Origin of the sequence: Nocardia sp. CY15, assembly GCF_009829295.1 — a bacterium.
Classification (GTDB): Bacteria; Actinomycetota; Actinomycetes; order Mycobacteriales; family Mycobacteriaceae; genus Nocardia; species Nocardia sputi.
The window spans coordinates 1-57,671 of sequence record NZ_VUOT01000023.1 but is presented as its reverse complement, the minus strand read 5'-3'; the positions used below and the strand labels follow the sequence as shown (position 1 = coordinate 57,671).

The window sequence follows — 57,671 nt, the reverse complement described above, 5'->3', positions numbered from 1 at the left end:
CGCTCGGCGTCGTTCGCCACGTCCGGCCGAGCGCGGGACTTCGCGCAGCAGGAACGTGCGGTAGGTGTCGGTCGCGGCGCGGGCGCAGACGGGGTCGCGGAAACGGTCCGTGTACACGCGAATCGCCTGGGGTCCGAACTTCTCGCGGTCGCGTACCGCGCCGGCGAAGACCAGTTCCAGGAAGCGGGTGTGCCGGTGCAGGTAGGCGCCGAAGGCCGCGATGGGCGGTTGGTACACCAGCAACCGCCACGCATGCGGGAGAAAGCTGCGCGGCGTCTGCCACGGGTGGGCGATATTGAGCGCCAGCAGCGCGTCGAATCGTTCCGGTTCCCGCAACACGAGCAGGTGGGCGATATAGCCGCCCCAATCGTGGCCGACCAGCAGGACGCGGTCCAGCCCGAGTGCATCCAGCAGTGCGAGCAGGTCGGAGGCGACGTCGTCTTTGGCCCACCGGTGCGGCGCGGGACCGGACCAGCCGTAGCCGGGCAGGTCGGGCGCGATGATCCGCAGCCCTTCCGGCGGATCGGCCAGCAGGTGACGGTAGGCGTAGTGATGCTCGGGCCAGCCGTGCAGCGCGAGCACCGGGCGTCCGTCCGCCGGACCAGCCTCGGTGAGGTGGAAACGCACGCCGCGGGCGCTCACGTGTGAGCGCCGCACGCCCGGGATCTCCGGCGGGCCGGCCGCCGGGTCGGACTCCGGAGCGGGTGAGAAGAACCAAGGCCGCCAGGGCATAAGCGATGGTATCGAGGAAGTCGCCCGGGGGGCCCTATCGGGCCCCGAGTGTCGCAGCGGCGGCAGCACCTCGCCGCCGTGGTCGGGACGCTCATCGGCCTGGTGGTGACGGCGATCGGAACCAGCTCGGCTGCCCGAACGAGCCGAATTCGCCGCCACCTCGAGGCGGCACGGGCCGTGAGTTCACGCCGGGCGAGTACGATGCGCCCGGCGCGAAGTCGGCAACGCGACGTTCAGCCCTTGACGCAGAGCACCTGGCGCAGCGTCGCGACCACGTCGACCAGATCCCGCTGTGCGTCGATGACCTCGTCGATGTCCTTGTACGCGGCCGGGATCTCGTCCACCACGCCCGCGTCCTTGCGCGACTCGACGCCCTCGGTCTGGGCGATGAGATCGGCCACGGTGAACTGCTTCTTGGCCGCGTTGCGGCTCATCCGCCGTCCCGCGCCATGCGAAGCCGACTGGAACGAAGCCGGATTCCCCTTGCCCCGCACGACGTAGGAGCGGGTACCCATCGAGCCGGGAATCAGCGCCAGATCACCCGCGCCCGCCCGCACGGCGCCCTTGCGGGTGACCAGCATCGGCACGCCGTCGATCAGTTCTTCCGCCACGTAATTGTGGTGGCACGAAATCGGCTGCTCGAAACGGACTCCGCGCTCGGCGAATTCGGCGGCGACCGCACGGCAGACCAGGGCCAGCATCACCGCGCGGTTGCGCGCCGCGTACTCCTGCGCCCAGGTGAGGTCGCGCCGGTATGCCTCCATCTCCGGCGTGCCGGAGACGAAGACCGCCAAGTCGCGGTCGGGCAGATCGACGTTGTGCGGCAGCGTCCGCGCGATCGCCATGTGCCGCTCGGCGAGTTCCTTGCCGATGTTGCGGCTGCCGGAGTGCAGCAGGATCCACACCCGCTCCTCGGAGTCCAGGCAGACCTCGATGAAGTGGTTGCCGCCGCCGAGCGTGCCCATCTGCTTGTGCGCCTTGGACTCTCGCGACTGCACCCGGGCGTCCAGCGCGCCGAACGAACCCCAGAAGCGGTCCCAGCCGGCACGCAGCGTCGCTGTGCTCGCGCCGAGCCCCGCGACCTGGGAACCGAGGCGGGTGACGTCGACGGCGTCGTGATGAGCTTGGAAGCCGACCGGCACCGCCGCCTCGATCCGCGACCGCAGCGAACGCAGGTTGTCGGGCAGGTCGGCCGCGGTGAGGTCGGTGCGCACGCTCTCCATGCCGCAGCCGATGTCCACGCCGACCGCGGCGGGCGACACCGCGTCCCGCATCGCGATCACCGAGCCGACCGTGGCCCCTTTGCCGAGGTGCACGTCCGGCATGACGCGGACGCCGTGGACCCATTTCAGCGCGGCGATGTTGCGCAGCTGCTGGAGCGCGGCCTGCTCGACCTCGTGCTCGTGGGCCCACATCAGCGTCTGCGCCTTGGTGCCGCGCAGCTCGACGGGAAACATGGTCGATCCTTCCGTTGGTCTTCCATATCAACGGTAGGGACCCACGGCGCGCGGCGCACCCGATTATCCGACCGGCCGGAATGGCTCGGAGATCACCCGGCGGTGTGCTCGAACCGCGCGCGATAGACGCGCTCGGCATTCCCGTGGGCGATGGCGCCGACCAGAGCTTCGGCGTCGGCGGTCGTGATCGCGTCGTCGGCGATCCACTCGTCGATGAGTTCGCCCAGCCCGCGCCGCCAGAGCAGGGCGCCCAGGTAGTGCAGCTCGGCGAGCCCGTAGCCGTCGGAGGAGTAGCACAGCGATCGGAAGGGAGCCAGTTCCAGGGTCTCGGCGAGCACGGCGCCGGCCCGTCGGCCCACGTAGGGGATGGTGAGGCCCAGATCAAGATGGACGTGGTCGAAGACGTGCGCGAGGTAAGCCGCATGGCGATGGAAGGGCCAGCAGTGCAGCAGCATCACCGACAGCCCGGTGCCCGCGCTGCGGCGCAGGAAGTCGGTGAGCAGCAGGGGGTCGCCGCGCCGCAGACGCAGATCGGGGTCGCCGAATCCGGTATGGAACTGCAAAGGGAGACCGAGTTCGGCGCCGATCCGCGCGCCGAGACCGACCAGCCAGCCGAGGACCTGTGGATCGGTGAGCCGGTGTTGCGGTGCGAAGCTGGTCGGTGGATGATCTCGCAGCGGGAAGTCCAGTCCGCATCGGTAGGCGACGATCGTCTTCAGCCCGACGGCGTCGGCCGCTCGCGCACGCAGCTGCGCCTCGATCCGCTCGTAGACCCCCGAGACCGCGCCGACCTGTGCGATCACTTGCTCGGCCACCTCCTCCAGCCGGACGACCTCCCGCACCTCGCCGTCCGCCAGCGCGGCGAAGTCCGCTGTGCCTCCGCCGATCCCGGTATCCAGGAACCATCGGGTCACGCCGGTCGCGCGCAGCAGCCGCGCGGCGACCTCGTGCGCGCCGAGCCGGTCGCGATGACGCAGGTAGACGTCCGGGCTGACATGCGCGGGCAGGTCGAGCGCGGGGGCGCACCAGCGGCGCACCGCCAGCCCGATCGCGGAATCGAAGCTCCCGTGCGCGCCTTCGCCGAGCAAGCTCTCGAAGCCCGGTCGATTCAAGGTGCGGGTGTGGACGCCGTGACAGTGGTGGTCGGTGAGCTGGACACCGTCGGTGAGCATGTCAGAACCGCCACCGCGTCAGGGCGGCCAGTTCTTCGGGGCTCGCGGCGGCGTACCGCTCGGCTTCGGCCCGGCGCACGGTGAGCAGCGCGTCGTGCAGTTCGGCGCCCATCGCGTCGGCGAGCACTCCGGACGCGGCGAGACGGTCGGCGGCGTCTGCCGGTGTGGTGGGAAGTCGGCGCACATCCGACATCATGCGTGCTTCGGCGTCGAAAGTCGCGGGGTCCCCGGTTATTTCGGCGGGCAGGCGCAGCTGTTCGGCGACGCCCGCGAGCCCGGCCGCGATCACCGATCCGACGATCACGTACGGGTTTCCGGTCGCGTCGAGGCATTTGACCTCGGCGTTGGCCGCCCACGGCTCGGTGCCGCGCACCCCGGTGACGAAGCGCAGCGCGGCCTCTCTGGTCTCGTGTCCCCAGCACTGCCAGACCCCCGCCCAGCGCGACGGCTCCAACCGCAGGAAGCTCGCCGGATTGCCCGCGCCGACGGCGACCAGCGCGGGCAGTTCGCGCAGCACTCCGGCCAGGAACGCCTCGCCGGTCCGCCGCATGCCGTGTGGTCCGTCGCCGCCGGCGAACAGCGGTCCGTCGTCGTCGGTCACCGACAGGTGCAGGTGCGCGCCGGAGCCGGAGCCGCCCGGTTCGATGCAGGGCGCGAGCAGCGCTCGCCAGCCGTGCCGCAGGCTCACTTGACGGATCGTGTGCCGGACCAGCACGGCCCGGTCCGCGGCGGCGACCGGCTCGGTCGGTTCGACCGACAACTCCAGTTGCGCGAGCGCGTATTCCGGGTGGAACTGGGCGACGGCGACGCCTTGCCGTTCCAGCGCCGTGACCAGGTCGTCGGCGTACTCGGCGACCTGCCCGAGGCGCACTATGCCGTAGGCGGGGCCGTGGATCGCGGGAGTGAAGCCGTCGGTGCCGTCGGCGCGTCCCACCGCCCATTCGGTCTCGAAGGCCATGGACAACCGCAGTCCGGCCGCCTGCGCCGCCGCCGTCTGGCGCGCCGCGAAGTGCCGCTGGCAGGCGACGAAGCGGGTGCCGTCCTGGGTGTACTTGTCGGTGGGCGCCCACGCCCATCCGGGCTGGCAGGCCAGCTCGGTCAGCATGGCCGGATCGGGGATGAGCCGCAGATCGCCGTCCGGCCCGCCGAGATAGCGCCCGACCGCCATCAGATCGTCGAAGGCAAAAGTCTCGAAGCACGGCGACACGCCGACGCCGTACCGGGCCGCCAGGTCCAGCCGCCGCCTGGGCACGGCCTTCACACGCGTGATGCCCGCGTTGTCCACGAAGCTCAACGCGACCATGGATACGTCCAGCCCCTCGATCGGCGCGGTGCCGCCGTCGGCGGGGATGCGATCCGGCGTGGTGGCCATGCCCGACACGATATCGGCTCGGCCGCACCGGTAGCCGCCGCGGCGCGCCTCGCTACTCGGCGGCCAGTGCGGCGGTGATCTCCTCTTCGGTGGGAATCGAACTGCTCGCCCCCAGCCGGGTCGTCGCCAGCGCTCCCGCGGCACAAGCCCAGGTCAGCGCCCATTTGGGACCGCGATGCCAGGCCGCGGCCAGCGCACCGGTGAAGGCGTCGCCAGCTCCGGTGGTGTCGACGACGTTCACCCGCGGGCTGGGCCGGGTCAGCCGTGCGCCGTCCGGGCCGCGATAGTCCGCGCCCGCCGCCCCACGGGTGACCACCACGTGCGCGACCGTGTCGAGCGCCGCGCCCAGGTGCGCGGCCTCGCCCGAATTCACCACGGCCACATCGATGTTCGCCCACAGCTCGGCGGGTACGGTGCGCACCGGCGAAGGGTTCAACAGCACCGTCGTGTCGTGTGCGCGGGCGTGGCGCGCCGCGGCGGCCACCGTGTCGACCGGAATCTCCCACTGGCACAACAGGATATCGGCGGCCGCGATCGCCGCCAGGTCGTCCTCGGTCAGCTCGGTCATCCGCGTGTTGGCGCCGCCGACGACGATGATGCTGTTCTCGCCGTCGCCGTCGACCACGATCGTGGCGACGCCGCTCGGCCCGGCCACGGTGCGCAGCCGGTCGGCCGAGACCCCGGCGTCGGTGAGCGTCCTGCTCAGTGCGCCGGCGAAGACGTCGTCGCCGACCGCCCCGAGGAAGCGCACCTCGCCACCCCCGCGCCGCGCCGCTATGGCCTGATTCGCGCCTTTCCCGCCGGGCACCATGGCGAAGCCGCTACCGAGCACCGTCTCACCGGGGGCGGGCCTGTGGTCGGTCGTGGTCACCAGGTCCATGTTGATGCTGCCCAGCACCACGATCGCCGGAGCGTTCGATTCGACCGTCATATCGCCGGAAGGTAGTCGCCCGGTCCGTGTCACGCACGCGGGCTCGCGCCCGCGCCACCGCGCGGCACAGCGGGTGGGATCGGCGGCGCCGCTGATGCGTAGGCTGTACCCATGACGGTAGGAACGACCACCCAGCCGGATGTTCGCGAGGTGGTGCACGAGGCCGCGCGCAAGGCCCGGGTCGCGTCGCGGGCGCTGGCCCGGCTGACGACCGCGCAGAAGAACGACGCCCTGCATGCCGCCGCCGACGCGTTGCTGGCCGCCGCCGACCGCGTGCTCGCCGCCAATGCCGAGGACATCGCCGCGGCGCAGGCCGCGGGCACCGAGGACTCGCTGCTGGACCGGCTGCGGCTGACCAAGCCCCGTATCGACGGCATCGCCTCGGGATTGCGGCAGGTGGCCGGGCTGCCCGACCCCGTCGGTGTGGTGGTGCGCGGCTCGACCCTGCCCAACGGGCTGGAGATCAAGCAGGTGCGCGTGCCGCTCGGCGTGGTCGGAATGGTGTACGAGGCCCGGCCGAACGTCACCGTCGACGCGTTCGGGCTCGCGCTCAAATCCGGCAACGCCGCCCTGCTGCGCGGCTCGTCCTCGGCGGCCCGGTCGAATGCCGCCCTCGTGGCCGTGCTGCGCGAATCGCTCGCCGCGCAGGATATCCCGGCCGACGCCGTGCAGTTGCTGCCGAGCGAGGACCGTTCCAGCGTCACCCATCTGATCCAGGCCCGCGGCTTGGTCGACGTGGTCATTCCGCGCGGTGGCGCCGGGTTGATCAACGCGGTCGTGCGCGACGCGCAGGTGCCCACCATCGAGACCGGCACCGGCAACTGCCACGTCTACGTGCACGCCGCCGCCGATCTCGACATGGCCGAGCAGATCCTGATCAACGCCAAGACTCGCCGTCCCAGCGTGTGCAACGCGGCCGAGACCGTGCTGATCGACGCCGCGATCGCGGATACCGCGCTGCCGCGGCTCACCGCGGCCTTGGAGCGGCACGGCGTCACCATCCACGGTGACCTGCCGGGCCAGGTTCCGGCCTCCGACGCCGACTGGGGCGAGGAGTACCTCACCCTGGACATCGCGCTCAAAGTGGTCGACGGCCTGGACGCGGCGGTGGAGCACATCGACACCTGGGGCACCGGTCACACCGAGGCCATCGTCACCGGTGATCTCGCCGCGGCGCGCGAGTTCACCGGTCGTGTCGACGCCGCCGCCGTGATGGTCAACGCCTCCACCGCGTTCACCGACGGCGAGCAGTTCGGCTTCGGCGCCGAGATCGGCATCTCCACCCAGAAGCTGCACGCGCGCGGCCCGATGGCCCTGCCGGAATTGACCTCCACCAAGTGGATCGTCTGGGGCGAAGGACAGATCCGGCCCGTCTGAGCCGCGAGCGTGGGCGTGAACGATGCCGAGTCGGCGTCGTCGCCGCGCTGCCGTAGCGTGGGGATGGTCGGAAGAAAGGTGCCGGGTGGTGTCGGAGAGCGCAGTACAGGAACCGGTCTTCTCGTCGGTGGAAGACGTGGTCGAACGGTTGGCGAGCACGGGCTACCTGGCGGACAAGGCCACCGCCACCTCGGTGTTCCTCGCCGACCGCTTGGGCAAGCCGCTGCTGATCGAGGGACCGGCGGGTGTGGGCAAGACCGAGCTGGCGCGCGCGGTCGCGCAGACTTCGGGCGCCGAGCTGGTGCGGTTGCAGTGCTATGAGGGCGTCGATGAGGCCCGCGCGCTGTACGAGTGGAACCACGCCAAGCAGATTCTGCGCATCCAGGCTTCCAGTGAGAACGACTGGGAGGAGACGAAGGCCGACGTCTTCACCGAGGAGTTCCTGCTCTCGCGCCCGCTGCTCACCGCGATCCGGCGCACCGACCCCACGGTGCTGCTGATCGACGAGACCGACAAGGCCGACGTCGAGATCGAGGGCCTGCTGCTCGAGGTGCTCAGCGATTTCGCGGTGACGGTGCCGGAACTGGGCACCATCACCGCCAGCCGCAAGCCGTTCGTGGTGTTGACCTCGAACGCCACCCGCGAGCTGTCCGAGGCGCTCAAGCGCCGCTGCCTGTACCTGCACCTGGATTTTCCCGACGAGGAGCTGGAGCGGCGCATCCTGGCCAGCCGGGTACCCGAGCTGTCGGCGGCGGTGGCCGCGCAGCTGGTGCGGATCGTGCACGTCCTGCGCGGGATGCAGTTGAAGAAGCTGCCCTCGGTGGCCGAGTCGATCGACTGGGGCCGGACCCTGCTCGCGCTCGGCTTGCGGGATCTGGACGACACGACCGTGCGCGCCACCCTCGGCGTGGTGCTCAAACACCAGAGCGACCACCAGCGCGCGCTGGCCGAACTGAAGCTGGCCTGAACCATGGCGACCGGATCGGTCCCCCCGGATGTCGCGTCGCTGAGCGCGCCGCACGGGCTGGCGGGGCATCTGGTCGGCTTCGTGGAGGCGCTGCGAGTGCGGGGGATACCGGTCGGACCTTCGGAGACGGTGGATGCGGGCCGGGTGGTGACCGTGCTCGACCTGATGGACCGCGAGGTGCTGCGCGAAGGACTGGCCTGCGCACTGCTGCGGCGAACCACCCACCGGGCAACCTTCGACGGGCTGTTCGACCTGTGGTTCCCGGTCGCGCTCGGAGAACGCGCTCGCACGGTGGACGAGGTCGAGATCCCGCACACGCCTGCCGGGCAGGTGGACATCCCCGCGCTGCGTGAGCTGCTCGCCGAACTGCTGGCACAGGAGTCGGCGACCCCGCAGCTGGAGGCGCTGGCCGCGCAACTGGTCGAGCAACTCGGCCAGTACCAATCCGCCCGCGGTCCTTCGTTCTCGTCGTACCAGGCGCTGAAAGAGGTGCAGCCGCAGACGTTGCTGGCGAAGATCCTCGCGGGTATGGCCCTCGGACCGGATGCGAGCGAGTTCGACGCCGAAATCGCCCGGCGCGCCGCTCGGCAGCGCATCACCGGTTTCCGCGCGACCGTCGAAGCCGAGACGCGGCGGCGGGTCGCCGAACGGATCGGCCGCGAACGGGTGGCGACCTACGGAGTCGCCCGCCAAGCCGAGGACGTCGACTTCCTGCGCGCCTCGGAGGCCGAACTCACCGAGCTCAAGCGCAGTACCCAGCGGTTGGCCCGCATTCTGGCCGCGCGCCTGGCCGCACGGCGCAGGCACGCTCACCGCGGCGCCATCGATCTGCGCCGTACGCTGCGCGCGTCCATGTCGACCGGCGGGGTCCCCATTGATCTGGTGCACCGTAAGCCGCGGCCGGGACGCCCCGAACTGGTACTGCTGTGCGACGTCTCCGGTTCGGTGGCCGGCTTCAGCAGCTTCACGCTGTTGCTGGTGAGCGCGCTGCGCGAACAGTTCTCCCGGGTGCGTATCTTCGCCTTCGTCGACCAGATCGATGAGGTGACCCGATTCTTCGATCCGCACACCCAACTGGATCGGGCGATGGCCAGGATCTTCGGTGAGGCGAGCGTCGTCGGCCTGGACGGGCACTCCGACTACGGCAATGCGCTGGCCGGGTTCGCCAGGGATTTCCCGGACGCCGTCACGAGCCGCAGTTCGCTGCTGATCCTCGGCGACGCACGCACGAACTACCGTGATCCCGAGCTGAACACTTTGCGGTCGCTGGTCGGGGTCGCCAAGCACGCGCACTGGCTCAATCCGGAACCGCGCAATCAGTGGGGCTCCGGCGATTCCGCCGCGGACAAGTACCGCGAGGTGATCGAGATGCACGAATGCCGCTCGGCCAAACAGCTCACCGCGGTCGTCTCGCGGCTGCTGCCGGTGTAGGAGACGAGCATGGACGACGCCGCGCTGCTGCGCTATTGCCTGGCCAAGCCGGGCGCCTGGCAGGACGAGCCGTGGGAGGGCGACGTCGTCGCCAAGGTCGGCGACAAGATCTTCGCGTTCCTCGGCGCGACGTCGGTCGGCGTGAAATGTGGACGGACCCGCGAAGAGGCCGACGAACTGGTCCGGGTGTACCCGCAGGACGTGGCGGCGTCGGCCTACATCGGACGGTATGGCTGGAACGTCGTCCAGCTCGCCGGGGCCGTTCCGGACGACGAACTGTACGAACTCGTCGACCTCTCCTACGAGGCCGTCGTGAGCAAGCTGCCGAAGAGCAAGCGCCCCAGCGCCGGACCGGAAAGCGTTCGTTAAGGGAACCTTTGGCGCGCGCCGACAAGATCGGCGGCCATGGTGAACAGTACGCCCAACGGTCCGGCGGCGGTGCACGACAACTATTCGTTCCAGGTCGACCTGCGCGGGATCGTCGATCTGCTCTCTCATCACCTCTACTCGAGTCCGCGGGTCTATCTGCGCGAGCTGCTGCAGAATGCCGTCGACGCGGTCACCGCGCGCGCCCGGCTGGATTCGGGCGCGCCCACCGCGATACGGCTCACCCTGGACGAGTCCGGCCTGCGCGTCAGTGATCCCGGCATCGGTTTGACCGAGACCGACGTCCACCGGTTCCTCGCCACCATCGGCCGCTCGTCCAAACGCGACGAGATCGAGGGCGCACGACGAGAGTTCCTCGGACAGTTCGGCATCGGACTGCTGGCTTGCTTCACCGTCGCCGAGACCATCCGGGTGGTCACCCGATCGGCCACCGACACGACCGCACCGCCTGTCGAGTGGTCGGCCTCCGCCGACGGCACGTACTCGGTGCGCTCGCTCCATCCGGGCGACCACGCCGAGCCGGGCACCACGGTGTGGCTCACTCCCCGCGGGGGAGCGCGGGCGTGGTTCCAGCCGCAACGGGTGATCGATCTGGCCCGTGAATTCGGCTCGCTGCTGCCCTATGCGGTGACGGTGGAGTCGGACGGCGTCGTGACGACGATCACCGACGGGGTTCCGGTCTGGCGGCGCGCGTATCCGACGGCGGGCGAGCGCAGGGCCGCTCTGCTCGAATACGGTCACCGGAGGCTGGGCTTCCAGCCGCTCGATGTGATCGACCTCGATGCCGGGGCTGCCGGGGTCAGCGGCGTGGCCTATGTGCTGTCCCAGCCGGGGAACCCGTCGGAGAGCAGCGCGCATCGGGTGTACCTGAAAGGAATGTTGCTCGGCGACGCGGTGCGCGGCGTGCTGCCGGACTGGGCGTTCTTCGTGCGCTGTGTGATCGACACCGACACGCTGCGGCCCACCGCGTCGCGGGAGGCGCTCTACGAGGACGAGCGGCTGGCCGTCGTCCGCGAGGTGCTCGGCGATCGGATCCGGGACTGGCTCACCGAGATCGCCGCCGAACAACCGCAGCGCCTGGCCGCGTTCCTGTCGGTGCACGCACTCGGGGTCAAGGCGATGGCGGGCCATTCGGTCGACCTGCTGCGCATCATGCTGCCCCATCTGAGTTTCGAGACCACAGACGGGCGCGTGCCGCTCACCGAGTTCGCCCGCAATCACCGCACCGTGCGAGTGACCTCCACAGTCGAGGAGTTCCGCCAGGTGGCCTCTACCGCCGCGGCACAGGGCATCGGCGTCGTCAACGGCGGCTACGCCTACGACCGCGAGCTGATCATGCAGCTGCCCCGGTTGCTGGCGGGCGTCGAGGTGGTCGAACTGGACGCCGACGCGATCACCGCGGCACTCGACCCGGTCGACCCGGACGACGAATTGGCGCTGGCCCGGGTACTCGCGCTGGCGCGCACCACGCTCGATCCGCTCTCCTGCGACGTGATCGTGCGAGCCTTCCATCCGGTCTCGGTGCCCGCGCTCTACCTCGACGGGCGCGCCGCCCGCAACGAACGGGCCAGGGCGCAGACGGCCGAGGACGCCGACGAACTGTGGACCGAGATCCTCGGCGCACTGGCGGTCACCGCGCCGCGTGCACAGCTCGTGCTCAACCACCGCAGCCCGATCGTGCGCAGGCTGGCCCGTATCGGTGACTCGGGCTTCCTGAAGACGGCGGTGGAATCGCTGTACGGCCAAGCCTTGCTGATGACCCACCGTCCGCTCAGCGCCGCGGATACGGCATTGCTCAACCGCGCCTTCGGCGAATTCCTCGGTTGGGCCACCCAGCGTGCCGCCGACCGCGGCGAAGAGACGGAGTGAGCATGGACGCCACCGAGATCAACGCGGCGCTGGGACAGGTCTACGCGCTGCCGCACGGCCGGACTCGGACGGAGCGGCTGGAAACATTGGCCGCGGCCGCGAAATCGGGAGCCGATCGCGCGCTCGAAGGCAGGGTGCTGCTGGAACTGGCGCAGTCCTACACCTACGCGGGCGAGCGCGATCTGGTGCCTGTCGCATACGGCAGGTTGCTGCGCATCTACGACGATCACCCCGCCGAGCTGGGCTCCATGACGCACTCGGTGCACTGGTACCTGAAATGGATGACCTGGGGAATGGTCGACAACCCGTCGATACCGTTGTCCACGATCGACCACTGGTTCGACGAGTTGGACAGCAGATATCGGCAGCGCGGCTACAGTCCGCGCCCGGTGCTGGCGCTGCGCTCCGAACTCGCGCGCAAGATCGGTGACAGCGCGGCCGCCGCCGCGTGGCTGGAAGCGGCGATGGCCGCTCCGCGCGACAGCATGTCCGACTGTGACGCCTGCGAACGCAGCGAGTGGGGCGTGACGAGCGTGCATTGCGGCGACGACGAGGGCGGCCTGGCGCACTGGCAACCCGTGCTCGACGGCGATCGGACCTGCGCCGAAGAACCGCACCGCGTGCTGGCCGAGGCCTTGCTTCCACTGGTGCGCACCGGTCGCGCCGCCGCCGCGCGCGGCGCCCATCTGACCGGGTACCCGCTGGTCCGGCACACCGAGGACCTCCGTCCCTCGGTGGCGCTGCACGTCGAATTCTGCGCGTTGACCGGTAACGAAGCGCGCGGGCTGGAGATCCTCGCCGAACACGCGAGCTGGCTGACCGATTCCGGCGCCGACGCGGGCGCGCGGCTGGCGTTCGCGACCGGCGTGTGCGTGCTGCTGCGCAGATTGGTGACGCTGCGGCTGGGCGACCTTCCCCTGGCGGGCGCGACGGTGGAGTCGGTGCGCGCGGATCTGGAAGTCGAGATCGGCGCGCTGTGCGCCCGCTACGACGCTCGCAACGGCAACGGCGCGGTCAGCTTGCGCACGGCCGCCCGGCTCGCCGCCGAGCCGCTGCTGGACCGGCTGCCACTCGGTTTGCGCAGCACACTGCCGCGCGCGGGCCGCGGTCCCGGCAGCGTTGCGTCGGGCGACGACTTCTCCGGCGACCGGGCCGCGGAGGTGCGCAAGCTGTCCGAACTCGCCGCCGCCCGGCTCGCCGATACGCCCGAGGAGGCGGAAGCGCATCTGCGGGAAGCGCTCGCGCTCGGGACACCGGTACTGACCATGCAGGAGGCCGCCCGGTTGGGTGCGCAGCTGGTCATCGCCATCGCGAGCCAACCGGACCGTGAGCTCGATCTGGCCGACGCCGCGGTGCGCGCCGCCGCCCGCTGGGAGGGGCTGTCCGAACCGGACGTGCTGCATCACACCCTCGTCGCCGCGCGCGCGTTCCACCGCGCCGAGCGCCACGGCGAGGCCGTCGCCTTGTTCGAACAGGCTCTGGTCAGCGGCGCGCTCCCGTACCCGTCCGGCGAGCTGGCGGTGGTGCGCGCGCAGTTCGGCCGATCCCTGAACGCGCTGGACCGCCACCGCGACGCCGCGCGCCAATTTCTCGAAGGAGCACGGCTCGTCGAGCACGATCCGGAACGGACGCGTCTGCACGCCGACCTCGCCTCGTCGGCCGCCACCGCGCTCGAGTACTGCGGGCAGGAAGCGGAAGCCGTGGCGGCCTATCACCGCGCCGCCGAGCTGTGGGCCGGGCTGGGTGCGGTGGCGCAGCGGGCGCGGTGCCTGCGGTCGGCGGCCTGGCTCCAAGTGTTCCGCGAAGCCGATCCCCAACTGTGGCTCACATCGATGCGGGCGCTGACCAGCGAACTGGCCGAGTCGGCCGAACAGTCGGCCGAGGCGGCCGGGGAACTCGCGCACACCCGCGCTCAGCTGGCTCGAATGCTGCAGATCGGCGGCATCACCGAAACCACCGCCTGAGACGCCACCGGATACGCGGAGGGCTGGAGTGCGGGCGGGCGTCCCCAGTCGGGGGTCCGCCCGCTGACCGGCCCGTGGGGGCCGCACGCTACCCGTTAAGCTCGGCAGTCATGCACGAGACAGGTCGGCGCGGCCGCAAGCTCGGGGTGATGGGCGGCACGTTCGACCCCATCCACCACGGGCACCTGGTCGCCGCCAGCGAGGTCGCTCACCGGTTCGACCTGGACGAAGTGATCTTCGTCCCCACCGGACAGCCCTGGCAGAAGGCACACGAGCAGGTCAGCCCGGCCGAGGACCGGTACCTGATGACCGTCATCGCCACCGCCTCCAACCCGCGATTCTCGGTCAGCCGCGCGGACATCGACCGCGGCAAGGTCACCTACACCGTGGACACGCTGCGGGAGATGCAATCGAAGTATCCCGGCGCCGAGCTGTACTTCATCACCGGTGCGGACGCGTTGGCCAGCATCCTCACATGGCAGGATTGGGCGGAACTGTTCGAACTGGCGAAGTTCGTCGGGGTGAGCCGTCCGGGGTACGAGCTGAACACCGATCATCTCGAGGAGCATCTGCGGGATCTTCCGGCCGATGCGGTGACCATGATCGAGATCCCGGCGCTGGCGATCTCGTCGAGCGAATGCCGTCGCCGCGCCGCCGAGAACCGGCCGGTGTGGTACCTCGTCCCCGACGGCGTGGTGCAGTACATATCGAAGCGGCACCTGTATGTGCCCGGAGCAGCGGAAGGTAGCTGAGCGTGAGCGAGCGCAGCGAGGTGCGGGCATGACCGCGACCGCGGAGTCGGTGGAGATCGCGCAGGTCGCCGCGCGGGCCGCCGACGAGAAACTGGCGTCCGACGTGGTGGTGCTCGACGTGTCCGAGCAGTTGGTGATCACCGACTGCTTCGTGATCGCCTCCGCACCCAACGAACGTCAGGTGAACGCCATCGTCGACAACGTGGAGGAGAAGCTCCGCGCGGCCGGGCACAAGCCGGTGCGGCGCGAGGGCACCCGCGAAGGCCGCTGGGCGCTGCTGGACTACGTCGACGTCGTCGTGCACATCCAGCACAACGACGAGCGCAATTTCTATGCGCTGGAACGTTTGTGGAAGGACTGCCCGGTCGTGCCGGTCGCGGGCATCACCGGGGCCGCGCCGGACAAGCGCGCCGCTGCGACGGAGGACGAGGCGCGATCGTGAGCAGACATGCCGGCGTGCGCACCCTGATCCTCCTGCGCCACGGGCAAACCGAATGGAACGCTGCCGACCGTATGCAAGGCCAGATCGATACCGATCTCACCGAACTCGGTCGCAGACAGGCCAAAGAGGCTGCGCGGGAGCTGGTTTCGCGTAACGCCATCGCGATCCACTCCTCGGATCTGCGCCGGGCCTTCGACACCGCGACGGCACTGGCCGAGCACACCGGGCTCACCGTGGTCCCCGACGCGCGGCTGCGGGAGACCAATCTCGGTGATTGGGAGGGGTTGACCCATCTGGAGGTCGACGCCGACTACCCGGGCGCGCGCATGGCATGGCGGCTGGACGCGCGCTACACCCCGCCCAACGGGGAGAGCAAACTCGAGGTCGGCGCGCGGTCGCTGCCGGTCGTACGGGAGTTGCTGGTCGGGCGGCAGGATTGGCCCGGCCGGACTATCATCCTGGTGGCGCACGGCGGGCTGATCGCCGCCCTCACGGCCGCGCTGCTGGACCTGCCGCCGCAGAACTGGCCGATCCTGGGCGGATTGGCCAACACCAGCTGGGTGCAGCTCAGCAGTCACGGCCCGAGCATCGAACAGCCCGGCTGGCGTCTGGATGTGTGGAACGCGGCGGCGAAGGTAGCACCGGATGTCCTCTGAAGATCCGATCAGATCGGTCCCGGACGAACTGTTCCGTAAGGTGTCGGCGAGACCTGAGCGGCAGTTGCCGGACGCCTTGTTCGGCGGTCCGCCACCGGCGTCTCGCGAACCCGAGGCAACGTCCGAGCGGCCGTCGGGCGCGGAATCGGGCGGCGCGTCCGAGCCCGCCGAGGGATCCGACGCGGAGGATGACGGATCGGTCGCCGCAGTAGGCGATCTCGTCACCGAATCGGAGCCGCAAGCACACTCCGGCAGCGTTATCGCGCCAGCCGTCGGTCAGGATTCCGCTTCGGAGCCGACCGCCGAATTCGTGGGTGGGCTCGATGAATCGGTCACTGCGGTCGATGCCGCCGGTGCGGCCGATGCCGCCGGTGCGGCCGATGCCGCCGGTGCGGTCGATGCCGCCGGTGCGGTCGATGCCGCCGGTGCGGTCGATGCCGCCGGTGCGGTCGATGCCGCCGGTGCGGTCGATGCCGCCGGTGCGGTCGATGCCGCCGGTGCGGTCGATGCCGCCGATACGGTCGATGCCGTCGATGCCGTCGATGCCGTCGATGCCGCCGGTGCGGCCGAAGCCGCCGAGACCGCCAACGCGGCCATAGTCGCCGAATCGGCGGTGTCCACCGGAGCGGTCGGCGGTCCCGCCGTCACAAACGCACCCGCCGACTCCGGCGCAGCCGAACTCCACCCCGCTGTGGTCATAACCGCCGAGTCCGTCTCTCCCGCCGCGGAAGTCGCCATCGAGTCGCGGCCGCGAGCGCACACCGCCATCGAGGACGCTGTCGCTCAGGAGGACGCCTCCGAGCGGGTCGCCGAGCCGGCGAAATCCGCCGAAGGGCCCGCCGAGGCCCGGGAAGCCGCACGCCCGGTACTGCTGGTGATCGCCGACTCCCTCTCCTACTTCGGACCCAAGGGCGGACTGCCCGCCGACCATCCGCGCATCTGGCCCAACCTGGTTGCCGCCGAGCTGGATTGGGACGTCGAATTGGTCGGCCGGATCGGCTGGACCTGCCGTGACGCCTACTGGGCGCTGATCGGCGATCCCCGCGTGTGGGCCGCGGTGCCGCGCGCGGGCGCGGTGGTCTTCGCCGTCGGCGGCATGGACACGCTGCCCTCGCCGCTGCCCACCGCGCTGCGCGAACTGATCCGGTATGTGCGCCCGCCCGCCCTGCGCCGTGTCGTCCGCGCCACCTACAACTGGTTGCAACCGAAACTGTCGAAACTCGGCAGGCCCGTGGCGCTTCCGCCGAAGGTCAGCGTCGACTACCTGGAGCAGTCCCGCACCGCACTGGCCCAGCTGCGCCCCGACCTGCCCGTCGTCGCGGTGCTGCCGTCGGTGCACGACTGCGCGGCCTACGGTCGCGTGCACTCCGGCAGGCCGCGTGCGGTCGAGGCGCTGCGCGCCTGGTCGGGGCGGACCTCGGTGCCGCTGGTCGACCTGGGTGAAGCGGTGCGCGACAACATCTTCTCCGGCGAGGCGAACCCGGACGGCATCCACTGGGGCTGGGATGGTCACGCGGCGGTGGCCAACGCGATGGTCAAGACCTTGCAGGAGGTTCGGTAGTCCGTGGCAGTCGTGATCGTCACCGATTCGTCCGCCAGCCTCCCTGCCGAACATCTCGACGAGCTGGATATCGCTGTCGTCCCCCTGCATGTCCTGGTCGGCGATCGGGCGATGCGGGAAGGCGTCGACCCGGTCGACATCGACTATGCCTCCGACACCGTGACCACTTCGGCCGCCTCACCCGGCGAGCTGCGCGCGGTCTACGAGCTTGCCTGGGAACGCAGTGGCGGCGACGGCGTTGTGGCGGTGCATATTTCCCGTCGGCTGTCCGGGACATGGGAGGCCGGCAGGCAGGCCGTGCGCGACATGGACGCCGCCGACCGCGTCCGCCTGGTCGACTCGCTGGGGGCCGGGCTGGCCACCGGGCTGCCGGCGCTGGCCGCCGCGCGGCGCGCCGAGGACGGGGCGCCGCTGGACGCGGTCTACGACACGGCGGTCGCCGCCGCCGCGCGCGCCCGCACGTTCATCCTGGTCAATCGCACCGAGCAGTTGCGCCGCGGCGGCAGGCTCTCGTCCGCGGCGACATTCTTCGGCAGCGAGCTGGTCACCAAGCCGCTGTTGCACATGGTCGAAGGGCGGCTGGAGCTGCGCGAGAAGGTCCGGACGCGCTCCAAGGCCTACACGAAACTCGTCGCCGCGGCGGTCGACGTGGCCGGTGCGGACGGCGCCGCCGTGGCCGTGCAACACCTCGGCGCCGAGGACGCCGCACACACCGTCGCGGGCCAGCTACGCGAACGCATTCCCGGAATCGAGGAACTCATCGTCGCCGAGTTCGGGCCGTCGCTGGCGGTGCACCTCGGAATGGGAGCGCTCGGCGTGCTCGTCGTCCCGGGCGGGTGTCGCTGAGCGTTCCGGATTCCCCGCTCGGGCAACAATCTCGGTGATCTGAATCCGAGCGCTGCCCCGGGACACGCGGCTAGCGTCGGGTCATGAGTTCCGCCAAGCCGCCGGTTCGTCCGCCGCTGACCGTGACCGCGGTGGACTGGGAGCATCCGGACGCGGTGACGTTGCGCGCGGAGATGGCCGCCGAGGTCGGGCCGCGCTACGCCTACTTGGCAGGGCAGTTGCGCACCAATCCGAATGCCGTCGATCCCGTCACCGTGCACCGCACCTTCGTGGCGTACTCGGACGGTCCGGCCGGCCACGCCGCCCTGCGATGGAACGCGGAGGACCTCGAGGTGAAGCGGATGTTCGTCCGCCCCGCGCACCGCGGCTCGGGCGCCGCGGCGCTGCTGCTGGCCGCGGCCGAGGATGCCGCCCGCCTGGCCGGACGCCCCCGATTGATTCTGCAGACCGGTCACCTGCAACCGGAGGCTGTTCGCTTCTACGAACGCAGCGGCTACCACCGTATTCCGATCTTCTCGCCGTACGAGGTGCTGCCGCTTTCGAATTGCTTCGCCAAGGAACTCTGAGGCGGCGGCTCAGGCCCTCGCGGCGCGGGCGTGCGAATGCGTCTGCGAAGTAGACGGCGTGTCCGGATGAAGGCGTCAGCCGATCGAGGGGTGGGTTGTGCACAGCCCGGTGGTTGTCAACAGACCTGTCGAATGCCTGGTGAGGACATCATTTTCGCCGTGTGGTCGCACTACCGTCGCCGCCATGTCACGACAGGACGAACGCGACCGGGTACGACTGCGATTGGGTGAGCTGACCGCCCGGGTCGGCGCGAGCAGAACGGCCGGTGTGGGCGCTGCAGCGGCCGGGGCAGGGACGGAGCGCGAACCGTCCGGGTGGAGTACGGCGCGCTCCTCGAGCGGAGAGCCCGCGCGAAAGACCGGGCAGCTGGATCGTGCCGGTCTCGCGACTCCCACCCGGGGCACGGTTGCCACCACACCACGCGGCGGGCGGTCAGGCGGGAGTGCACGACCGTCGCCCTCCAGCGAAAGTGATTCGCGCTCTGCGATGGTCGAATCGACATCGAATGGCACGTCACATGTCGCGCCTGCTGCTCGGATGGCCGCAGAAGCCGTGCCCGCGTCCCTGGACGCCGGGACATCGGTGAATTTCGACGCGACCGGTTCCGATGGCGACGATGAACACCGATCGGCACGGGAAGGCAGCTCCTCTCAGGGGGCTACGCGGATGGGTGAACCACGACCCGACGATCGTTCGGCCGGGGAGGGAAAGTGGGGTCTCCTGCGGCTGCCCGACGACCCGACTCCCGACCGGGTAGGCGAAGACGATGTCGGTCGCGTACGGTTTCCCGGCTGGCTCGAGGAACCGGCAACCGGACCAGATCGGCGGCATCGGCTTGTGCCCGAACGATTCCGAGGCATCCGACTCGATCCGGGGCGCCGTGGGGTGCGTACGCTCGGGCTCGTCGGGCTCGCCGCGATGGTGATCGCCGGGGTGATCGTGTTCCTCGAGCGCCCGATCGCACACCCGGTGACGCCGTTGCCGATTCGGCAGACCGCTGCCTTCGAAACACCTGCTGCGGCTGCGTCGGTGAGCGCGGTCCGGGCTCCGACCGGAGGCGTCGAACCCGGTCCGCCGACAGCCGAGCTGGTCGTCAGTGTCGTCGGCTTGGTCCAGCGCACCGGTCTTGTCCGCCTCCCCGAGGGATCGCGCGTCGCCGATGCGCTCGCCGCGGCCGGCGGCCCGAGCGAAGGCGCCGACACCAGCGGTCTGAATCTGGCCCAGCGCTTGTCGGATGGGGATCAGGTGCTGGTCGGTCCGGCCGTCCCGAATTCCGCCGCGCCGCACCAGAGCAGCAGCACGATCGGCGTGGGCGGGCGTCCGTCCTCCGGTTCCGCCGCCACCTCGGGTCGTCCCTCGTCTTCGGGGGGCCGGATCGACCTCAATACGGCCTCTGAGGCCGAACTCGATGGTCTTCCCGGTGTCGGGCCGGTCACCGCACGCGCCATCGTCAGCTGGCGTACGACCAATGGCCGCTTCAGCTCCGTGGAGCAACTGGGTGAGGTAGACGGCATCGGCCCGGCCCGGCTGGCCCGATTGCGTGATCTGGTGCGGGTATGAATCCCGGCGGCTTGCTCGAAGTGGTTCGCCGGACGCTGGGATCGCCTGCGGGATCGTCGGAGACCGGCACGACCGCTCGGGCCGATGGAGGTCGCAAGGAGGGCGGTGCGACGGAAGAGCCCGGCGCCGCCCACGTGCTGGACGCTCGCTTGCTACCCGCCGCGTTGTGCTGCTGGGGCGCCACCATCGTCGCGCTCACGGCGGGGTGGCGGGCCGGGACGGTACTGGCGGCCACGTTGACGATGACGGCTATCGGATTGTGGGTACTGCTGCTGTGGGCCATCGCGCACCGCGGCGAACGGTGGCGATCGGTAGCGGTGGTGGCGCTCGCGGCCGTGATCCTCGGTGCCGCGTTCGCCGCCGCGGCGGCCTGGCGGGAACATCGAGGGGCGACGCATCCGCTGCGGGCGGCGGCGGGGCAATCGCTGCGCGTGGTGGTCACGCCGACGGACGACCCGAAACCGCTGCGCGTCAGGGTGCCCGGCGCGGATCGGCAGTGGGTGCTCCGGGCGGATCTGCGCGAGTACCGGCGCGGCGGCGTGACCGTCCGCGCGGGTGGCGCGGTGGTGATCCTGGCTTCCGGACCGGAGTGGGCCGATCTGTCGCCGGGCGGGCCGGTCGAGTTCCGGGCCCGGGTCGATCAGCCGCGCCGACCCGATCTCACCGTCGCGACGCTGCATGCGCTGGGCGCGCCCGTTGCCGCCGGGCCGCTGCCGTGGTGGCAGCGCGTCGCGAACTCGGTGCGCGCCGATTTCGCCGTATCGGCCGCGCGGGCGCTGCCGCCCGACTCCGCGGGCCTGTTGCCCGCGCTCGTCGTCGGTGACACCTCGGCGCTGCCCGAACAGGTGCGCGAGGACTTCGAGATCGCCGGGCTGCAGCACCTTACAGTGGTCAGCGGCGCGAATTGCACCATCGTGCTTTCCGTCGTGTTGTTCGTGGTGCGCCTGCTGACGCTCGGTCCGCGTGCCGCGGCGGCTGTCGCGGCGGCGGCGCTGCTCATGTTCGTCGTCGTCGCGCGGCCGGACCCGAGCGTGCTGCGAGCCGGTGCGATGGGTGCGATCACCCTGCTCGCGGTGCTCACGGGTCGCCGTAAACAGGCGCTGCCCGCGCTGTGCGCGGCGATCATCGCGCTACTGGCTCTGTGGCCCGCGCTCGCCGTCAACGCGGGGTTCGCGCTGTCGGTCGTCGCGACGGGCGGCCTGATCCTGCTGGCGCCGAGCTGGGCCGACTGGTTGCGTGCCAGGGGATGGTGGCGGATGCCCGCCGAGATAGTCGCCGTGTCCGCAGGGGCGTTCGTGGTCACGACACCGATCCTGATCGCGCTCACCGGAAGGCTCAGCCTGGTCGCGGTACTGGCCAATGTTCTCGTGGCCCCGGTCGTCGCGCCGATCACCGTCATAGGAGCAGGTGGCGCGGTGCTGGCGAGTTTATGGTCGCCCCTCGCCGAGTTGATCCTGCGCTGCGCCGCGCCGCCGCTGTGGTGGTTGCTGTGGGTGGCCGGGTACGCGGCCGCGCTGCCCGGCGCGACCGTCACTGTGCCGGGTGGCCTGGCGGGAGGGCTGATCGCGAGTGTCGTCGTGGCGGTCGCGATCGCGGCATTGCGTGCCCGGGCAGTGCGGCGAGTCGCCGCCGCGCTGGTGCTCGGCGTCGCGGTGATCCTGGTCCCGGTGCGGCTCTGGCATCCGGGCTGGCCGCCGAGCGGCTGGGTCCTCGCGGCGTGCGATGTCGGCCAAGGCGACGGCCTGGCCGTGCCGGCCGGTCCCGGCGCCGCCGTCGTCATCGATGTCGGGCCGGACCCGCGCCCGATCCGGACCTGTCTGGACCGGTTGCGCATCAAACGCATCCCGCTGCTGATCCTCACCCATCCGCACGCGGATCACATCGGCGGGCTCACCGGCGCGCTACACGGTCGCGCGGTCGACGCGATAGCGGTCGGCATCCAGGAACTCGAGGCGCTTCCACCACCTGGTCGACCCGAACCTGCTGGGCTTACTCCCGAAGCCGGCCTCCGCTGCGGTCACGGCCCGATCGTCACACCGGCCGCGAACAATACCGGTGCTGCCAGAATGCCCATGGCCTGCGGTGCGACCGAAGGCGGAAGCGGCCGGGCAGCGCGGCCATCCGGCGACGCGCGTGATCCTGTCTCGGGGCTCGAGCAGGTCGCGGCCGTCGCCGCAGACGCGGGCGTGCCGCTGCTGGGATTGTCGGCCGGACACGTGCTCAGTTTCGGGCGGATCGAATTCGAAGTGCTCGCGCCGGCCCGGAACGGTCCGCGTCCGGTCCGGGGAGCCGAAGCGGAGGACGCCAACGACCGTTCGGTGGTCGTCACCGCCCGCACGCCCGGGGGCCGGATCCTGCTCACCGGGGACATCGAGGCGCAGGCCCAGCGGGCCCTGATGCATGCCGGGATTCCCCTCCGAGCGGACATTCTCAAACTGCCGCACCACGGCTCACGGACCACCACAAGAGCATTTCTCGACGCGGTGCGTCCCCGACTGGTACTGGTCACTGTCGGCGCAGGCAACACCTTCGGACACCCGCACCCCGGCGTTCTCGCCGACTTGACCGATCTCGGGGCGACCGTGGCCAGGACGGATCGGCAAGGCGACATCGTGGTATCCGGCAGTGCTGAACACCTCCGCGTGACGAGTTCACGCTGACCCCGCGGACGTACGGGCGAAGTGCCGCTGCGTTCCACTCGATCCGGTTCGAGGGACCAGCCCCTGATCACCAACGGAGGGATGAGAGGAGCATTGCCATTCGTGTGCGGCCGAGTCTTCCGGTCGGCGTCGCGCGTGTCACGGCGCGGTGCCGGGTCGAGTCGGGGTGTCGGTCGGGAACCGTAGGATCGGGCTGTGGATGAGCGCGGCGAGTGGAGCAACGGGGCACGCCTGTCGGGCACGACGCCCTCCGGCAGCGGGGAGACGTCGGCGTGAGCGAGCGACCAGCGCCGGTGCATTTGATGCTCGGGGAAGAAGAGCTGCTGATCGAGCGCGCGGTGGGCGGGTTGACCGCGCAGATACGGGCGCTGGCTCCGGATCCCGACGCGGTGCCGGTCGATCGATTGCGAGCGGGTGACGCGAGTACCGCGGAGCTGGCGGAACTGCTGAGCCCGTCGCTGTTCGCCGAGGACCGGGTGATCGTCCTCGAGGCGGCGGCCGAGGCGGGTAAGGACGCGGTCGCGGTGATCACCGAGGCGGTACAGAGCCCGCCGGAGGGCGTCGTGCTGGTCGTTCTGCACTCCGGTGGCGGACGGGCCAAAACGCTCGTGCCCGCCTTGCAGAAGGCAGGCGCCGTCACGCACGACTGCGCCAAGCTGACCAAAGCCGCCGAGCGAGTCGAGTTCGTGCGCGGCGAGTTTCGCAACGCCGGGGTGCGGGTGTCCGGCGAGGTCGTCCAGGTGATGCTGGAGGCGGTGGGCTCGGATCTGCGTGAGCTGGCGGCGGCGTGCGGGCAACTGGCCGCGGACACCGGCGGGAAGATCGACGTGGCGGCCGTGCGTCGCTACTACTCCGGCAAGGCCGAGGTCTCCGGATTCGACGTGGCCGAGCTCGCGGTGGCGGGGGATCGCCCCGGGGCGATGGAGGCGCTGCGCTGGGCGAACGACCGCGGCGTGCCGCACGTCCTGCTCGCCGACGCGCTCGCCGACTCGGTGCACACCATCGCCCGCGTCGGCTCGGCCGGGCGCGGTGACCCGTTCAAGCTGGCGCAACAGCTCGGCATGCCGCCGTGGAAGGTGAAGAAGGCACAAGCGCAGGCTCGGAATTGGACTCAGGCGACCATCGGATCGGCCCTTCAGGTGGTCGCGACCCTCAACGCCGACGTGAAGGGCGGCGCCGCCGACGCGGGCTACGCTCTGGAACACGCTCTCACCCAGATACTGGACCTGCACGGCGCGGGCTGATCGAGCCGCATCGCCCACACCGCACGTATCGCGAATGTCAGCGCAGCACGCGCGGCGTCGTGCGGTGCGGCAGGTCGCCGTAGCCGAACGTTCGATGCGGCGGCGAACGTCGCGATCGAGCCCGCGCAGTAGTGGCCGCCCGTCGTGTCCCAGCTCGGCTCGGAACTCGCTGCCTACCGTACGGCGCTTGCCAGGAGTCGAGGGCTCCCTCGAAGGCCGCCCGGAGGCACGGAGCACGCGAGCTCACAACGCACCGGCGAGGCATTCCACACCTTTCCCCGTCAACCCGGCGAGCCCGGCCACGCGACCGGTTGCCACGAGCAGCAGAATCGCTCAGCGGTCCGCTGACCTCCTCCGTTCCGGTGCCTGCCGACCAATCCGCATCGATGGCCAGCAGGCGCACACCGCGCAGGCGCTTCTCGCTGCCGTAGAAGGGGCTGCGCAGGACGTGCTCCAGTGCGACGACGGCCTGCTCGGTGGGCACGGCGCGCCGCCGACCGAGCGGACGGGCGATGTCTTTGTCCGTGAATCATGGTGTCCACCAATGGACGGCCCCGCCCCAGGCGCCCGCCGAGTCCACGCGGCGCCTTCTCGCAGTTGCGCGATCAGCTGCGCGGGGGAATAGCGGCGCGCGCGATCGCGCGCCATCCGCTCCGTCATCCGGTTCCGGTTGCCTCGCGCCCGGATGATGCCCGCGAGCGTCGCACCGAGAGTGACCCGGTTGGACAGAGTGAGATGAGCCGCGACGTCGTGCACGGTCCAGCCGGGACACAGGGAGTCGCGCCCCACTCGTGCTCGTCCAGGTCGTCGAGGAAGTCTGCGAGCCCGAGCCGTTCGGCGCGCGTCCACATCTCGATCTGGTCCAGGTTCATCGTCACTCTCCGGGGTCGGTGCTGTCACGGATGCAGACGGTGAAGGAAGTCGAAACTTATCGGACGCGTCCTTCGATCTTCAGGTCGCCGAAGGTGACACTCCGGACCATCGGGCGGGTGAGGAACTCGTGCGGGAAGCCGAGGTCCACGGCGCTGGCCTGTTCGAGCCGAGCGAGCTGGGCCGGGTCGAACTCCACCTGGAGCGCGCCGAGATTGTCCTCCAGCTGCGCCGCGGTGCGCGCGCCGATGATCGGCGAGGTGACCGCCGGATCGCGCAGCGTCCAGGCCAGCGCGACCTGCGAGGGCGTCTTGCCGATTTCGGCCGCGATCTGCTGAACGATGTCGGCGATGGCGAGACCGCGTTCGGTGAGCGAGCCGTTGGCGGCGGCCACGTTCTTGCGGCTGCCCTCGGGCGAACCATTGACCTGGTGGTCCAGATCGGCGCGGCTGTACTTGCCGGTGAGCACGCCGCTGGCCAATGGTGACCACGGGATCACGCCGAGGCCCAGTTCGCGTGCCATCGGGATGAGGTCGCGCTCGACGGTCCGTTCGATCAGGCTGTACTCGATCTGCAGTGCGATGAGCGGGGACCAGCCGCGCAGGTCCGCGATGGTCTGCATCCGCGCGACCTGCCAGGCCGGCGCGTCGGAGATGCCGACGTAGAGCACCTTCCCCGACCGCACCAAATCGTCCATACCGCGCAAGATCTCCTCGACCGGGGTCAGGAAATCCCAAGCGTGCAGGTAGAGCAGGTCGATGTAGTCGGTGCCGAGCCTGCGCAGGCTGGCCTCGACCGAGCCGATCATGCTCTTACGATGATTGCCACCGGAATTCGGGTCACCCGGGCGGCGCAGCATGGTGTATTTCGTGGCCAGCACCAAACTTTCGCGGTTGTCCGCGGTGAATTCGCCGAGCAGTTGCTCGGAAGTGCCATTGGTGTACTGGCTGGCCGTATCGATGAAGTTGCCACCTCGCTCGACGTAGGCGTCGAAGATCTTGCGGGCCTCGTCCCGGTCCGCGCCCCAGCCCCAATCGGCGCCGAAGGTCATGGTTCCCAGGGACAGTGGCGACACCCGGAGGCCCGAGCGGCCGAGCAGCCGGTAGGTGTCGAGGGTGCGGGCTCTGGACATGTCCAGCTCCTTGTGTTTCGCGATGCCATGCTGTCGAAACACAGTCTTCAACGGTGCGCGAGACGCAGTAAGGGAAGCTTCTTCCTGGGAAAGCCAGTCCTAGTCAGCCGTAGGATCGACGGTGATGACTGGCACGGTGAACCCGACACAGCGCCGCGACCCGGGGCCCGGAGGCGGTAGCTCGCGCAGCCCCGCAGGGCCAGGGAGCGGTGCAGATTCCATACAGCGCCGCGACCCGGGGCCCGGAGGCGGTAGCTCGCGTAGCCCCGCAGGGCCAGGGAGCGGTGCAGATTCCATACAGCGCCGCGACCCGGGGCCCGGAGGAGGTAGCTCGCGTGACCCCGCAGGGCCAGGGAGCGCGGACCGAGTGCAGGAGATGGCTGCCTTCCTGCGTGCCCGTCGGGAGCGGTTGACGCCGGACGATCTCGGCTTGCCCCAGCGCAGGCAGGCGCGCCGGACGCCTGGGCTGCGGCGGGAAGAGGTCGCCGAACTGGCGGGAGTGAGCACCGACTACATCGTGCGGCTCGAGCAGGGGCGGGGCCTTCGGCCGTCGGTGGAGGTGCTGAACGCGCTGGCGCGGGCGCTGCGCCTGAACGACGACGAGCGCGCCTACCTGTTCGATCTGGCACGACAGCGGCAGCCGGACAACGGCAAGCCGAGCACGGTGCCCGCCCCCGCGCTGGCGATGCTGGTGTGCGATCTGTCGCCGCTGCCCGCGATGCTGGTCAACCACCGCTACGACATCCTGGCCTGGAATCGGGAGATGGCGGCGTTGATCACCGACTTCGGCGCTCTGCCGCAGCGGCAGCGCAACTCGATGTGGTTGTGCCTGCTGGACCCGGGTATGCGGGATTTCTATGTCGAGCGGGAACGCATCATCCGTGAGGGCATCGCCGATCTGCGCGCGGCGTGGGCCGCGCACCCGGACGACCGGGCGCTGGCCGACCTGATCGCGGAGTTCACCGCGCACAGCGCCGAGTTCGAGCAGGCCTGGGCCCGCCACGACGTTCGGGTACAGGGGCGGGGGAACAAGCCGTTGCGGCATCCGCTGGTGGGTCCACTGGTTGTCAGCTACGAGGTACTGATGCCCGTGCAGGATCCCGACCAGCGGATCATCATCTACCGCGCCGCGGACGCGGATTCCCAGGCGGCGCTCGACCGGCTCGTTGCCGCTCTGGACGCGCCGTGACCAGGTGCTATTCCGCGGAACTCAGCAGCAGTTCCCCGTCGTCGTCCGCCGCGTCCTCGTAGCGGCCATCCCACTCCTCGTAGGCGGGCACGTCCTCGTCGCGGGTGACGATCCACTCCAGCGAGTAACCGCCGTCGTCGTCGGGAACGAGCACATTCTCGATCTTCAGTCCGAATCCGAGCACCTCGGCCGCGCGGATCACGTCCGGCAGGTCCTCGGCGCGAACGACCGTCTGATTGGCATACACGGTTACCATGCGCCGAATGGTAGCTGGAACCTCGGACACGGCGCGGGACGAATCCCGAATCCCCGGCTGCGGGGTCGCCGGTCCACGACAGAGGCGCGGGGGTCGGGCACGACAAAAGCCGCCGTGGTCATCGAGGCCACGGCGGCTGCGTCACAGCGTGAGGGTGGTACCGGGCGTGCGGTACCGGGTTGATCAGAGCTTGTTGAAGGCCAGCGACAGCGCCGACTTCTTGTTGGCAGCCTGGTTGGCGTGGATGACGCCCTTCGAGGCGGCCTTGTCCAGCTTCCGGCTGGCGAACTGCAGGCGCTGCGCGGCGGCGTCCTTGTCGCCCGCGGCCGCGGCCTCGCGGAAGCTGCGGATGGCGGTGCGCAGCGCGGACTTGACCGACTGGTTGCGCTTGCGCGCTTCCTCGTTGGTGCGAATCCGCTTCATCTGGGACTTGATGTTGGCCACGCCGGTTCCTCGTGTTCCTGTCTGGTAGGTATGTCCTGGAAAGTTGGGGAGCGCGCGACACACCCGAGGTGAACGGGTAACGCAGCGCCGAAGATCGAGGGTACCAGCCGCCGTGCGGCACACGAAATCGACATCGGACCGGTGGCGGCCCGACCGGGCCTCGAAGTCGTTGTCTCGACCACTCGACTCGCGTAGCGTCCTCTCCAGCAACCATTGCTTTCTCGCGGCTGCTGTCGTCGCAGCGGTACCACGACTCGTCCGAGTACATGTCTGGAACGCGGAAGGTGGACAGATGTCTCCAACGGCCCAGGAAGTAGTCGAAGAGGCTGTCGAGAACAAACCGATTCCCGAGAGCAAGAAATGGGGCGCCGAAGCGCTCGGCACGTTCGTTCTGGTGATCGGCGGCGTGGGCACCGCGGTGCTGGCGGGGGAGAAGGTCGGTCCGCTGGGCGTCGCACTGGCCTTCGGCCTGACGCTGCTGTTCCTCGTCTACTCGATCGGTCCGATATCGGGCTGCCACGTCAACCCGGCGGTGACCGTGGGCCATCTGCTGCTCGGCCGCCTCGGCGGCGTGTCCGCGGCGGGGTACGTCATCGCGCAACTGATCGGCGGACTCCTCGCGGGTCTCGTCCTGTTCGCGCTGGCCAAGAACCTGCCGTCGTACGACCGGTCGGTGGACGGACTCGGCGCGAACGGGTGGGGCAAGCACAGCCCGGCCGCGATCCGGGGGCCGCTCGGCGAGGTGGTCGTGCAGAACGGCTACGGGTTGGCCGCCATGATCATCGTCGAGGTGATGCTGACGGCGCTGCTGGTGTTCGTGGTGCTGTCCTCGACCGATCAGATCTCCGACGTGCCGCTGGCCGGACTGTCCATCGGCGTCACATTGGCCGTGATCCACCTGGTCTCGATCCCGGTGGACAACACCTCGGTCAACCCGGCCCGCAGTCTCGCGGTGGCGCCCTACCAGGACGGGGCGATGGGGCAGGTCTGGGCGTTCATCGTGTTCCCGCTGATCGGCGGCGCACTCGGCGCGCTGCTCTACGGCCTGCTGTTCGGCCGCTCCCGCGAAATGATCTCCTGACGGTAGGACCGTTCCGGCGTCGGTCCGAGCACGCGAGACATGGCGCCGTTCAGTGCCAGGCGTATTCGGCGCAGAGCCGGTGGGCGACCAGGTCGAAGGTCTTGCGCGGCAGAATCGCGCCCTCCCGGCGGATGCCGGCCTCGGGCACGTCGAGCACCCGGTCGAGTCGCACCCAGCTGGGGCGGCCGTCGTGGTCCCACGCGCCGCTGCCGATGCCGATCCAGTCGCGGTCGAACGCGCGTTCCGGATTCGACGACAGCATCAGGCCCAGCAGCGTGCGACGGTCGCGGCCGACCACCAGCACGGGCCGGTCCTTGCCGTTGCTCGGGTCCTCCTCGAACGGCACCCACGTCCAGACGATCTCCCCGGGATCGGCGCGGCCGTCCAATTGCGGCGAGTAGACGATCTGCCGGGCCCGCTCGGCGGTCGGGACGGGGGTGGACGCGGCGGGCCGCACCGAGACGCCGCCGCTCGCGCGCCGCTGGGCCAGCGACCCCACCAGCCGCTCGACCAGCCGGGGACCCTGCTGCTTGACGATCTTGGGACCCTGTTGTTTCGCGATGAGACCGATCTGCTTGCCGAGGGAGTTCCAACTTCGGGCCATCCCTGGAGAATAACGGCGCACCCGCCTCTTCTCACCTGCCCGGGAACCCTTGTGTCGCCGAGGACATCGCGATGCGCATGACGCATGAATCCGGACATAACCGCCACTACGAGCGCCGTTCGCGGTCTGTCTCGCGCCGGAGTGAGCGAAGTGCGTGCGCCGTAGGCGCGAGTCTCGTCCGCTCGGACACGAGACTTCGCGGGGCCGTGAACACACGGGGCCGCAGGCGCTGCAAAAACCAACACAGCAGCATGGGACGATGGACGGCAGTTTGCCGATACCCATGAGGAGTGGAGTGCCCGCCAGCTTCGCCGACACGACGTTCACCGATCCCGCCCGGATCCGGAACTTCTGCATCATCGCGCACATCGACCACGGCAAGTCGACGCTGGCCGACCGGATGCTGCAACTGACCGGTGTGGTCGAGGAGCGGCAGATGCGTGCGCAGTATCTGGACCGGATGGATATCGAGCGCGAACGCGGCATCACCATCAAGGCCCAGAACGTGCGGCTGCCCTGGACGCCTCGGACGGGGGAGCACACGGGCACCGATTTCGTGCTGCACCTCATCGACACACCCGGCCACGTGGACTTCACCTACGAGGTGTCGCGCGCCTTGGAGGCGTGTGAGGGCGCGATCCTGCTGGTCGACGCCGCGCAGGGCATCGAGGCGCAGACGCTGGCCAACCTGTACCTGGCGCTGGACAAGGATCTGACGGTCATCCCGGTGCTGAACAAGATCGACCTGCCCGCCGCGGACCCGGAGCGCTATGCCGCCGAACTGGCGCACATCGTCGGCTGTGAGCCCTCGGACGTGCTGCGCGTGTCCGGCAAGACCGGCGAGGGCGTGGCCGATCTGCTCGACCAGGTGATCGCCCAGGTGCCGCCGCCGGTGGGCGACGCCGACGCGCCCGCCCGCGCGATGATCTTCGACTCGGTCTACGACACCTACCGCGGCGTGGTCACCTATGTCCGTGTGGTGGACGGCAAGCTGACCCCGCGCGAGAAGATCAAGATGATGTCCACCGGCGCCACGCACGAGTTGCTGGAGATCGGCATCGTGTCGCCGGAGCCCAAACCGACTCGGGGCCTCGGGGTGGGCGAGGTCGGCTACCTGATCACGGGCGTGAAGGACGTGCGTCAGTCCAAGGTCGGTGACACGGTGACCGGTGCGCGCGGCGGCGCGAGCGAACCGCTCACCGGATATCGGGAGCCCCGTCCGATGGTGTACTCCGGCCTCTATCCGGTGGACGGCTCGGACTATCCGGACCTGCGCGACGCGTTGGAGAAGTTGCAGCTCAACGACGCGGCCCTGACCTACACGCCGGAGACCTCGGTGGCGCTGGGATTCGGTTTCCGCTGCGGGTTCCTCGGCCTGCTGCACATGGAGATCACGCGCGAGCGCCTCCAGCGCGAGTTCGACCTGGACCTGATCTCGACCGCGCCGAACGTGGTGTACCGGGTGGAGATGGAGGACGGCGCCGAGCATGTCGTCACCAACCCCTCGTACTGGCCGGAGGGCAAGGTTCGCAAGGTCTACGAGCCGGTCGTGAAGTGCACCATCATCTCGCCGAGCGAGTTCATCGGCTCGATCATGGAGCTGTGCCAGTCTCGTCGCGGCGAGCTCGGCGGCATGGACTACCTCTCCGAGACCCGCGTCGAGCTGCGCTACACGATGCCGATGGCGGAGATCATCTTCGACTTCTTCGACTCGTTGAAGTCGCGCACGCGCGGTTACGCGAGCCTCGACTACGAGGAGTCGGGCGAGCAGGAGTCGCAGCTGGTGAAGGTGGACATCCTGTTGCAGGGCGAGGCGGTGGACGCGTTCAGCGCGATCGTGCACCGCGACGCCGCCCAGGCCTACGGCCACAAGATGACCACCAAATTGCGCGAGCTGATCCCGCGTCAGCAGTTCGAGGTGCCGATCCAGGCCGCGATCGGGTCGAAGATCATCGCCAGGGAGAACATCCGCGCCATCCGCAAGGACGTGCTGGCCAAGTGCTACGGCGGTGACATCAGCCGTAAGCGCAAGCTGCTGGAGAAGCAGAAGGAGGGCAAGAAGCGGATGAAAACGATCGGCCGGGTCGAAGTCCCGCAGGAGGCCTTCGTCGCCGCGCTGTCCTCCGACGCCGCTTCGGACAAGCCGAAGGACAAGAAGTAGCCGGTTAGCCCGCCACGCGCAGCCGTACGCGCAGGCGGGCTCCGCCCAGTGGGCTCGCGTCGAGTTCGGCCGTGCCGGAATGCAATTCGGCTTGCTGGCGGACCAGGGCCAAGCCGAGTCCGGAGCCGGGGGAGCCGGGTCCTTTGACGAAGCGGGCGAAGGCGCCTGCGCGCAGGGCCTCGGGGATGCCGCGGCCGTCGTCGTCGACGCGGATCTCCACGGTGTCCGCCGGGCCCGCTGCGGCGCTGACGGTGACGTTTGTTGCCTGTCCGTGCTGCACGGCGTTGGCGACGGCATTCGTGACGATGAGCATGACGCCGCCGGGCAGCCCGGTCACGGTGACCGGCGCGCATTCGGCCAGTGCCACCCGGACTCCGGGGTGCCTGCGCTGCGCGTCCTGCACCGCCCGGTCGAGGGTGTCGCAGAGGTCGAACGGCTCGAAGACCTCTGGTCCGGTGAGTTCGCCGACCGCCAGGCGTTCCAGGTCGGTCAGCGTGTTCTCGATCTGCTGCTCGGCGAAGAGCACCTCGGACAGGATCGCGCCGCGCTGCTGTTCCGAAATCTCCTTTGTGGCCAGGACTTGGAGATCGGTGCGCAGGGCCGTGAGCGGCGTGCGCAACTCGTGCGCGCAGACCGCGGCGAAGTCGCGTGCGCCGGTCAGCGCTCGATTGGTGGCGCGGTGGGCGGCTTCCAGCCGGGCGAGCATGCGGGTGATCGCGTCGGAGAGATCTTCGGCTTCCCGCGCGCCGCGGCCGGACAGCGGCGGCAGTTTCTCCAGCGTGTCGATGCGGTGGGTGGCATCGGCCAGCCTGCGCAGCGGGCGGGCGGCGAATCCGGCCAGGAACCAGCCGAGCAGCGCGGCCAGCAACGCGCCCGCCGCTCCGATGCCGAGCCCGATGCGCTGGCTGCGTCCGATGGCCGCCTCCACGCTGTCGCGGTCGGGATCGAGCGCGACCAGCACGCCGGGCAGCCCGTCGACGCGGGCGAGCGCGGCGTCGGCGGGCAGGCCCGGCCCGCGCGCGTCCGCGGGCGCCTGCTCGGGAGACAGCGTCGACGCGGACGGCGGGACCGGTTGCCCGGGAGCGGCTTCCAGCGGCCGCGCGACCCGGACCGCCATCGAGGAGACGGTCTGGTCCAGCTGACGTTCCCCGGTGGCGCCGAGCAGGGCGGCGAAGGTGACCGTCAAGGTGAGCGCGACCAACGCCGCGACCACTCCCGACACGGCGGCCACCCGGGTGCGCAGCGACGGCGACCTGCTCATGGTTCCTCCCGCAGGACGAAGCCGACGCCGCGTACGGTGTGGATCACCCGGGGCACGCCGTCCGCCTCCAGCTTGCGACGCAGATAGGAGACGAACACGTCGACGACGTTGGTGTCGGTGGGAAAGTCGTATCCCCACACGGCGGACAGGATCTGCTCGCGGCCGAGCACGATGCCGGTGTGCTCGGCGAGCAGGGCGAGCACCTCGAATTCTCGCTTCGTGAGGTCCACCGGCCTGCCCGCGGCCAGCACCCGATGCCCGGCGGGTTCGATCCGCACCTGCCCGACCGTGCGGACCTCGTCCGGCCGTCGCACCGGTTTCTGCCTGCGGCGCAGCAGCGCGTGCAACCGGGCGACCAGCTCGCCGAGATCGAACGGCTTGGTCAGGTAGTCGTCGGCCCCGCGCTCCAGGCAGGCGATCCGGTCGCTGACCGCGGTGCGCGCGCTGAGCACACAGATCGGGATGTCGTTGTCCATCGCGCGCAGGGCGGTGACCACGCCGACGCCGTCGAGTTCGGGCATGTTGACGTCGAGCACCATCGCGTCGGGCGACGTGGCGCGGACCATGCTCAGCGCCGCCGCGCCGTCGGCCGCGGTGACGACCTCGAAATCGGAGAGCTCCAGTCCCCGCCGCAGCGACGCGAGGACGCGAACCTCGTCGTCCACGACCAAGATTCGTTGTCCGGCCATGAGGGTCAATCTAATTGCCCGCTGCGCACGCGACCGCTTGCCGCTGCGGGAACACGCAGCTGACCAGCGGCACTCCGATGGCCCGAACGGGCGGTTCGCCGAATTCGACGATAGAAGGCAAACCTTCAGCACTCACCGGCAACTCTCAGAGTTCTATCAGTTTTTCACCGGCGCGCCGCTGTCGCGATCACGACGTTCCCGATCCGGCCTGGTAGCGGGGCCTGTTCGAGCCTGTCTTCCGGTCCGGAAGGCCACCGTAAATAGGGCTTCCGATCCGGTAATTCGGATGGCAGGGTGGTGTTGCTCACCACAGTCGTAGTCTCTACAGTCCTGGAGAATGTGACAGGCGAGTATTCCCGAAATACTGTGGGGTGATCTTCACTTGGTCGCCACCGGCGTGGTGAGGATGCTGGAGAACCGAGAGTGGAGCTTTTATGACGCGTGATCTGCCCTTCGACGACGACACCGATGGGGCCGAACGCGCGGGCGATACCGCCTATCGCGTGGCCAACGGCGTCGCGCGGGTCGCGCGGGCGGGCGCCTATGTCACCGGCGGCGCCCTGGTGGCCGCCAACGGCGGCGGCGTCCCCGCACAGCCCGGCGAATCCCGCCTCGACAGCTGGAACACCGGCTGGGCGCACAGCACCGATCCCGATCCCGATCAGCCGAGCCCGGTCATCACCTTCCCCGACCCGGTCGTGGAACCGGCGCCGTACTCTTCCCACGGCTCGAATGTCCCGGTCGCCCACGGCAACCCGGCACCGACTACCCCGGCCTACGAGTTCACCCTGCCGGGTGCCGGCGCAGGCCCCGCTGGATCGCTGCCCACACTGGGTGGTGACTACAGCGGTACCGACGCGGGATTCTCGCTGCCTACCTTCTCCGGCGACGCGGGCGGACAAGCGATGCAACTGCCCGGACACTCCGGAGACGGTGTCCCGGGGCTGGGCGGCATCCCCGGCGCGGACGGGAACGGACTGACCATTCCGGGGACCGATGGCAACGTATCCAGCGGTCTCCCTCTGCCCGGCGGCCGGTCCGAGCTCGCGGACGACCTCGACGCGCCAGGTGGGCACGGATTCGGCCTGCCCGGCCACGGACTAGGCCAAGCCGGGCACGGCTTCGGCCTGCCCGGTGCGAACGGCTTCGTCGCGCCCGGATCCACCGTCTTCGACCTGCCCGGCACCAATGGACTCGGCGCGGCGCCGACGACGGGCGACCCGTTCGACGGTGTCGGTCAAGACGGCGATCTCGGAGTGTTCGTCGGCACGCAGTGGTCGGTCGACTTCGGGCTCGGCCCGAACGGGATCTACTTCACCTCCGAGATGAAGATCGACGTCGCGGTCGGGCACGTCGGCGACCAGCTCGACGAGTACACCGACTGGCTGGCCGACGGCATCCGCGTGCCCGACGGCACCGATCGCGCCGTCGGCGACTCGCATGCGCCGGGGAACGGCAATCCCGGTCTGCTCGGCGGTCTCACGACGCCGGGCACGTCCGCCACTCAGTCGTCGGCGGTCTCCGGCGCCGCCCCGTCCTCGTCGGCGGTCGCGCAGCCGCTTGCCGCCTCGGCGCCTGCCGGTCCCGCGCCCGCCGCCCCGGCTTCCACGGTCGCGCCTGCCGCGTCGGTGGCTCCCGCCGCCCCGCTGCCCGCGCCCGCACCTGCCGCGGTCGCCGCCGCCCCGGTCGTCGCGGCCACGCCGCTGCAGACCACGATTCAGCCCGATGCCGCCTCGACCCCGATCGCGAATGTGCTCGCCGCGCCGGAAGGGCCGTCCGTGCTGACCGCTCCGGCGGCCGCCGTCCCCGCGCTGTTCGACGCGGTCCGCCCGGCGCCCGTGGTGAAGCCCGCCCCGGCGACCGAGCCGCAGCAGCCCCATCCGGCCCAGCCGCCCGCGACGACGGTGACGCTCCCGACGACGATCGTCAAGACCACGCCGACGCCGAGTGTTCCGGGTGAGGTGACCACGCCGTCCGTGCCGAAGACCCCGGATCTCGACGGAACGAAGATCCCGGGCGCCACCACGATGCCGCACGGCGGCGTCACCACCGCGCCGGACGTGCCGACCACCAAGACGCCCGGCGCGACGGTCACTCAGACGCAGGCGCCCCCGCATGCCCCGACCACGCCGGACGACGACGTGACGACACCGGGCGGCAACACGGGCTACCCCAGCACCGGCACCTACCCGACCAATGACCTGCCGACCGACGAGTTCCCCACCGGCGACGTGCCGACCGTGAGCCGGCCGTCGCAGCCGACGTACTCCGCGCCGGACCAGCCGACCTACAGCGCCCCCGCGCATGTGCCCACCGTCGAGCCGCACACTCCGGTCGCCCCGACCCAGATCGCCCCCGTGCCCACCCAGGCGCCGATCAAGCCGCAGGTGATCGACCCGAAGCCGCAGGGGATTTCGGCGCCGCTCGCGGCCGATCACTCCGCCGACTCGGGTCTTGCTCCGGTCATGGTCTCCGAGCACACCTACGACCACTCGGCACTGGCGTTGTCTTCCGGCGGCAGCCTGTCGGGAGCGTTGCTGCCGGAGTATTCCATAGCGGATACGCATCACCAGCTGTCCGGTGTGTCGGACGTCTCGCTGATGTAGTCAGGGCGCAGGCGTTTTCGAGGACTGCGGAGCATCCGCAGGGGGTACCAGAACGAGAGTCACCGAGAGTAAGGAGGAGGGTTGGCTGCCGCTGCCGGGCTGAAGGCTGCGACGGTGAAACATCCGGACGCGATGGCCCCGCTCATCCGAATCCTCGACGAGCTGCGGGAGACGGCCCGATCCGCGGGACGCGACGACCTCGGCAGCCGACTGAGCATGGTCCGCGCCAGGGTGAGCGATCCCCGGGTACGGCTCGTGGTCGTCGGCCATCCGAAGAACGGCATGAGCACGCTGGTCAACAGCCTGGTCGGTGCCTCGGTCAGTGCGACGAACAGCGATCTGAGCGTCCCGGTGATCGTCGAGTACGGCCCGGAGCCGACGGCGACGCTGGTGCGGCAGACCGAGTACGGTCGCACCGAACGTCAGTCGGTGGATCCGCTCGATCCCGGCCCGGCGCTGGCCGCCCAGGGTGTCGTGCGCGCCGAGTTCACCCAGCCGAGCCCCTTGCTCGCCGACGGTGTCGTGGTCATGGACGCACCGGGTGCGCTGGGCGACAACCGCACCACCTGGTCGATGATCGCGGCGGCCGACGCCGTGCTCTACGTCGGCGACGCCGGCGCCGAGCTGACCATGGAACAGATCGCCGAATTGCAGCGCATCCAGCAGATCTGCCCGACGGTGGTCTGCGTGCTGAACAAGATCGACGTCTTCCCGCACTGGTCGCACATCCAGCAGCGCAACCGGGAACTGCTCGACTCGGCGGGGCTCGGTTTCGCCGTGGCGCCGGTGTCGGCGGAGCTGCACCGGCAAGCCGGGATGACCGGTGACTACCAGCGCGACATCGAATCCGGCGTGCCGCAGCTGATCGATCACCTGCGCGACTACGTGGTGGCTCGCGCCGACGCGGTGGCGCTGGAGGCCGCCGTCCAGGACATCCGCCTGGTCTGTGACCATCTCGCGCTGACGCTACACACCGAGGCCGAGGCGCTGCGCGATCCGCGGCGGCGCGCCGAGATCACCGACCAGCTCGTGCGGGCCCGCGACGAGGCCGACCAATTGCGCCAGCGCACCGCGAACTGGCAGGTCACCTTGGTCGACGGCGCGACGGAGTTGATGGCCGACATCGAGCACGATCTGCGCCATCGGTTGCGCAGCCTGATCCGCGACGCTGAGGCCGAGATCGCGCAGACCGATCCGGCACGCCGGTGGAAGGAGTTCGGCGCCGATCTGGACGCGCGCATCTGCGAGGCGGTCGAGGAGAACTTCGCCGTGGCGCACTACCGCTCGATGGAGTTGTGCGAACAGGTGGCCGCGAAGTTCCCGGCCGACAACCGGGCCGCTCCGCTACCGGACCTGCGCTTGGCCAACCCTGGTGAGGTGCTCGAAGCGGTGCAACCGCTGGAGCCGCTGGAGAGCGCGAAAGCCGGCGTGACCCAGCAGTTCCTGACCGGTCTGCGCGGCTCCTACGGCGGCATCCTGATGGTGGGTCTGGCCACCAGTCTGCTGGGCATGTCGCTGGTCAACTGGTACTCGGCGGGCGCGGGCGTGCTGCTGGGCGTCAACGCGCTCTGGGACGACCGCAAGAATCGCAAGCTGCGCCGCCGGGCCGAGGCCAAGGTGGCGGTCGCCCGCCTGATGGACGACGTGATCTTCCAGGTCGGCAAGGAGTCGCGCAACCGTCTGCGCGCCATGCAGCGGGTCCTGCGCGACCACTTCACCGACATCGCGACCGAGGTCTCCCGCGGCGCGGACGACGCACTGCGGTTGGCCGAGGAGAACTACGGGAAGTACGGCGATCGCAGGCCGGAGCGGATCGCCGACCTCGAGGCGCGGCTGGGCAGATTGCGGGTGCTGCGCGAGGAGGCCGACGGACTGGCTCCCGCCTGAAACGTTGCCGCGGCCGGGTCAGACCGGATGGCCCTGTGGCGTGTGCGCGGGCTGGAACCGGCCCGCGTGCCCGGAACCCTCGGCGCGGATCACGTGGGTCACGGCGTTGATCAGCGCCAGGTGGGTGAACGCTTGGGGGAAATTGCCGAGGTGGCGGCCACTGCGCGGATCGATCTCCTCGGCGTACAGCCGCAGCGGGCTGGCGAAGCCGAGCAGTCGCTCGCACAGGTGCCGCGCCCGCTGGATCTCACCGATCTCCACCAGCGCGGAGACCAGCCAGAACGAGCAGATCGTGAACGCGCCTTCCTCACCGCTCAAACCGTCGTCGGTGGTCTCGGTCCGATACCGCAGCACCAAGCCGTTCTCGGTGAGGCGGTCGGCGATCGCCAGCACGGTCGAGCGCACCCGGTCGTCCTCGGGCGGCAGGAAGCGGGTGAGCACCACCAGCAGCAGTGAGGCGTCCAGCGTGTCGCCACCGTAGACCTGGGTGAACACTCCTTCGGAGTTGACGCCGTTGGCCAGGACGTCGGCCTTGATCTCCTCCGCGATGGCGTACCACTCTCCGGCGTGCTCGTACTGACCGTGCAGTTCGGCGAGTTTCGCGCCGCGGTCCAGCGCCACCCAGCACATCACCTTGGACGAGGTGAAGTGCTGCGGCTCGCCGCGCACCTCCCAGATGCCCCGGTCGGGCTCCTGCCAATGCTCGATGGCGGCGTGCACCTGGCGGACCAGCAGCGGCCACAAGGTCTCCGGCACCTGCTGGCGCGACTTCACGTGCAGGTACACCGCGTCGAGCATGGTGCCCCAGATGTCGTGCTGGTCCTGGTTGTAGGCGTTGTTGCCGATGCGCACCGGCCGCGAGTGGTCGTAGCCGCCCAAATGGTCAAGGCTGAGTTCGTCGAGTTGCCGTTCGCCGCCGATGCCGTAGAGCACCTGCAGCGGAACGCGCTCGCCGTTCTCGCCGGTGGTCGCGTCGTTGAGGAAGGCGAAGAAGTCGTCGGCCTCCCGGTCCAGGCCGAGCGTGTACAGACCCCACAGCGCGAAACTGGAATCCCGCACCCAGGTGTAGCGATAGTCCCAGTTCCGTTCGCCGCGAGGCGTTTCCGGCAGGGAGGTGGTCGGCGCCGCCATCAGGGCGCCGGTCGGCGCGTAGGTGAGTCCCTTGAGGGTGAGCGCGCTGCGCTGCAGGTAATTGCGCCACGGGTGGTCGGGGAACTTGCCGAGCGTGATCCACTGGCGCCAGCATTCGGTGGTCTGCCACATCTTGCTCGCGGCCTCCTCGAAGGTGCGCGGCGCGGGCAGTTCCGACCAGGTGAGCGCGACGAAGACCTCGTCGCCCTCCTTCATCCTGGTGCGGGCGCGCGCCTCCCGCCCTTCGAGACCGAGGCGCAGATCCGTGGTGAGCACCAGCGTCGGGCCCGCGCTCGGATCGTCGCTGCGCACCGCGGTCGCCTCCTCGTACACCTTGCCGGTGTACTCCCAGCGGGCCGTGGCCCGGTGGTAGTCGAACGCGGGCTCGCAGCTCATCTCCAGCTCCACGGTGCCGTTCACGCATTTCACCGTGCGCAGCAGCAGGTGCTCGGCATCCCAGTCCATCGGGGTGCGCCGATGGGTCTTGCTGCGCTGATCGTTGTTGTGCCAGCTCCCGAGCACCAGCGCGTCACGCACGATGAGCCAGCCGGAGCCGGTCTGCCAGGTGGTCTCCAAGATCATTCCGCCGGGCAGGTAGCGGCGGGCGGCGGGCACGTTGACGCCGTACGGTCCGATCCGGAAGTGGCCGGCGCTGCGATCCAGTATCGCCCCGAAGACACTCGGTGAATCAGGTCGCGGCACACACATCCATTCCACCGCGCCGTTGCTGGCGATCAGGCAACTGGTCTCGCAGTCCGACAGGAAGGCGTAGTCGTCGATCGGCGGGTAGGCGCCGTTGCGGTGCGGCTCGGACAAGCTCGTCGGCAGGCCGTCGGAGTCGTTGAGGGTGAGGTCATCGGTGGACGCCATACCCCATCTTCGGGCCGATGCGCGCTCCGCGTCCACCGCTCGGTTCGCCGAGTCCGCCGCCGTGGCCGACGGTCGCGGCGGACCGGCCGGCGAACCCACTAGGCTGGAGCCGTGCATCGCATCGCAGGATGGTGGGACGGCTTCGAGCTGTGGGTCGCGGGACTGCCGTTCATTCCGCAGTTCCTCGTGGTCCTCGTGGGCATGGTCCCGATCAGCTTCGCCATCGCCTACGGGCTCGATCGCGTGCTGCGCGCGGTACTGCGCATGCTGGATCGCCGGTATGCCGCCCACGCGGCACCGGTGCGGCCCGCCCCGGCAGGCGCGGCGGTGATGCTCGAATCCGAGCAGGTCGCCGAGGACCGCACACCCGTGCAGAGCGGGGCGCGCTGATGCCTCGTTCGCGGGTTCAGCTCGCCCTCGTCGCTCTGCTGGTGCTTCTCGTGGTCGCCTGGTTGATCACACGCTGACGGGTAACGTTCGCGGCAGTCGCCGGACGTGTGCCGCACCACGTCTCCCCTGGCGAACGACCGCGAGGTAACCAGGGCGATGCGGTCGGCGCAGTGCTCCCAGGCGCAGGTACCGACCCCCGGGAGCCGGACGCGTACGCCATCCGGAGCGGTGGTCATGGGATGAAACACCCCTCATGCTGGCACTCTTCGATTCGAACGCGGCCGTTCGCTCTGCTACAGTTTGCCCGTGTCTTCGAGCGCCGTCCCGCAGGTCCGCCATGAATTGGCGTTGATTGCTGTCGGTGATCTCGCGGTCGCGGACGTCTACTGTCGCTGATCGGCGACCGGGCACGTCCGCGTCTCGTTTTCCCAGTGGACTGGCGCGCTTTGTGCAGATGTGCCCCACCTTCGGCCCTCACGGGCCGCTAGCCGCGCCACTGCCGGATCGCTTTCCGGCAGGTCTACTGACAACACCATTTGTCGCCGCCACCGATGTTTTACCGGACAACTGGCGGTCCGCAAGAAAGGTCCACCCCGATGGCTCGCAAATCCTGGCTTTCGCCGCGTCGACGCTACAGCGCCGTTGCCTTCGCCGCACTCGCGGCGGTCGCGCTAACCGCGTGCGGCGGCGGAGCGAGCGACACGGTCGGGGGCGGCGACTCCGACGGCAGCGGCGGCACCCTCAACCTCTACGCCTATGCCGTGCCGAAGCCCGGCTTCGACAAGGTGGTCCCCGAGTTCAACAAGACCGAGCAGGGTAAGGGCGTCCAGATCCAGCAGTCCTACGGCGCCTCCGGCGACCAGTCCCGCAAGGTGAAGGACGGCGCGGAGGCCGACGTCGTCAACTTCTCGGTCGAGCCGGACATCACCCGCCTGGTCGACGCGGGCCTGGTGGACGCGAGCTGGAACGCCGACGCCACCAAAGGGATCCCGTTCGGATCGGTGGTCGCCATCGTCGTGCGCAAGGGCAACCCGAAGGGCATCAAGGATTGGGATGACCTGCTGAAGCCGGGCATCGAGGTGGTCACCCCGAACCCCTTCAGCTCCGGTTCGGCGAAGTGGAACCTGCTCGCGCCGTACGCGGCCAAGAGCGACGGCGGCAAGAACCCGCAGGCGGGCCTGGACTACCTGAGCAAGCTGGTATCCAAGGAGCACGTGAAGGTGCAGCCCAAGTCCGGCCGCGAGGCGACCGAGACCTTCCTGCAGGGCACCGGTGACGTCCTGCTGAGCTACGAGAACGAGGCGATCTTCGCCGAGCGCAACGGCGATCCGATCGAGCACATCGTCCCGCCGGTCACGTTCAAGATCGAGAACCCGGTCGCGGTGCTGAAGAACAGCAAGAACCAGCAGAAGGCCGTCGCCTTCCGCGACTTCCTGTTCACCCCCGAGGGCCAGAAGGCCTGGGCCGAGGCGGGTTTCCGTCCGGTCGACCCGAAGGTCGCCGCCGACTACGCCAAGGACTTCCCGAAGCCGCAGCAGCTGTGGACGATCGCCGACCTCGGCGGCTGGAAGACCGTGGACAAGGATCTGTTCACCGCGAACACCGGCTCGGTCGCGGTGATCTATGACAACGCGACCAAGTGACCGGGTGACCCCCGTTACACGGGATACTGGACGACTGTGATGAAGAGCAGTAGCGCCGAGACCGCGCGGGCAGCCGGTCCCGGCGTCTCCGCCGCCGCGCGCCCGGACCGCCGTTTCACCTGGTCCTGGCTGCGCGTGACCGGCTCGGTCGGCCCGCTCGGCATCGCCACCGCGGTGTTGTGGCTGAGCATCATCGTGCTGCTGCCGCTGGCGGCGCTCACCGTGACCAGCTTCGAGGACGGGTGGTCCGGCTTCGCCGACGCCGTCACCGCGCCCGCCGCGCTGGACTCGCTGCGCATCACCGTGCTGGTCTCGGTCGTGGTGGCGCTGATCAACGTGGTGATGGGCACCCTGATCGCCTGGGTGCTGGTCCGCGACGAGTTCCCGGGCAAAAGTGTGGTCAACGCGCTGATCGACCTGCCGTTCGCGCTGCCGACCATCGTCGCCAGCATCGTGCTGCTCTCGCTGTACGGCCCGCAGAGCCCGATCGACATCCACCTCAACGCCACCCAGCCCGGCCTGGTGGTAGCGCTGGCGTTCGTCACGCTGCCATTCGTGGTGCGCTCGGTGCAGCCGGTCCTGATCGAGGCCGACCGCGAGGTCGAGCAGGCCGCCCTGTCGCTGGGTGCGAACAACTGGACGACCTTCCGCACCATCGTGTTACCCGCGCTGACGCCCGCGATCATCAGCGGTGGCGGCTTGGCCTTCGCCCGCGCGATCGGTGAGTACGGTTCGGTGGTGCTGATCGGCGGCGCGATTCCGCGCAAGACCGAGATGGCCTCCCAGTACATCCAGAAGCAGATCGAGATCGACCGGCCGGTGAACGCGGCGGCCGTGTCGGTCGCGCTGCTGGCCATCTCGTTCGCGACGCTGCTGGTCCTGCGGCTGCTCGCCGAGCGAAGTGCGCGCAAGGAACAGGCGGCCCGATGAACCTGTCTCCCTCCACCCGCATCTCGTTGCGGACCGTGGCGCTCGGCTACCTGTTCGTGCTGCTGGTCCTGCCGCTGGTCATCATCCTGTGGCGCACCTTCGAGCGGGGCGCCGGCGCGTTCGTCGACTCGATCACCACGCCCGCGGCGATCTCGGCGTTTCAGCTGTCCATCCTGATCGTGGCGATCGTCGTACCGGTGAACGTGATCTTCGGCATCGTGACGGCGCTCGCGCTGGTCCGCGGAAAATTCCCGGGCCGCAATCTGGTCCAGGGCATCGTCGATCTGCCGTTCGCGGTCTCGCCCGTGGTGGTCGGCGTCTCGCTGATCCTGCTGTGGGGCGCGGGCGGATGGTTCGGCGGCTTGGAAGAGGTGGGCTTCAAAGTCATCTTCAACCTGCCGGGCATGGTGATCGCCACCATCTTCGTCACACTGCCGTTCGTGGTGCGCGAGGTCGAGCCGGTGCTGCACGAGATCGGCGACGACCAGGAGCAGGCCGCGGCCACCCTGGGTGCGTCCAAATGGCAGACGTTCTGGCGGATCACGCTTCCCGCGATCCGGTGGGGTCTGACCTATGGCGTGGTGCTCACCGTGGCCCGCGCGCTCGGCGAGTTCGGCGCCGTGATCATGGTGTCCTCCGCGCTGCCGGGCAAGTCACAGACCCTGACGCTGCTGGTGCACGGCCGCTACATCAACGACCACAACACCTTCGGCGCCTACTCCGCCGCGACCTTGCTGATGGGCATCGCCCTCGTCACCCTTCTGCTGATGACCCTCCTCGAACGTAAGCGGGACGCAAAGTGATCACCGTGACCAACGCGAACAAGAACTACGGCACGTTCGCGGCCCTCGACGACGTCACCATCGACATCCCCTCCGGCGAGCTCACCGCGCTGCTCGGGCCTTCGGGCTCGGGCAAGTCGACGCTGCTGCGCTCGATCGCCGGACTGGAATCGCTGGACTCCGGTGTGGTCACCATCGCCGGACGCGATGTCACCCGGGTGCCGCCGCAGAAGCGCGACATCGGCTTCGTGTTCCAGCACTACGCGGCGTTCAAGCACATGACCGTGCGCGACAACGTGGCCTTCGGCTTGAAGATCCGCAAGCGGCCCAAGAGCGAGATCAGCAAGCGCGTCGACGAATTGCTCGGCATCGTGGGACTGGACGGTTTCCAGCACCGCTATCCGGCGCAGTTGTCGGGTGGCCAGCGCCAGCGCATGGCGCTGGCCCGCGCGCTCGCCGTCGATCCTCAGGTGCTGTTGCTGGACGAGCCGTTCGGGGCGTTGGACGCCAAGGTTCGTGCCGACCTGCGCACCTGGCTGCGCCGGCTGCACGAGGAGGTCCATGTGACCACCGTGCTGGTCACCCACGACCAAGAGGAGGCTCTCGACGTCGCCGACCGGATCGCTGTGATGAACAAGGGGCGCATCGAGCAGATCGGCACACCGGAGGACGTGTACGACCGTCCCGCCAACGACTTCGTCATGTCGTTCCTCGGCGCGGTGGCCCGGCTCAACGGACATCTGGTCAGGCCGCACGACATTCGCGTCGGCCGCGATCCCAGCATGGCGCTCGCCGAGCACGAGGGCACCGCGGACTCCGCTGGTGTCACCAGGGCGACGGTCGAGCGCGTCGTCCATCTCGGTTTCGAGGTGCGTGTGGAATTGCGCAACGCCGCGACCGGTGACCTGTTCTCCGCGCAGGTCACTCGTGGCGACGCGGAAGCGCTGCGGCTTTCCGACGGTGAGACGGTCTACGTTCGCGCCACCCGGATCCCGGAACTGCCCACGCACTAGCCGGTCGAGGAACTCGGCAGTATCCCGGGCGGCGCGGGGAAATGTGGCGCTGACAAGTTGCTGAACTTCGGACATTTCGCTGGTGGCGCTCGCTCGGCGGATGCGTAGGCGGGTGCAGAGCGAGACGGCGAAAGGCCGTCTCGGGCGGCGGGGTGCGATGGCGTTCATGCCGTGCCGGTGCCGGTGCCGGTGCCACCGCCGGAGCCGGTCCGGCAGTCGATTCGCTCGCGTAGTTAATCGCCCGCACTGCGAGGTGTTAATTCGCCCAGCGGCATCTCCCCACGTGGAGTGGTATCGCTGGCCGAGGAACGAGGCGGCGGCCGAAAACCGGCAAACTTCTACCGGGCATGGTCGATCCTGGCGTGTCGCAAGGAAATCCGACTGGACGGCATGTGTAGTGCTGGTGTGCCAGGTGAGCGCGTCGCCGATCGCGGAAACGGTGCGGCCGCGCACAGGCGGCTTGCGGACAACTGGTTGTCCGGTCTTGGCACGAAGATCGCGGAGTGGTTGCCTGGACAACGTTCGAAGCAAATCGGCACGGCGATCGGGTGGATTGCGATGGCGGTTGGTCTCGGGTTGAGCATCGGTACGGTGAACACGGTTTCCGTTCTGGCGGAGGAAGGTTCGGCCAAGGCTCCGCCGGGGCGCCGCAAATCGCAGCGCGCGCAGACCATCACGCGGCCGACCACGCTGACCTTCGACAGCACCGGCGTAGCCAGGGTCGGCATGATTCCCCGGCACGGTCGCGCGGTCACCGAATTCGCCGACCTGACGCAACGTTCCAGCACGTGGGCGCGGGTGGGCAACCGTGCGCTCGCGCCGGCGGACCTGGTCGCCACGGTGGCCAAATGCCTGGTCGCCGAGGTGCAGCAAGATCGTCCAGTCGACGGCGCGGGGCTGGGCATCGCGCTGACCTATCCCGCCCGCTATGCCGACGAACAGGTGGACGCGCTGCGTGCTGCGCTCGACGGTGTCGAGCTACAGCGGGTCGCGCTGGTCGCCGAGCCCGTCGCGGCGGCGGCCTGGCTGGAGGCCGACCGCGGCCCGCTGATGCCGGGTCTCACGCTGGTCTACGATCTCGGCGGCGCCGGGCTCGACGTCACCTTGGTCCGGGTGGGCGCGGGGTGCCCGCACAATCCGATCGTCGGCGTGCCGCTGCGATCGACGGAATTCGGTGGACGCGCGTTCGGCGCATTGATCGCCGAGCACGCCGGAGCGGGCCTGTCTTCGGTCTCGGAGTCGGTCGCCGACACGATCGCCGGGCAGTTGCGCGCGCGTCATGTCCGGGCGTCGCTCGAACTCGTCTATCGCTGTCTGCGGGTGGCGGACGTCACCATGGCCGACGTCGACTGCGTCCTGGTCGTCGGCGGCGCCGCGCGACCGGCGGAGGTGGCCGAGGTCCTCGCCGAGGAGTTGGCCAGGCCGGTGATCATCGCCGCGGACCCCGAGCGGACCACGGCCGACGGCGCCGCGATCATCGGCCGGAGGGCGGCGGTCGCGGCCGAGGTGGCGGCCGAGCAGCGCCGCGTCAGGCGTCGCCGGGCCCGTCGCCGAGCCACCACCCGCGCCCTCGTGCTGTCGCGCCGGACCAGGCGGCGGCTGGGTCGGGCGGTTGTCGTCACGGGTGTGTCGGCGGTCTTCGGTTTCGGCACCTCGATCTTGGCGGCCGGTGACGGGGTGCTGGTGAGTTAGGCACCCGATACGTCCGCGATGGAACAGGGCCGTCCGGCGGTGCGCGTGATGAGGGCGCGCATCGCCGGGCGGCCCTAGCAACTGCTGGGTTGACGTGACTCTCCGTTGGTGTAACTATGGGATACAGTTAACGGTTCCATCGAGGAGAGGCAGTGACGACGATGTCCGCAGCCGTGACACCCGCAGTCGATCCCGATCTGGAGAAGGCGCAGGAGTATGCCGCGAAGCTGCTGCTGCTCTCCGAGGGATCGGTCAACAAACACTTCGACCCGTTCGAGGACATCGACTGGGATAATCCCGACTTCGCCGCCGACGCCGGTGAGGAGCGCTGGATCCTGCCCGTGTCCGCCGACACCGTGGCGCGCCATCCCTGGTACCAAGCGCTCTCGAACGAGGAGAAGATCGCCGTCGGCAAGTACCGGCAGGCGAACATCGCCAAGGTCGGCCTGCAGTTCGAGTCGATCTTGATCAGCGGCATGGTCATCCACAACTTCGGCCTGCCGAACGGTTCGCCGGAGTTCCGCTACTGCTCCCACGAGATGATCGAGGAGCACAACCACACCCTGATGTTCCAGGAGATGGTCAACCGGATCGGGCTGGATGTGCCCGGCATGGGCCCCCTGGTCAGCAAGTTCAAGTACCTGGGCGCGCCCGTGGCGGCCTGGTTCCCGAACCTGTTCTTCATGGCCGTGCTGGCCGGTGAGGAGCCGATCGACCACATCCAGAAGCAGATCCTGCGCTCCGGCGAAGACGTGCATCCGATCATGCGCGGGGTGATGGCCATTCACGTCGCCGAAGAGGCGCGGCACATCTCCTTCGCGCACGAGTTCCTGAAGAACCATGTGCCGCACGCGAAGCCCGCGCAGAAGTTCATCCTCTCGCTGGCCATGCCGATCGTCATGTGGATCCTCGGTCGCGCGATCGTCACCCCGCCGCGGTCGTTCTTCACCGAGTTCGACATTCCGGACAAGGTGCGCAAGGAGCTGTTCTACGGCTCGAAGGAGGCCAAGCAGGTCTTCAGCGACTACTTCTGTGACGTACGCGCCTTGGCCAAGGACATCGGGCTGATGAACCCGGTCGCCAAGGCGGTCTGGAAGGCGCTGGGGATCGACGGTCCCAGCACCCGGTACCGGTCGGAACCGCTGCGCGCCGCGAGCAAGGTCGCCTGAGCCGGTATGCCGTACGTCGTCACCCAATCCTGCTGTAGCGACGCGTCCTGCGTGTACGCCTGCCCGGTCAACTGCATCCATCCCACGCCCGACGAGCCGGACTTCCGGACGGCGGAGATGCTGTACGTCGACCCGAAGGCGTGCGTGGACTGTGGCGCATGCGCCACCGCGTGCCCGGTCGACGCCATCGTGTCAGCGAAGAAGCTGACTGCGGAGCAGAAGCCGTTCATCGAGATCAACGCCGATTTCTACCGGCAGTCCCGGCCGCGTCCCCTGCTGGCGCGACCGGTGCCAGCGGCGCGGATCCATACCGAGCGCACGCCGCTGCGGGTGGCGATCGTGGGGTCGGGGCCGTCGGCGATGTACGCCGCGGACGAACTGCTGACCCAACCCGAGGTGTCGGTGACCGTGTTCGACCGGCTGCCGGTGCCCTACGGTCTGGCCAGGCACGGTGTCGCACCGGACCACGACAAGACGCGCAAGGTCGGCGAGCTGTTCGACGTCATCTCGACGCAGCCGGGGTTCGGTTCATACCTGAACGTCGATATCGGCGCGCACATCTCACACGCCGAGTTGCTCGACCATTTCCACGCCGTGATCTACGCGGTCGGCGCGTCCTCGGATCGCAAGCTCGGCATCCCGGGTGAGGGCCTGGCGGGCACTGTGTCGGCCACCGATTTCGTCGCCTGGTACAACGGTCATCCCGATCACGTGGACCGTTCCTTCGACCTTTCCGCTCGGCGGGCCGTGATCGTCGGCAACGGCAATGTCGCGCTCGACGTCGCGCGCGTCCTCACCAGCGACCCCGCGACGCTGGCAGGCACCGATATCGCGCCGTCCGCGTTGCGGGCATTGCGGGAGAGCGAGATCGAGGAAGTGGTCGTGCTCGGTCGGCGCGGCCCGCTCGAATCGGCTTTCACCGTGCCGGAATTCGTCGGCCTGCTCGGATGCGATGTGGACATCGTGGTCGAGGGCGAGCTGCCCGAGCTCGGTGCGGAACTGCCCTTCCACGTCGAGCAGAAGCTGCGGCTGCTGCACAGCGTGCGCACCCGGCCGGTCGGCGAGCGCAAGCACGTCGTGTTCCGCTATCTCGCCGCGCCCACCGAGATCCTCGGGACCGATCGGGTGACCGGCCTCGAGATCGGCCGCACCGAACTGGTGACCGATCCCGATGGCCGCGTTCGCGCCGTCGCGACGGGGGAGACCGAGCGCCTCGACGCGGGCTTGGTGCTCACCTCGGTCGGCTACCGCGGCGTCGCGGTGCCGGGTCTGCCGTTCGACGAGCAGGCCGCGGTGATCCCGAACGAGCACGGCCGCGTGCTGGAGCGCGCGGGCGCGGCGGTGGTCACCGGCACCTACGTGACCGGCTGGATCAAGCGCGGGCCCACCGGTTTCATCGGCACCAACAAATCGTGTGCCCAGGAGACGGTGCGGCAGCTGGCCGCGGACTTCAACGCGGGCCGCCTGCCCGAACCCGCCGGTACCGCCGCGGAGTTCGACCGGCTGGTGCGGCTGCGTCAGCCCGCGGTCCGTGCCGGGGGAGCTGTGGAAGCTCGCCCCGGCCGGGTCCGCCGCTTGCTGGCCCGCGCCTGACCGACCCCCGCGGGGCCGGAGGTCACCGCGCGGTGAAACCACCGTCGATGGCCAGCGCGGCGCCGGTGACGAAACTCGCTTCGGCGCTGAGCAGGTAGGCGCAGAACGAGGCGATCTCCTCCGGCGCCGCGATGCGGCCTATCGGGTGCAGGGCGGCGATGGCGGCCTCGCCTTCCGGCGTCGCGCCCATCGAGTTCCGGAAAGCCGGGGTGTCGACTGCTCCCGACACCAATGCGTTGACCCGCACGCCTTGATCGGCGGCTTCGAGCGCCACGGCGCGGGTCAAGCCGACCACCCCGTGTTTGGCGGCCACGTACGGCGCCACCGAGCCCATGCCGACCACCCCGAGATTCGACGCGTTGTTCAGGATCGCGCCGCCGCCGGAGGCCGCCAGCGCGGGAACCTGCTGCCGCAGGCCGTAGAACACGCTGGTGAGATTGAGCTCCAGATCGGCGCGCCAGCCGACTTCGTCGATCTGCGCGACCGGACCGAAGGCGTTCACCGCGCCCGCGTTGTTGAATGCCGCGTCGAGGCGGCCGAATTCCGACAGCGCGGCGTCGGTCAGCCGGGCGAGGTCCTGTTCGACTGTGACATCGGTCGGCACGAACAGCGCCCGGCCGCCTGCCGCGCGGATGTCGGCGGCCACCTGCTCGCCCGCCTCCTTGCCACGGGCGCCCAGCACGACCGCGGCGCCTTCGCTCGCGACCCGCAGCGCCACCGCCTTGCCCACGCCCGAAGTCGCGCCGGTGATCAGTACGACCTGCTGCGCGAATCGTGTTGCCATCGTTCGATTTCCCTCTCTGCTCGCTGTGGCGATCTCACCTTCGTGGTGGGAGCCGCTGCCCAGTCAAGCCGGACGCCAACAGCGGCGCTGGCAGAAATCGGACGTCTAGTTGACGTGTCAATGGATTGTCGACGAGGTTGACGCGCGGCAATCCCGCAGTAAGAGCAATGAACTGGTTACCGACTGGTCGGTGTCTATCGCATGGTGGGGTTCGGTGCCCCTTAAACCGTCTTTCGGTTGGATCATCCCACCGTTATCGAGATCGCTGCACGGTAGCGGAATCGCTGGAACGGCAGTCATATCGACGGCGTCGAGTGGGCTGGACGCCTGAGTTGCCTGGTATTTACCTGGCATTTCGGGCGATGATGGCTCTCGGGGAAACATTCCATATCAATTGTGCATCTCCGAGGACTCGAAACAGCTAACCTGTGGTGGCTGTTTGGAAGACGACCGCGGCCACAGGGGAACGCCATGTGATGGACGTGGTCACGGTGCGTTGACGGGATAGCGAATGACTACAGGTCTGGGTTTCAGCATCGGTGCGGTGAACTCCGTGACGGCTTCGGTCACCGCGGAACTGCCACGGCCGGCGGCGCGGTCTCGGCGCACCGCGGTGACCTTCGACAGCGCCGGTGGACTGCGCCTCGGCGGGATCGCGCAATTCAGCATGGCGGTCACGGATTTCGCCGACCTGGGCCGCGACCCGGAAGCGGTGGTCGTCGGCGGCCGCATATGGTCACCGGCGAATCTCGTCGCCGCGGTCGTCAACGAGCTGCGGGCGGTGGAGCCGGGTGCGTCCGAAGCGGGCGTCGTGACCACCTACCCCGCGATGTATTCCGACAAGCAGGTCGCGCTGCTGCGACAGGCGCTGGACCTATCCGGGGCGGGCGACGTGCTCCTGGTGCCAGAGCCCGTCGCGGCCGCGGAATGGCTGGAACACCAGCAGGGTCCGCTCGAGACCAGCTTCGTCCTGGTCTACGACCTCGGCGGCACCAGCCTCGACGTGAGCATCGTGCGCGTCGGCCCGGACTGGGACAACCATCCGATGATCGGAAAGCCGGTGCGCTCCTACGACTTCGGCGGGCGTCCGCTGGGGTCGATGATCGCGCGGTACGCCCCCGACGTGCCTGCCGAATCCGCGGGACTGTCGATGACGTCCATCGTCGACATCGACGGACTGCGTGTCGCGCACGTGCAGGACTCGCTCCAATTGGTCCGTGAATGTGTGCGGGAGGCGGGCATCACGCTCTCCGACATCGGCCGGATCCTGCTGGTGGGCGGGGCCGCACGCCCCGCCGAAGTCGCCAGGACGCTCGCCGAACTCGGTCGGCCCGTGGTGATCTCGGCCGACCCCGGACAGACGGTCGCCGCGGGCGCCGCCCTCATGGCGGCCCGCACCATGGCGCTCGGCGCGTCGGACGGCCGGTCCAGCGCGCCTCGCGTGGCGGTGTTCTCCAGCGCCGCGGTGGTATCGGCGGTCGCGATGTCGGCGGTCACGGTCTTCGGCGGACCGACGGTTCCCGAGCTGTCGCCGATGCTCGAGCGTCTTCCGGAACTCGGGATGCCGGGGGACAGTCTGCTGGTCGACGTCGGGAGCGAGCGCCTCGCCGAGGCTTGGTCCCGGATGGCCGCGCCGACCGCGTGGAACTCGAGCCGGGCGCTGCCGTCGTTGCTGTCGCAGCAGCCCTCCGCCTACACGCGATTCATCACGCCGGCTCCCCGCAGCGCCGGCCATGGTCCTTCGCTGGCCGAGTCGCAGCTCGGCACACATCGTGCCCCGTGGAAGTGCTGCGCCCCGAACGGCTTGCGCTACCGGGGATACGGTGATCCGGCCTACTTCGTGAATCCGCTTCCGTTCGCCCCGGTCGTCAGTCCCGTACCCGGGGACATCGCGCAACCGCCTGCTCCCGGGCAGCCCCCGGCTGCCGGGCAACCGCCTGTCCCCGGGCAGCCTCCGGCTGCCGGTCAGCCGGGTGTGCCGGGGCAGACGCCCGGAGCGGGTCTGCCGCCTGCCTCGGGGCAGATCCCGGGTCCAGGCACCGTGACGCCGCCCGTGGGATCACCGGGCTCGACTGCTCCCGCACCGCAGAATGGTTCGGCACCGGCGGCGTCCGGCGGGACGACTGCGGGAAGTTCGGTGGGCGGCGCATCCACCGGAACATCCGGCACGCAGGGTTCCGGCACGGGCGCCCGTGGTGACTCCTCCGCGACGAGTTCGTCAGGTATTTCATCGTCCGCAGGCGGGTCGACCGGTGAGTCCTCCGGCGACTCCGATGCGACAGCATCCGGCGGAACTGCTTCCGGGGGCCACTCCGCAGGTGAGGACGCATCGACCGGCGCGCACGGATCGTCCGGCGACTCGTCGTCGGGGGGGTCGTCCTCGGGCGGATCGGCCGGGAATTCCGCGACGCACAATTCGTCCTCGGGCGGGTCCACCGGTCCCGCGAACGGTTCGTCACAAGCCGGATCGGCTGGTGGATCCTCGACAGGCGGATCCGCGTCGGGCGGACGTCCGGGTGGAGCGTCGTCCGCGGGTGGTCGTCCGGGCGGGAACTCCTCGGGCGCTTCGTCATCCGGCGGTTCGTCGAGCCGTTCGGGCTCGGTCGGGGGATCATCGACAGGCGGATCGTCGGCCGGTGGCGCGGGAGGCGGAGCCCGCGGTCGGTAGCGGTGATGTGCACGACGACGAAATGGTCCTCGCGCGTGCGGATCTCGACGCATCGGATTTGCTGACGGGCGGCCCGGAGCCCAGGCACAATAGGTTGATGGCATCCGGGGGCCCCCAGCTGATAGCGCTGGACGTGGACGGGACGCTGCTGGACACGGGGACACCGATCAGTGCGCGCGTCGTGGCGGCGGTGCGCGCGGCCGTAGCGGCGGGCGCACACGTCGTGGTGACCACCGGCCGCACGGTGCTGACCACACGTTCGGTGCTCACCGAACTCGGTCTGCGCGAAGGGCATGCGTTGTGCTCGAACGGTGCCGTGCACATCGACGTGGCACGGGGCGAGCCGGTCGCGATCCAGGCGTTCGATCCCGCGCCCGCGATCACCGCGTTGCGCGCGCTCTTCCCGGCGATGATCTTCGCCGTGGAGAAGGTCGGCATCGGTACCTGGGCCACCGGGGCCGGCCCGGGTGAATACTCTCTCGGGGAGTACCTGCTCGTCGACCACCACGTGCTGTGCAGCGAACCCACCCCGCGACTGAACGGTTGGTTGCCGGACGGTTCGCTCGAGGAGATGCTGCGCGCGCTGCGCTCCTTGCGCGTGCCGGGTGCGAGCTGGGTGCACGGCGAGTTCGGGCCGTGGCTCACCGTTTCCCGGCAGGGGGTCTCCAAGGGATGGGCGCTGGAACAGCTGCGCATCGCCCTCGGTGTCCCGGACGAGGCGACGCTGGCCATCGGTGACGGCTACAACGACCGGGAAATGCTGCGCTGGGCAGCCCATTCGGTCGCGATGGCCAACGCGCCCTCGGATGTTCGCGATCTCGCCGACGAAGTGACCGGCCACGTTCTGGACGACGGCGTCGCCACCGTGCTGGAGCGCTGGTTCCGTTCCTGACCCGCTGATCGAGTCCGAGATACCGTTGGCGCGCCCGCACCCCGCACACCTCGTGCGGCCGCTGTCGTCCCGCCGCTTCGGGCCCGTGCCGGTAGCGAGAGAATCCGCCGCCGGGGTGCGGCACCGTGCCTCGTGAGCTGGTACTCGACGGTCCGCCCGGCGTGACGAGACGACCCCGGTCGTCGCCGCCACGCCGTCACCGTCGTGATCTACGCCGGACCGGTCTTGCCGAGGACCTCGAGGTAGTGCGGATTCGACATGAGGCCGAGGACGTTGCCGAACGGGTCGACCACCGCGGCGGTGACGAAACTCCCGTCGTTCCCGCGTGGGGTGATCGGGTCGTAGACGGTCGCGCCGAGTTCCAGCAGCCGGTCGAACGTCGCCTGCAAGTCGTCGACGTGCCAGTTGACGATCGCGCCGCCGGGTGCGTTCCGGGCGCCCTCCGGGGCGTAGGCGCGGTTCACGATGCCGAATTCGTGCTGGTAGTCGCCGATGCGGAACTCGTAGTAGCCGTTGGGGACGTGGTAGTACGGCTCGACGCCGAAGAACTCGGTATACCAGTCCTTGGCGGCCTCGAGGTCGTCGGCGTAAAAGGTGCTCGTCGCCATTCCGCGCAGCATGGTGATTCTCCTTCGGTGTGGTTCTTGTGTGTAGAACCATCATCCGATTCAAAGTGCGCACCGAATGAGCACTTTTACCGGCAGAATTAGGCACATGCGAGCGGACAGGTTGGTGGCGATCCTGCTGATGATGCAGAACCGAGGCCGCGTGACGGCCGCGCAGGTGGCGGCGGAACTCGAGACCTCGGTCGCGACCGCGCGCCGGGACCTGGAAGCGCTCTCCGCCGCCGGGGTGCCGGTGTATCCGCAGCCGGGGCGGGGCGGCGGATGGTCGCTGGTGGGAGGTGCGCGCACGGATCTGAGCGGTCTGACGGCGGGGGAGGCGCGGGCGTTGTTCCTTCTGGCCGGTCCCTCCGCGGGGGCGGTGCCGGAGGCCAAGTCCGCGCTGCGCAAACTGGTCCGCGCGCTACCACAGACGTTCCGGGGCGACGCGCAGGCGGCTGCCGACGCCGTGGTGATCGACCCGGCGCGCTGGGGTGCGACCGACCGCGAGCTGCCGCCGGTGGTGGCGCTGCTGCAACGGGCGGTCGTGCAGCGCAACAAGGTCCGGCTGCGCTATGCGAACCGGACCGGCGAGCGGTCCGAGCGCATCGTCGACCCGTGGGGCCTGGCCGACAAGGACGCCGTCTGGTATTTGATCGCCGGAACCGAGCGGGGGCAGCGGACGTTCCGCGTGGACCGGATCTCCGAAGCCTCCCTCACCGACGAACCGGCCCATCGCCCGGACGATTTCGATCTCCCCACCGCTTGGGCGCAGGTGGTCGAGGAGATGGAGCAGCGGCGCGCGACCACCGCCGCCACGGTGTTGATCTCCGAACGCCTCTTGCCCGTCCTGCGTGACCAGCAGGGTAGGAACTGCGTGGTGGACGGCCCGGTCGCCGACGGACGCGTTCAGGTCCGCGTCACCGCCCCGACCGCCTGGATGCTCGCCCAGCAGTTGGCCGGCTGGGGCGCCTCGATCGAGGTCCTCGGTCCTCCCGAGGTCCGGGAAGAACTCGCCCGCCTCGGCGCCGAACTACTCGACCGCTACGCGAAGGACGGGCGGCCCGGCATGTGACGACCCTGCTCGCGCGACCGCTGCTCGGAACGTGGTGGGGCAGTCGGCCACTGCCTCCACCCGTCCATCCGGGTCAGCGCGGCGCCAGAACGTGACCGGCCAACATGCGCACCATGTCCGAGGCGAGGACGGCGTGCCCGCTCATGCTGAAGTGGATGAGGTCGGCGCTCATCAGATCCTCGCGCAGCCGCAGCGGGTGATCCCAGAGTTCGAGCAGCAGCGCGTCGTAGCGGGCGGCCAGCTCGCGGACCAGATCGTTGAGCGCGGCCATCCGATCGCGCATCGGGCGCATGGGGGCCATGCGCTCGACTTCCCAGACGTCGGCCAGGGTGAAGGTGACGACCTGGGCCCCGGTGCGGGCCAGTGTGCCGAACAGCGTGTCCAGGTTCGTCCGCAGCTGGGTGAGATCGCCGCCTGCCAGGAACAAATCGTTGCCTCCGCAGGTGAGGTGGACGAGGTCGGGCCGGAACTCGAGCACGGCGGGCAACTGTTCGGCCAGGACCTGGTCGGAGGTGGCGCCGATCCGGCCGGTATTCAGGTAGGCCAGACCTGGGCGAGCCTCGGCGAGCACGGCTGCGACGCGGTCGGCCCAGCCTCTGGGTTCGTATCCCGGGCTCGGGTCGCCGACGCCCTGCGCGATGGAGTCGCCGAGCACCGCGTAGCGCTGCCACGGTGCGTCGGCGAGCAGGCGTCGCTGCTCGGCGAGGGGCAGCAGCAGTGGATCATTGGCTTCGGTGCGAATGTCGTTGTCGCTCATGGAATTTCCTAGTTGTCGGTGGACGGGGACGGAGTGCTCGTCGGGAGGGCCGCCAGGCAGGCGGCCACGGCCGCGATGCCGGCGCACACGGCGAAGAGAATGTGGAACGCGCCGAGCGAATCGTCCGGATGAGCGGCGAACACGGCCGCGAGCACCGCCACGCCGAGTGCGCCGCCCACTTGCCGCGCCGTCAGATTCATGCCGGTTCCGGCGGCGAACTGCTGCGGCGGAAGGGAACTCGCGGCCGCGGTGCCGAGCACGGTGACCGCGAAGCCGATGCCGCCACCGCCGAGCACGCCGGCCGGAACCCACGCCGACCACAGGGCTGGAGTGGAACCGAAGGTGTCCGTGCTCATCCACACGGCGCACGCGACGAACATCGAGGCGCCGAGCACGCCGAGCCATCGCCTGGCTGTGAGCGAGCCGACTCGGCCGGCGACCGTCGCCGTCACCATCGAAGCCACCGCCCCGATGGTCATCGCCCCCGCGGAGCCGAGCACCGAGTAGCCCCAGATCGCGTCGAGGAACAGCGGTCCCGACAGCAGCCAGGCGAACATGGCGGCCCCGAAGACGAACGAGGTCGCGTTGGCCAGCGCGTACGACTTGCTGCGCCAGAGCTCCACCGCGATCGCGGGATGGTGGTGGCGGGCCGAACGTGCGAGGGCGGCGAGGACCAGGAGCCCACCGCCGATCAGCGCGGTCAGGGTCCCCGCCGAGGTCCAGCCCCAGCGTTGCCCTTCGGTGACGCCCGCGACCAGGCCGCCCAGGCCGGCCGCCACCGCGACGGTGCCGACCGGATCCGGCAGCGCGCCCCCCGAGGGGCGGCTGGTCGGTGCCGGGATGCGCGTCGCCGCCGCGATGAGCAGGACGGCCACCGGCACGTTGATCACGAAGATCGCTCGCCAGTCGAACCCTTCGACCAGCGCGCCGCCCAGCGCGGGCCCGACCACCGCGGCGAACCCGCCGGCGGCCGACCATGCTCCGATGGCCGCGCCGATCCTCTCCCGCGGGGTTGCGGCGAGCACCAAGCCGAGGGCGGACGGCACCATCAGCGCAGCCGTGGCGCCTTGCAGGACCCGGCCCACGATGAGCCAGCCCGCCGTCGGCGCGAGCCCGCACAGCAGGGAGGTGGCCGCGAAACCGGCGAGCGCCCCGAGGAAGAGCTTGCGGCGGCCGAGCGCGTCGGCGAAACGTCCGGCCGGAGTGAGCAGGGCGGCGAAAGCGACCGCGTATCCGCTGACGACCCAGGTGAGCGTGGTGGTGGCCGTGCCGGGGTAGTCCCGGGCGATCGAGGGGAAGGCGATGTTGACGACCGAGAGGTCGAGAAAAGCGATGAATGCCGCGCCGCACGCGATCAGCAAGATGCGGGTAGCCGCGGTCGCGGTCGGCGGGCTGTCGAGCCGCACGGACGCGTCGGTCATGGAAGTCCCTAAGTTTGTGGGTGTCTGGGGTTGGTGCCCTGGATGCCCAGGGCGGTGGGGTGTAGCTGATGGTTGGTTGCTGTTGTTGTGGCTGCGAAGGAATGGCTGCCCCACCGTGCTGGACGCTCCGGC

49 protein-coding genes (1 of these 49 running past the window's edge) are annotated in these 57,671 nt (G+C 69.7%); 32 read left to right on the top strand and 17 right to left on the bottom strand.

Annotated elements, in window-relative coordinates; genetic code table 11:
* The 5 genes from GVY39_RS23330 to GVY39_RS23310 all read right to left on the bottom strand — a co-directional run.
* Positions 1–732, bottom strand: partial view of an alpha/beta fold hydrolase gene (locus GVY39_RS23330; protein WP_159928105.1) — the 5' portion only. 198 nt of this gene lie to the left of the window's left edge; the window shows 732 of its 930 coding nt (coding positions 1–732); its start codon is at positions 730–732; the stop codon falls past the left edge of the window.
* A gap of 233 nt (positions 733–965) precedes the next feature.
* Positions 966–2,189 carry an RtcB family protein gene (locus GVY39_RS23325; RefSeq protein WP_159928107.1) on the bottom strand — a complete coding sequence of 408 codons (1,224 nt, stop codon included), beginning with the start codon at positions 2,187–2,189 and terminating at the stop codon, positions 966–968.
* Positions 2,190–2,281: 92 nt separating this feature from the next.
* On the bottom strand, positions 2,282–3,361 hold the full coding sequence (locus tag GVY39_RS23320; RefSeq protein ID WP_159928109.1) for an amidohydrolase family protein: 1,080 nt from the start codon (positions 3,359–3,361) through the stop codon (positions 2,282–2,284).
* Position 3,362: 1 nt separating this feature from the next.
* Positions 3,363–4,733 (bottom strand): glutamine synthetase family protein, encoded by a 1,371-nt coding sequence (locus tag GVY39_RS23315; RefSeq protein WP_159928111.1) that lies wholly within the window; start codon positions 4,731–4,733, stop codon positions 3,363–3,365.
* Between the two features lie 52 nt (positions 4,734–4,785).
* On the bottom strand, positions 4,786–5,664 hold the full coding sequence (locus GVY39_RS23310; RefSeq protein WP_159928113.1) for a ribokinase: 879 nt from the start codon (positions 5,662–5,664) through the stop codon (positions 4,786–4,788).
* Positions 5,665–5,775: 111 nt separating this feature from the next.
* Between GVY39_RS23310 and GVY39_RS23305 the strand changes: the two genes are divergently transcribed.
* The 15 genes from GVY39_RS23305 to holA all read left to right on the top strand — a co-directional run bounded on the left by GVY39_RS23305 (position 5,776) and on the right by holA (position 23,947).
* A complete protein-coding gene (locus tag GVY39_RS23305; protein WP_159928115.1) occupies positions 5,776–7,041 on the top strand; it encodes a glutamate-5-semialdehyde dehydrogenase in 1,266 nt (421 codons plus the stop codon).
* A gap of 85 nt (positions 7,042–7,126) precedes the next feature.
* Positions 7,127–8,008 carry a MoxR family ATPase gene (locus GVY39_RS23300; RefSeq protein ID WP_159928117.1) on the top strand — a complete coding sequence of 294 codons (882 nt, stop codon included), beginning with the start codon at positions 7,127–7,129 and terminating at the stop codon, positions 8,006–8,008.
* Positions 8,009–8,011: 3 nt separating this feature from the next.
* Positions 8,012–9,439: a VWA domain-containing protein gene (locus GVY39_RS23295; protein WP_159928119.1), complete on the top strand. Its 1,428-nt coding sequence runs from the start codon at positions 8,012–8,014 to the stop codon at positions 9,437–9,439.
* Positions 9,440–9,448: 9 nt separating this feature from the next.
* Positions 9,449–9,808 carry an MmcQ/YjbR family DNA-binding protein gene (locus GVY39_RS23290; RefSeq protein WP_159928121.1) on the top strand — a complete coding sequence of 120 codons (360 nt, stop codon included), beginning with the start codon at positions 9,449–9,451 and terminating at the stop codon, positions 9,806–9,808.
* Positions 9,809–9,844: 36 nt separating this feature from the next.
* Positions 9,845–11,695 (top strand): HSP90 family protein, encoded by a 1,851-nt coding sequence (locus GVY39_RS23285; protein WP_159928123.1) that lies wholly within the window; start codon positions 9,845–9,847, stop codon positions 11,693–11,695.
* A 2-nt stretch (positions 11,696–11,697) separates the two neighbouring features.
* Positions 11,698–13,659 (top strand): hypothetical protein, encoded by a 1,962-nt coding sequence (locus GVY39_RS23280; protein WP_201295317.1) that lies wholly within the window; start codon positions 11,698–11,700, stop codon positions 13,657–13,659.
* 110 nt (positions 13,660–13,769) lie between these two features.
* Positions 13,770–14,411 carry a nicotinate-nucleotide adenylyltransferase gene (gene nadD, locus GVY39_RS23275; RefSeq protein WP_159928127.1) on the top strand — a complete coding sequence of 214 codons (642 nt, stop codon included), beginning with the start codon at positions 13,770–13,772 and terminating at the stop codon, positions 14,409–14,411.
* A gap of 28 nt (positions 14,412–14,439) precedes the next feature.
* Positions 14,440–14,853, top strand: a complete 414-nt coding sequence (gene rsfS, locus GVY39_RS23270) for a ribosome silencing factor (protein WP_159928129.1) — start codon at positions 14,440–14,442, stop codon at positions 14,851–14,853.
* Positions 14,847–15,509 carry a histidine phosphatase family protein gene (locus GVY39_RS23265; RefSeq protein WP_159928196.1) on the top strand — a complete coding sequence of 221 codons (663 nt, stop codon included), beginning with the start codon at positions 14,847–14,849 and terminating at the stop codon, positions 15,507–15,509. The genes rsfS and GVY39_RS23265 overlap by 7 nt, the downstream gene beginning before the upstream one ends.
* Before the next feature lie 868 nt (positions 15,510–16,377).
* Positions 16,378–17,070 (top strand): diglucosylglycerate octanoyltransferase, encoded by a 693-nt coding sequence (octT, locus tag GVY39_RS23260; protein ID WP_159928197.1) that lies wholly within the window; start codon positions 16,378–16,380, stop codon positions 17,068–17,070.
* A 3-nt stretch (positions 17,071–17,073) separates the two neighbouring features.
* Positions 17,074–17,916 carry a DegV family protein gene (locus GVY39_RS23255; protein ID WP_159928131.1) on the top strand — a complete coding sequence of 281 codons (843 nt, stop codon included), beginning with the start codon at positions 17,074–17,076 and terminating at the stop codon, positions 17,914–17,916.
* 83 nt (positions 17,917–17,999) lie between these two features.
* On the top strand, positions 18,000–18,482 hold the full coding sequence (locus GVY39_RS23250; protein ID WP_159928133.1) for a GNAT family N-acetyltransferase: 483 nt from the start codon (positions 18,000–18,002) through the stop codon (positions 18,480–18,482).
* Between the two features lie 667 nt (positions 18,483–19,149).
* Complete coding sequence (locus GVY39_RS23245) at positions 19,150–20,043, top strand: helix-hairpin-helix domain-containing protein (protein ID WP_159928135.1); 894 nt, start codon at positions 19,150–19,152, stop codon at positions 20,041–20,043.
* Positions 20,040–22,703: a ComEC/Rec2 family competence protein gene (locus tag GVY39_RS23240; RefSeq protein WP_201295318.1), complete on the top strand. Its 2,664-nt coding sequence runs from the start codon at positions 20,040–20,042 to the stop codon at positions 22,701–22,703. Before GVY39_RS23245 ends, GVY39_RS23240 begins: the two co-directional genes overlap by 4 nt.
* A 272-nt stretch (positions 22,704–22,975) precedes the next feature.
* Positions 22,976–23,947 (top strand): DNA polymerase III subunit delta, encoded by a 972-nt coding sequence (holA, locus tag GVY39_RS23235; protein ID WP_159928137.1) that lies wholly within the window; start codon positions 22,976–22,978, stop codon positions 23,945–23,947.
* Between the two features lie 333 nt (positions 23,948–24,280).
* Here the strand turns inward: holA and GVY39_RS23230 are convergent, their stop codons facing one another.
* Together GVY39_RS23230 and GVY39_RS23225 are read right to left on the bottom strand one after the other, a co-directional pair.
* On the bottom strand, positions 24,281–24,736 hold the full coding sequence (locus GVY39_RS23230; RefSeq protein ID WP_236565624.1) for a maleylpyruvate isomerase N-terminal domain-containing protein: 456 nt from the start codon (positions 24,734–24,736) through the stop codon (positions 24,281–24,283).
* Between the two features lie 139 nt (positions 24,737–24,875).
* Positions 24,876–25,949: an aldo/keto reductase gene (locus tag GVY39_RS23225; protein WP_159928139.1), complete on the bottom strand. Its 1,074-nt coding sequence runs from the start codon at positions 25,947–25,949 to the stop codon at positions 24,876–24,878.
* Between the two features lie 376 nt (positions 25,950–26,325).
* Here GVY39_RS23225 and GVY39_RS23220 point away from each other — a divergent pair, with 376 nt between their 5' ends.
* Positions 26,326–27,138 carry a helix-turn-helix domain-containing protein gene (locus tag GVY39_RS23220; RefSeq protein WP_159928199.1) on the top strand — a complete coding sequence of 271 codons (813 nt, stop codon included), beginning with the start codon at positions 26,326–26,328 and terminating at the stop codon, positions 27,136–27,138.
* Between the two features lie 7 nt (positions 27,139–27,145).
* Here GVY39_RS23220 and GVY39_RS23215 read toward each other — a convergent pair whose 3' ends face one another.
* Positions 27,146–27,394, bottom strand: a complete 249-nt coding sequence (locus tag GVY39_RS23215) for a hypothetical protein (RefSeq protein ID WP_159928141.1) — start codon at positions 27,392–27,394, stop codon at positions 27,146–27,148.
* A gap of 183 nt (positions 27,395–27,577) precedes the next feature.
* A complete protein-coding gene (gene rpsT, locus GVY39_RS23210) occupies positions 27,578–27,838 on the bottom strand; it encodes a 30S ribosomal protein S20 (RefSeq protein WP_159928143.1) in 261 nt (86 codons plus the stop codon).
* A gap of 292 nt (positions 27,839–28,130) precedes the next feature.
* Between rpsT and GVY39_RS23205 the strand changes: the two genes are divergently transcribed.
* Positions 28,131–28,919: an aquaporin gene (locus tag GVY39_RS23205; RefSeq protein WP_159928145.1), complete on the top strand. Its 789-nt coding sequence runs from the start codon at positions 28,131–28,133 to the stop codon at positions 28,917–28,919.
* Positions 28,920–28,968: 49 nt separating this feature from the next.
* Here GVY39_RS23205 and GVY39_RS23200 read toward each other — a convergent pair whose 3' ends face one another.
* The gene (locus tag GVY39_RS23200; protein ID WP_159928147.1) at positions 28,969–29,523 is read right to left on the bottom strand and encodes a type II toxin-antitoxin system PemK/MazF family toxin; all 555 of its coding nucleotides are present in this window, start codon (positions 29,521–29,523) and stop codon (positions 28,969–28,971) included.
* 259 nt (positions 29,524–29,782) lie between these two features.
* Here GVY39_RS23200 and lepA point away from each other — a divergent pair, with 259 nt between their 5' ends.
* Positions 29,783–31,684, top strand: a complete 1,902-nt coding sequence (lepA, locus tag GVY39_RS23195; RefSeq protein ID WP_370523818.1) for a translation elongation factor 4 — start codon at positions 29,783–29,785, stop codon at positions 31,682–31,684.
* Between the two features lie 4 nt (positions 31,685–31,688).
* Here the strand turns inward: lepA and GVY39_RS23190 are convergent, their stop codons facing one another.
* Positions 31,689–32,945 (bottom strand): HAMP domain-containing sensor histidine kinase, encoded by a 1,257-nt coding sequence (locus GVY39_RS23190; RefSeq protein WP_159928149.1) that lies wholly within the window; start codon positions 32,943–32,945, stop codon positions 31,689–31,691.
* Positions 32,942–33,634 (bottom strand): response regulator transcription factor, encoded by a 693-nt coding sequence (locus GVY39_RS23185; protein ID WP_159928151.1) that lies wholly within the window; start codon positions 33,632–33,634, stop codon positions 32,942–32,944. Before GVY39_RS23185 ends, GVY39_RS23190 begins: the two co-directional genes overlap by 4 nt.
* Positions 33,635–34,068: 434 nt before the next feature.
* Between GVY39_RS23185 and GVY39_RS23180 the strand changes: the two genes are divergently transcribed.
* A complete protein-coding gene (locus GVY39_RS23180; protein ID WP_159928153.1) occupies positions 34,069–36,240 on the top strand; it encodes a hypothetical protein in 2,172 nt (723 codons plus the stop codon).
* 81 nt (positions 36,241–36,321) lie between these two features.
* Positions 36,322–38,127, top strand: coding sequence for a dynamin family protein (locus GVY39_RS23175; RefSeq protein ID WP_159928155.1), 1,806 nt, complete (start codon positions 36,322–36,324; stop codon positions 38,125–38,127).
* An 18-nt stretch (positions 38,128–38,145) separates the two neighbouring features.
* Here the strand turns inward: GVY39_RS23175 and GVY39_RS23170 are convergent, their stop codons facing one another.
* Complete coding sequence (locus GVY39_RS23170) at positions 38,146–40,128, bottom strand: glycoside hydrolase family 15 protein (protein WP_159928157.1); 1,983 nt, start codon at positions 40,126–40,128, stop codon at positions 38,146–38,148.
* A 111-nt stretch (positions 40,129–40,239) separates the two neighbouring features.
* Between GVY39_RS23170 and GVY39_RS23165 the strand changes: the two genes are divergently transcribed.
* From GVY39_RS23165 to GVY39_RS23130, 9 genes are all read left to right on the top strand, one after another.
* A complete protein-coding gene (locus tag GVY39_RS23165) occupies positions 40,240–40,518 on the top strand; it encodes a hypothetical protein (protein WP_159928159.1) in 279 nt (92 codons plus the stop codon).
* Between the two features lie 306 nt (positions 40,519–40,824).
* On the top strand, positions 40,825–40,914 hold the full coding sequence (locus GVY39_RS35325; protein ID WP_321210233.1) for an Ms4533A family Cys-rich leader peptide: 90 nt from the start codon (positions 40,825–40,827) through the stop codon (positions 40,912–40,914).
* Between the two features lie 200 nt (positions 40,915–41,114).
* Complete coding sequence (locus tag GVY39_RS23160; RefSeq protein WP_159928161.1) at positions 41,115–42,161, top strand: sulfate ABC transporter substrate-binding protein; 1,047 nt, start codon at positions 41,115–41,117, stop codon at positions 42,159–42,161.
* A 39-nt stretch (positions 42,162–42,200) separates the two neighbouring features.
* Entirely contained in the window at positions 42,201–43,091 is an 891-nt protein-coding gene (gene cysT, locus GVY39_RS23155; protein WP_223517659.1) for a sulfate ABC transporter permease subunit CysT, read from the top strand.
* Positions 43,088–43,894, top strand: coding sequence for a sulfate ABC transporter permease subunit CysW (cysW, locus tag GVY39_RS23150; RefSeq protein ID WP_159928163.1), 807 nt, complete (start codon positions 43,088–43,090; stop codon positions 43,892–43,894). The genes cysT and cysW overlap by 4 nt, the downstream gene beginning before the upstream one ends.
* Complete coding sequence (locus GVY39_RS23145; RefSeq protein ID WP_159928165.1) at positions 43,891–44,886, top strand: sulfate/molybdate ABC transporter ATP-binding protein; 996 nt, start codon at positions 43,891–43,893, stop codon at positions 44,884–44,886. Before cysW ends, GVY39_RS23145 begins: the two co-directional genes overlap by 4 nt.
* 591 nt (positions 44,887–45,477) lie before the next feature.
* Entirely contained in the window at positions 45,478–46,578 is a 1,101-nt protein-coding gene (locus tag GVY39_RS23140; protein ID WP_236565625.1) for an Hsp70 family protein, read from the top strand.
* Positions 46,579–46,730: 152 nt separating this feature from the next.
* Entirely contained in the window at positions 46,731–47,747 is a 1,017-nt protein-coding gene (locus GVY39_RS23135; protein WP_370523817.1) for a diiron oxygenase, read from the top strand.
* Positions 47,748–47,753: 6 nt separating this feature from the next.
* Entirely contained in the window at positions 47,754–49,340 is a 1,587-nt protein-coding gene (locus GVY39_RS23130) for an FAD-dependent oxidoreductase (RefSeq protein ID WP_159928169.1), read from the top strand.
* Positions 49,341–49,362: 22 nt separating this feature from the next.
* On the opposite strand, the gene GVY39_RS23125 is transcribed toward GVY39_RS23130, so the two are convergent.
* Positions 49,363–50,124, bottom strand: a complete 762-nt coding sequence (locus GVY39_RS23125; RefSeq protein ID WP_159928171.1) for an SDR family NAD(P)-dependent oxidoreductase — start codon at positions 50,122–50,124, stop codon at positions 49,363–49,365.
* A gap of 511 nt (positions 50,125–50,635) precedes the next feature.
* On the opposite strand from GVY39_RS23125, the gene GVY39_RS23120 reads away from it, so the two are divergent.
* Both GVY39_RS23120 and GVY39_RS23115 read left to right on the top strand, forming a co-directional pair.
* Positions 50,636–52,792: an Hsp70 family protein gene (locus GVY39_RS23120; protein ID WP_159928173.1), complete on the top strand. Its 2,157-nt coding sequence runs from the start codon at positions 50,636–50,638 to the stop codon at positions 52,790–52,792.
* Positions 52,793–52,889: 97 nt separating this feature from the next.
* Complete coding sequence (locus GVY39_RS23115) at positions 52,890–53,684, top strand: HAD family hydrolase (RefSeq protein WP_159928175.1); 795 nt, start codon at positions 52,890–52,892, stop codon at positions 53,682–53,684.
* Between the two features lie 209 nt (positions 53,685–53,893).
* On the opposite strand, the gene GVY39_RS23110 is transcribed toward GVY39_RS23115, so the two are convergent.
* Complete coding sequence (locus GVY39_RS23110) at positions 53,894–54,304, bottom strand: VOC family protein (protein WP_159928177.1); 411 nt, start codon at positions 54,302–54,304, stop codon at positions 53,894–53,896.
* A gap of 94 nt (positions 54,305–54,398) precedes the next feature.
* On the opposite strand from GVY39_RS23110, the gene GVY39_RS23105 reads away from it, so the two are divergent.
* A complete protein-coding gene (locus GVY39_RS23105) occupies positions 54,399–55,361 on the top strand; it encodes a YafY family protein (RefSeq protein ID WP_159928179.1) in 963 nt (320 codons plus the stop codon).
* A 73-nt stretch (positions 55,362–55,434) separates the two neighbouring features.
* Here the strand turns inward: GVY39_RS23105 and GVY39_RS23100 are convergent, their stop codons facing one another.
* Together GVY39_RS23100 and GVY39_RS23095 are read right to left on the bottom strand one after the other, a co-directional pair.
* Positions 55,435–56,118, bottom strand: a complete 684-nt coding sequence (locus GVY39_RS23100; protein ID WP_159928181.1) for an SGNH/GDSL hydrolase family protein — start codon at positions 56,116–56,118, stop codon at positions 55,435–55,437.
* 8 nt (positions 56,119–56,126) lie between these two features.
* Entirely contained in the window at positions 56,127–57,539 is a 1,413-nt protein-coding gene (locus GVY39_RS23095) for an MFS transporter (RefSeq protein ID WP_159928183.1), read from the bottom strand.
* Between the last annotated feature and the right edge of the window lie 132 nt (positions 57,540–57,671).

Excerpts from the sequence above, each read along its gene's own strand:
- GVY39_RS23325 (WP_159928107.1), bottom strand. The coding sequence starts at position 2,189 with ATGTTTCCCGTCGAGCTGCGCGGCACCAAGGCGCAGACGCTGATGTGG.
- GVY39_RS23320 (WP_159928109.1), bottom strand. The coding sequence starts at position 3,361 with ATGCTCACCGACGGTGTCCAGCTCACCGACCACCACTGTCACGGCGTC.
- GVY39_RS23315 (WP_159928111.1), bottom strand. The coding sequence starts at position 4,733 with ATGGCCACCACGCCGGATCGCATCCCCGCCGACGGCGGCACCGCGCCG.
- GVY39_RS23310 (WP_159928113.1), bottom strand. The coding sequence starts at position 5,664 with ATGACGGTCGAATCGAACGCTCCGGCGATCGTGGTGCTGGGCAGCATC.
- GVY39_RS23305 (WP_159928115.1), top strand. The coding sequence starts at position 5,776 with ATGACGGTAGGAACGACCACCCAGCCGGATGTTCGCGAGGTGGTGCAC.
- GVY39_RS23295 (WP_159928119.1), top strand. The coding sequence starts at position 8,012 with ATGGCGACCGGATCGGTCCCCCCGGATGTCGCGTCGCTGAGCGCGCCG.
- GVY39_RS23290 (WP_159928121.1), top strand. The coding sequence starts at position 9,449 with ATGGACGACGCCGCGCTGCTGCGCTATTGCCTGGCCAAGCCGGGCGCC.
- GVY39_RS23285 (WP_159928123.1), top strand. The coding sequence starts at position 9,845 with ATGGTGAACAGTACGCCCAACGGTCCGGCGGCGGTGCACGACAACTAT.
- GVY39_RS23280 (WP_201295317.1), top strand. The coding sequence starts at position 11,698 with ATGGACGCCACCGAGATCAACGCGGCGCTGGGACAGGTCTACGCGCTG.
- nadD (WP_159928127.1), top strand. The coding sequence starts at position 13,770 with ATGCACGAGACAGGTCGGCGCGGCCGCAAGCTCGGGGTGATGGGCGGC.
- rsfS (WP_159928129.1), top strand. The coding sequence starts at position 14,440 with ATGACCGCGACCGCGGAGTCGGTGGAGATCGCGCAGGTCGCCGCGCGG.
- GVY39_RS23250 (WP_159928133.1), top strand. The coding sequence starts at position 18,000 with ATGAGTTCCGCCAAGCCGCCGGTTCGTCCGCCGCTGACCGTGACCGCG.
- GVY39_RS23245 (WP_159928135.1), top strand. The coding sequence starts at position 19,150 with ATGGGTGAACCACGACCCGACGATCGTTCGGCCGGGGAGGGAAAGTGG.
- GVY39_RS23240 (WP_201295318.1), top strand. The coding sequence starts at position 20,040 with ATGAATCCCGGCGGCTTGCTCGAAGTGGTTCGCCGGACGCTGGGATCG.
- GVY39_RS23225 (WP_159928139.1), bottom strand. The coding sequence starts at position 25,949 with ATGTCCAGAGCCCGCACCCTCGACACCTACCGGCTGCTCGGCCGCTCG.
- GVY39_RS23220 (WP_159928199.1), top strand. The coding sequence starts at position 26,326 with ATGGCTGCCTTCCTGCGTGCCCGTCGGGAGCGGTTGACGCCGGACGAT.
- GVY39_RS23215 (WP_159928141.1), bottom strand. The coding sequence starts at position 27,394 with ATGGTAACCGTGTATGCCAATCAGACGGTCGTTCGCGCCGAGGACCTG.
- GVY39_RS23205 (WP_159928145.1), top strand. The coding sequence starts at position 28,131 with ATGTCTCCAACGGCCCAGGAAGTAGTCGAAGAGGCTGTCGAGAACAAA.
- GVY39_RS23200 (WP_159928147.1), bottom strand. The coding sequence starts at position 29,523 with ATGGCCCGAAGTTGGAACTCCCTCGGCAAGCAGATCGGTCTCATCGCG.
- lepA (WP_370523818.1), top strand. The coding sequence starts at position 29,783 with ATGGACGGCAGTTTGCCGATACCCATGAGGAGTGGAGTGCCCGCCAGC.
- GVY39_RS23190 (WP_159928149.1), bottom strand. The coding sequence starts at position 32,945 with ATGAGCAGGTCGCCGTCGCTGCGCACCCGGGTGGCCGCCGTGTCGGGA.
- GVY39_RS23185 (WP_159928151.1), bottom strand. The coding sequence starts at position 33,634 with ATGGCCGGACAACGAATCTTGGTCGTGGACGACGAGGTTCGCGTCCTC.
- GVY39_RS23180 (WP_159928153.1), top strand. The coding sequence starts at position 34,069 with ATGACGCGTGATCTGCCCTTCGACGACGACACCGATGGGGCCGAACGC.
- GVY39_RS23170 (WP_159928157.1), bottom strand. The coding sequence starts at position 40,128 with ATGGCGTCCACCGATGACCTCACCCTCAACGACTCCGACGGCCTGCCG.
- GVY39_RS23160 (WP_159928161.1), top strand. The coding sequence starts at position 41,115 with ATGGCTCGCAAATCCTGGCTTTCGCCGCGTCGACGCTACAGCGCCGTT.
- cysT (WP_223517659.1), top strand. The coding sequence starts at position 42,201 with ATGAAGAGCAGTAGCGCCGAGACCGCGCGGGCAGCCGGTCCCGGCGTC.
- cysW (WP_159928163.1), top strand. The coding sequence starts at position 43,088 with ATGAACCTGTCTCCCTCCACCCGCATCTCGTTGCGGACCGTGGCGCTC.
- GVY39_RS23130 (WP_159928169.1), top strand. The coding sequence starts at position 47,754 with ATGCCGTACGTCGTCACCCAATCCTGCTGTAGCGACGCGTCCTGCGTG.
- GVY39_RS23125 (WP_159928171.1), bottom strand. The coding sequence starts at position 50,124 with ATGGCAACACGATTCGCGCAGCAGGTCGTACTGATCACCGGCGCGACT.
- GVY39_RS23120 (WP_159928173.1), top strand. The coding sequence starts at position 50,636 with ATGACTACAGGTCTGGGTTTCAGCATCGGTGCGGTGAACTCCGTGACG.
- GVY39_RS23115 (WP_159928175.1), top strand. The coding sequence starts at position 52,890 with ATGGCATCCGGGGGCCCCCAGCTGATAGCGCTGGACGTGGACGGGACG.
- GVY39_RS23110 (WP_159928177.1), bottom strand. The coding sequence starts at position 54,304 with ATGCTGCGCGGAATGGCGACGAGCACCTTTTACGCCGACGACCTCGAG.
- GVY39_RS23105 (WP_159928179.1), top strand. The coding sequence starts at position 54,399 with ATGCGAGCGGACAGGTTGGTGGCGATCCTGCTGATGATGCAGAACCGA.
- GVY39_RS23100 (WP_159928181.1), bottom strand. The coding sequence starts at position 56,118 with ATGAGCGACAACGACATTCGCACCGAAGCCAATGATCCACTGCTGCTG.
- GVY39_RS23095 (WP_159928183.1), bottom strand. The coding sequence starts at position 57,539 with ATGACCGACGCGTCCGTGCGGCTCGACAGCCCGCCGACCGCGACCGCG.